The organism is Streptomyces sp. SAJ15, from assembly GCF_007595705.1.
GTDB lineage: Bacteria > Actinomycetota > Actinomycetes > Streptomycetales > Streptomycetaceae > Streptomyces.
On sequence record NZ_NISY01000015.1, the window covers coordinates 115,344 to 170,245 of the forward strand.

The following is a 54,902-nucleotide window of genomic DNA, read 5'->3' on the forward strand; positions in this document are numbered from 1 at the left end:
CGCCGTGCTGCCGCTGCTCCAGCACCCGCTGGGGCTGAGCGACGCCCAGTTCGGCCGCTGGGCCGGGGCGAGCGTGCACGACGTGGGGCAGGTCGTCGCCACCGCGCAGACCGCCGGCGGCGCCGCGCTGAGCGAGGCGGTCCTGGTGAAGCTGATGCGGGTGGCGCTGCTGGCCCCGCTGGTGGCGGCGGTGGCGGTGGCGGCGCGCAACCGCCGCGCGGCCTCGGCCGTCGAGGGCGCCCGGTCCACCCGGCGCCCGCCGCTGGTCCCGCTCTTCGTCCTCGGCTTCCTGGCCATGGTGGGTGTGCGCAGTACCGGCCTGCTCTCCACCACCGCCCTGGACCTGACGGGGACCGCCCAGGAACTGCTGCTCGCCGCCGCCCTGTTCGGCCTCGGCAGCGCGGTGCACCTGCCCTCGCTCACCCGTACCGGGGCGCGGGTGGCGGGGCTGGGGCTGTGCGCCTGGCTGGTGGTCGCGGGGGCGAGCTACGGCGGCGTGCTGCTCACCGCCTGAGCCGCCGCGGGGCGAGGCGGTCCACCGCGGCGGCGGGGTGCCCGGCCCCGCCCGTCTTCGCGCGCCGGTACTCGGCCGGCGGGTGCCCGCCCCGCCCTGCTTCCCGCGCGGCGTCGGCCCGGCCGGTGGACCCGGCCGGGCCGGCCGGGCTTACGGGTGCCAGATCTCCTTGATGGAGTCGATCTTGCCCTCGCCGTCCAGGTGGATGTCGTAGATGTTCCCGGAGCAGGAGTACGGCGCCTTCACGGCGCTGGGGTTGGTCATGCAGTCGGCGGCGTGCGACCACAGCTCGCCCGGGGGGACCACCTTGGTGGTGCCGGACCCGGTGGCCAGCTCCGCGTTCGTCTCCGGCGCGAACAGGTAGTAGTTGGCCTTGCCCTTGCCGTGGTAGATGAAGTCGTTCGGCGTGCACTCCGGCGCGGCGTCCTTGGCGGACAGCGAGCCCTTCGACGGGGGCACGGCGATCTCGACCATCTTGTGGCCGGCCGGCAGCGTCGGCGGCTCCCCGCAGTCGCCGGGGCCCTCTTCCTCGGTGCCCTTGCCCTGGCCCTCGTCGGCCTTCTGGTCCTTCTGGTCCTTCGCCGGCTGGGAGGCGGAGCCGCCGGTGGAACCGCCCGCGGTGTCGTCCTCCGGCCCACAGGCGGCCGCGCCGCCGAGCGCGGCGACGAGCACGAGACTGCTGATGAGGCGTCGAGTCGGCTTCATATCGGATCCCCCGTCAGGTGAGAAAAAAAATGGTGATCATGTGGTTCCGGGAGCCGGGTAATTTCAAGATCAATCACCTGGCCCGGCGGGAATCGTAAGGCATGTTCATGGCGACGTCGGCGTCGCTTCGATCATGGCGGCCATGTCGTAGCCGGTTCATGACACAGGCGGGACCGTCCGGACACCTAGGACCGAAGGACGATTCGATCTCCGCCCCGAGACAGGTGGCAGACCGGACGGCCCTTCCTACGCTGGCGCGATGACCACCCTCGACCCGCGCGGCGCCGACACCGCGTCCCCCTCGGCCACGGTGGACGGCGACACCGTGCTCAGCCGCCGCTACCGTGCCCTGACCCTCGGCATCATCTCCGTGGTCTCGCTCGTCGCCTTCGAGGCGAGCGCCGTCAACACCGCCATGCCGGTCGCGGCGCACGCCCTGGACGGGGTGGAGCTCTACGCCTACGCCTTCTCCGGCTACTTCACCGCGAGCCTCTTCGCGATGGTCCTGTCCGGCGAGTGGTGCGACCGGCGCGGCCCGCTGGTGCCGCTCTTCACCGGCATCGCGGGCTTCTGCGCCGGACTGCTGATCTCCGGCTCGGCGCAGCGGATGTGGATGTTCGTCGGCGGGCGCGCGGTCCAGGGCGTCGGCGGCGGACTGGTGATCGTCGCGCTGTACGTGGTGGTCGGCCGGGCCTATCCGGAGCGGCTGCGGCCCGCCGTGCTGGCCGCCTTCTCCGCCGCCTGGGTGCTGCCGGTCATCGTCGGCCCGCTGGCCGCGGGCACGGTCACCGAGCAGCTCGGCTGGCGCTGGGTCTTCCTCGCCATCCCGGTGCTGGTGCTGCTCCCGCTGTCCGTCATGCTCCCCGCCCTGCGGGCGCTCCCGACGGGCGACCTCACCCCGGCCATGGACCGCCGGCGGATCCTGCTCGCCCTGGGCGTCGCGGCCGGCGCCGGGCTGCTCCAGTACGCCGCCCAGGACCTCGGCTGGGTCTCGCTGGCGCCCGCCGTGGCCGGGCTCGCGCTGCTCGTCCCGTGCGTGCTGCGGCTGCTGCCGACCGGCACCTTCCGCGCGGCGCGCGGCCTGCCCTCCGTCATCCTGCTGCGCGGCATCGCGGCCGGCGCGTTCCTGGGCGCGGAGAGCTTCGTACCGCTGATGCTGGTCAGCGAGCGCGGGCTGTCGGCGACCCTGGCCGGACTCTCCCTCACCGGCGGCGGGCTGAGCTGGACGCTGGGCTCCTACACCCAGAGCCGGCCGCGGCTGGAACCCCACCGGGAGCGGCTGATGGGTCTCGGCATGCTGCTGATCGCCCTCGCGCTCGGGATGGCCCCGCTGGCCCTGCTGGAGCCCGTGCCGGTGTGGATCGTCGCCGTGGCCTGGGTGATCGGCGGATACGGCATGGGGCTCGCGGTCTCCAGCGCCAGCGTGCTGCTGCTGAAGCTGTCCCGCCCGGGCGAGGAGGGCGGCAACTCCGCCTCCCTCCAGGTCTCCGACGCCCTCGGCAACATCGTCCTGCTCGGTCTCGGCGGCGTGCTCTTCGTCTCCTTCGGCGGCGGCTCGGTGGCGGCCGAGGGCGGCCACGCCGGCGCGGCGGCGGCGACCGGCGGCTCGCATCCGGCCGCGTTCGTCGCCGTCTACGTGGCCATGGCGACGGTCGCGCTGGTCGGCGCCCTGGTCACCACCCGGCTGCGCCCCCAGGCGACCACGGGGCACGCGACGGCCGACGATGTGAGCTCAATCCCACCCGTGGGTGGCGCCCCGCGATAACCCCGAGGCGTGAACCGGGGCCCAGGTAGGCTGACGCGGTTGCCGATCCCGAGCCCCGACCAGCCCGACGGAGACCGTGACTACCACCGCCGCCTCAAGCCACAGCCATCACCTCTCACCGGCCTTCCCGGGCCGCGCCCCCTGGGGCACCGCGAACAAGCTGCGTGCCTGGCAGCAGGGGGCGATGGAGAAGTACATCCAGACCCAGCCGCGCGACTTCCTCGCGGTCGCCACCCCCGGCGCCGGCAAGACCACCTTCGCGCTCACCCTCGCCTCCTGGCTGCTGCACCACCACGTGGTGCAGCAGGTGACCGTGGTCGCGCCCACCGAGCACCTGAAGAAGCAGTGGGCCGAGGCGGCCGCTCGGGTGGGCATCAAGCTGGACCCGGAGTACAGCGCGGGCCCGTTGGGCCGCGAGTACCACGGCGTGGCCGTCACCTACGCCGGCGTCGGCGTCCGCCCCATGCTGCACCGCAACCGCTGCGAGCAGCGCAAGACGCTGGTCATCCTGGACGAGATCCACCACGCCGGCGACTCCAAGTCCTGGGGCGAGGCGTGCCTGGAGGCGTTCGACCCGGCCACCCGCCGGCTGGCGCTGACCGGCACCCCCTTCCGGTCCGACACCAACCCCATCCCCTTCGTCACCTACGAAGAGGGCAACGACGGCATCCGACGGTCCGCCGCCGACTACACCTACGGCTACGGCAACGCGCTCGGCGACGGCGTGGTCCGGCCGGTGATCTTCCTCAGCTACAGCGGCAACATGCGCTGGCGCACCAAGGCGGGCGACGAGATCGCGGCGCGGCTCGGCGAGCCGATGACCAAGGACGCCGTCTCCCAGGCGTGGCGCACCGCGCTGGACCCGCGCGGCGACTGGATGCCCAATGTGCTGCGCGCCGCCGACCAGCGGCTCACCGAGGTGCGCAAGGCGATCCCGGACGCCGGCGCGCTGGTCATCGCCACCGACCAGGAGTCGGCGCGCGCGTACGCCAAGCTGATCCGCGAGATCACCGGACAGGGCGCCACCCTCGTGCTCTCCGACGACTCCGGCGCCTCGCAGCGCATCGAGGACTTCAGCCACAACGACGACCGCTGGATGGTCGCCGTCCGCATGGTGTCCGAGGGCGTCGACGTGCCCCGGCTGGCGGTCGGCGTCTACGCCACCACGATCTCCACCCCGCTCTTCTTCGCCCAGGCCGTCGGCCGCTTCGTGCGCTCCCGCCGGCGCGGCGAGACCGCCTCGGTCTTCCTGCCCACCATCCCCATGCTGCTCGGCTTCGCCAACGAGATGGAGGTCGAGCGCGACCACGTCCTGGACAAGCCGAAGAAGGACGGCGAGGAGGAGGACATCTACGCCGAGGAGGAGAAGCTCCTCCAGGAGGCCGAGCGGCAGCAGGACGAGGACACCGGCGAGCAGGACATGCTGCCCTTCGAGGCGCTGGAGTCCGACGCCGTGTTCGACCGGGTGCTCTTCGACGGCGCCGAGTTCGGCATGCAGGCCCACCCCGGCAGCGAGGAGGAGCAGGACTACCTCGGCATCCCCGGCCTGCTCGAACCCGACCAGGTGCAGCTGCTGCTCCAGAAGCGGCAGGCCCGGCAGATCGCGCACAGCCGTCGGAAGCCCGACAGCGAGGCAGACCTCATCGAACTCCCCGCCGACCGGCGCCCCGTGGTCACCCACAAGGAGCTCCTGGAGCTCCGCAAGGAGCTCAACTCGCTGGTCGGCGCCTATGTCCACCAGAGCGGTAAGCCGCACGGCGTCATCCACACCGAGCTGCGCCGGGTCTGCGGCGGCCCGCCCAGCGCGGAGGCCACGGCGGGCCAGATCCGGGAACGGATCAAGAAGGTGCGGGAGTGGGCGACGCGCATGCGGTGACGCTGGGCGCTGTGCCGTTCTCGATGTGAGCCGCCTGCTCGCGGAGCCACCGGGGGTGCGGTGGGTTCGGCACCGCCGGGCTCCGGCGTCGTGGTTGTTCGCCGTCGCGGCGGGATGGGGGAGGTCGATCCCCGGGGCGCGGGGGCGCGGGGTGCTCCGGTGGTGCGGTGGGTTGGGCACCGCCGGGGTCCGGCGTCGCGATGGTTCGCCGTCGCGGCGGGATGGGCCTGGCTGCGGCGGGGGGCGGAGCCCCAGTCGCGGCGGGGCAGGGGCCGTCAAGGGGTTTCAGGTGGATTCATCAAGCTGCCATGGAACCGCTCCCGGCGACCGGCTGTATCACCACATCATCGGATAAAACGTCACGCAATACGGTCGCCGTTGTGGCCTCCCTTGCTCGGATTCTGGACGGACTCTTCCGCTAAGCGGACCGGCTCGCTACCGTTCCGCGCAACGCACACGCCCCGTGGCAGCGCCGCCGCGGAGCGCAGCCGGTGCGTGGGACACACGACCGGCGGCTCTTCTGCGCGCCGTCGCCGGGACCGAGGGCGCATCCGCAGGGAGAGGGTCGCCACTCACACCGAGGAGGGGCGTCGTGACCGCGGAGACCTCTCAGACACTCGACCGGGGACTGCGCGTCCTCAAACTGCTCGCCGACACGGACCACGGGCTGACCGTCACCGAGCTCTCGACGAAGCTCGGCGTCAACCGCACCGTGGTCTACCGGCTGCTGGCCACCCTGGAACAACACGCACTCGTACGCCGGGACATCGGCGGGCGGGCGCGCGTCGGACTCGGGGTGCTCCAGCTGGGACGCCAGGTCCACCCCCTGGTACGGGAGGCGGCGCTGCCCGCGTTGCGGGCGCTCGCCGAGGACATCGGCGCCACCGCCCACCTCACGCTCGTCGACGGCAGCGAGGCGCTGGCCGTCGCCGTGGTGGAGCCCACCTGGACCGACTACCACGTGGCCTACCGGGCCGGCTTCCGGCACCCGCTGGACCGCGGGGCCGCCGGGCGGGCGATCCTCGCGGCCCGTAACGCCGTCCGGGAGGGGCAGTCCTACGATCCGGGATACGCCCTCACCCACGGCGAGCTGGAGGCCGGCGCCAGCGGCGCGGCCGCCCCGCTGCTCGGCATCACCGGCATCGAGGGCAGCGTGGGTGTGGTCATGCTCACCGACGCGGTGCCGGAGCGGGTCGGCCCGCGCGTCGTGGACGCGGCCCGGGAGGTGGCGGAGGCGCTGAGTTGACGGTGCCCCATCGCCGGCGCGGGCGATCGGGGCCGTCGCCCGGCCGCTTCCGCCCCGAGCGGCAGGGGTGCGCGGACCGGGTCGGGCGCTCGGTGATCCCAGAAGTGAACTAGGGTCACTTCATGCCCGCCGTGCCCGCACTCTCCCGCCGCGCCTGGACCCTGGTGATCTGCGCCACGACCGTCGTCGCCCTGCTCGTGGCCGCCGCGTTCGCACCGCTGCCCTTCGCGATCGCCTACCCCGGCAGCACCGTGAACGTCCTCGGCTCCGACAAGGGCAAGCCGGTGATCTCCATCTCCGGCGCGGAGACCCGCAAGAGCAGCGGTCAGCTGCGGATGACCACGATCGTGGCGACCGGCCCGGGCACCAGCGTCCGGCTGGACGACCTGGTCGACAGCTGGTTCGACACCGACCGTGCGGTGATGCCGCACGACTCGGTCTACCCGGTCGGCGACACCACCGAGGAGATCGAGCGCCACAACGCCAAGGAGATGAAGAAGTCGCAGGACACGGCGGTCCGTGCGGCGCTGCGCTACCTCCACCGGTCCGATGAGGACATCGACGTCACGCTCCGCCTGGCGGACGTCGGCGGGCCCAGCGCCGGGCTGCTGTTCACCCTCGGGATCATCGAGAAGCTGGACGGCGACGGCCGTGGCGGCGATCTCACCGGCGGTCGGACGATCGCCGGCACCGGCACCATCGAGGCCGACGGCACGGTCGGCGCGGTGGGCGGGGTGCCGCTGAAGACGCAGGCGGCGAAGCGGGACGGCGCGACGGTCTTCCTGGTGCCCAAGGAGGAGTGCTCCGACGCGGAGGCCGAGCTGCCCGAGGGGCTGCGGCTGATCCCGGTGACCGAACTGAAGGACGCGGTCTCCTCGCTGCGCGCGCTCTCCTCCGGCCAGAAGGTGCCGAGCTGCTGATCGGCCCGTTCAGCCGGTCCTGCCGAAATCCTCCACTTCAGTCCTCCGCGGCCTGCTTCACCAGCGGGATGATCCGCAGGGGGACCGCGTTCTCCATCACGATCGCCGTGGAGGCGCGCACGATGCCCTCGAAGCCCACCACCCGGTCGATCACCCGCTGGAGATCCGCGTTCGAACGGGCGACCAGACGGCAGAGCATGTCCCCGTGTCCGGTGGTGGTGTGCAGCTCCAGTACCTCGGGGACGGTGGCCAGGTGGGCCCGCACATCGGTGCCCTGGCCCTGTTTGATCTCCAGCGTGGCGAACGCGGTGACCGGGTAGCCGAGCGCCGCCGGGTCCACCTGGGGACCGAATCCGCGGATCACCCCATTGGCCTGAAGCCGGTCCAGTCGGGCCTGGGCGGTGCCCCGCGCCACGCCGAGCCGACGGGATGCCTCCAGCACACCGATCCGGGGTTCGTCGGCGAGCAGCTCGATCAGACGTGCGTCCAGACGGTCGATTCCCACGATGCCTCCTGTGCCGGCTGTGGCCGTAGTCACTATGTACACAATGCCGCGGCTTACTCGACAGTGGCTATACAAACTGCTCAGCGATTCAACAAACTATTGCGCACTCTGAGCCGCGGGGAGAGTCTGCGGTTATGACTGAGACACTGGATCACACCCCCGACACCGCGCGGCAGGCCGATCCGTTCCCGGTGAAGGGGATGGACGCGGTCGTCTTCGCCGTCGGCAACGCCAAGCAGGCCGCGCACTACTACGCCACCGCCTTCGGCATGAAGCTGGTCGCCTATTCGGGACCCGAGAACGGCAGCCGCGAGACCGCCAGTTACGTGCTCGTCTCGGGCGCCGCCCGCTTCGTGCTCACCTCCGTCATCAAGCCCACCACCGACTGGGGCCGCTTCCTGGCCGCCCATGTCGCCGAGCACGGTGACGGCGTCATCGACCTGGCCATCGAGGTCCCGGACGCACGGGCCGCCTACGCCTACGCGGTCGAGCACGGCGCCACCGGCCTGGAGGAGCCGTACGAGACCAAGGACGAGCACGGCACCATCGTCCGCGCGGTCATCGCCACCTACGGCCAGACCCGCCACACCCTCGTCGAGCGCTCCGGCTACGAGGGCGTCTACCTGCCCGGCTTCGTCCCCGCCGACCCCATCGTCGAGCCCCCGGCCAAGCGCACCTTCCAGGCCATCGACCACTGCGTGGGCAACGTCGAGCTCGGCAAGATGAACGAGTGGGTGACCTTCTACAACAAGGTCATGGGCTTCACCAACATGAAGGAGTTCGTCGGCGACGACATCGCCACCGAGTACAGCGCGCTGATGTCGAAGGTCGTGGCCGACGGCACGCGCAAGGTGAAGTTCCCGCTGAACGAGCCCGCCATCGCCAAGAAGAAGTCCCAGATCGACGAGTACCTGGAGTTCTACGGCGGCCCCGGCGTCCAGCACATCGCCCTCGCCACCAACGACATCGTCGCCACGGTGCGCGCCATGCGGGCCGCGGGTGTGCAGTTCCTGGACACCCCCGACTCCTACTACGACACCCTCGGCGAGTGGGTCGGCGAGACGCGGGTGCCCATCGAGACCCTCCGCGAGCTGAAGATCCTCGCCGACCGCGACGAGGACGGCTACCTGCTCCAGATCTTCACCAAGCCGGTCCAGGACCGCCCGACGGTCTTCTTCGAGATGATCGAGCGGCACGGCTCCATGGGCTTCGGCAAGGGCAACTTCAAGGCGCTGTTCGAGGCCATCGAGCGCGAGCAGGCCCTTCGCGGCAACCTCTGACAACCGCTCCGCCGCGACGGTCGCCACCGTCGCGGCGGTCCGGCATCGCTACCCCGTACCCCCGCACCCCGCACCAACACCCACCCCGCGGCAGCCCCCGCGTGTCGGCGATCTACCCCCGCCCCCCGCGCGGTGCGAGGCTGGAGCCATGACCGACCTCATCGAGCGGCTGCGTTCGGGACTTCCGGCGGAGGCCGTGCTGACCGACCCCGACGTCACGGACTCCTACGCGCGGGACATGGCGAGCTTCTGCGAGGCGGGCGCGCCGGCAGTGGTCGTGCTGCCGCGCACCGTGGAGCAGGTGCGGCACGTCATGCGCACCGCCACCGAGCTCCGCGTCCCCGTCGTGCCGCAGGGCGCCCGCACCGGCCTCTCGGGGGCGGCCAACGCCTCGGACGGCTGCGTCGTGCTCTCCCTGGTCAAGATGGACCGCATCCTGGAGATCAACGCCGTCGACCGGATCGCGATCGTCGAGCCGGGCGTCGTCAACGCGGCCCTCTCCCGCGCCGCCGCCGAACACGGCCTCTGCTACCCGCCGGACCCCTCCAGTTGGGAACAGTGCACGATCGGCGGCAACATCGGCACCGCCTCCGGCGGCCTGTGCTGCGTGAAGTACGGCGTCACCGCCGAGTACGTACTGGGGCTCGACGTCGTCCTGGCCGACGGCCGGCTCCTCTCCACCGGCCGCCGCACAGCCAAGGGCGTGGCGGGCTACGACCTGACCCGACTGTTCGTGGGCTCGGAGGGCAGCCTCGGCGTGGTCGTACGGGCCATCCTGGCGCTCAAGCCCACGCCGCCGCCGCGGCTGGTGCTGGCCGCGGAGTTCCCCTCCACCGCCGCCGCCTGTGACGCCATCTGCCGGATCATGGAGCGCGGGCACGTGCCGTCGCTGCTGGAGCTGATGGACCGTACGAGCGTACGGGCCGTCAACGAGCTGGCGGGCATGGGCCTGCCGGAGACCACCGAGGCGCTGCTGATGTGCGCCTTCGACACCCCGGACCCGACCCCCGAGCTGGCGGCCGTCGGGGAGCTGTGCCGGACGGCCGGGGCCACCGAGGTGGTGCCGGCGGAGGACGCCGCCGAGTCCGAGCTGTTGCTTCAGGCGCGCCGGATGACCCTGACCGCGCTGGAGGCGATCAAGGGCGTCACGATGATCGACGACGTCTGCGTGCCCCGCTCCAAGCTCGCGGCGATGATCGACGGCACGGCCGAGATCGCCCGTAGGTACGACCTGACCATCGGCGTCGTCGCGCACGCCGGGGACGGCAACACCCACCCCACCGTGTGCTTCGACGCCTCCGACCCGGAGGAGTCGCGGCGTGCCCGGGAGTCCTTCGACGAGATCATGGCGCTGGGCCTGGAGCTGGGCGGCACCATCACCGGCGAACACGGCGTGGGAGTGCTGAAGAAGGAGTGGCTGGCCCGCGAACTGGGCCCGGTGGGTATGGAGTTGCATCGCTCCATCAAGCAGGTCTTCGACCCGCTGGGCATCCTCAACCCGGGCAAGGTCTTCTGACAGGGGATCACGCACGACAGGAGACGGCGGGAGACGGCTCACGGAGTGCGCCTCACCCGGCGCCTCACTCACGCAACGAGGCGACGTCGACCACGAACCGGTAGCGCACATCGCTGGCGACGACCCGTTCGTACGCGTCGTTGATCTGCTCCGCGGGGATGACCTCGACGTCCGCGGCCAGCCTGTGCCGGGCGCAGAAGTCGAGCATCTCCTGCGTCTGCCGGATGCCGCCGATGTTGGAGCCGGCCAGGCTGCGCCGCTTCATGACGAGGGAGCTGAGGAACAGCGCGGACCGGGTCTCGGGCAGCCCGACGTTGACCATCGCCCCGTCCACCCGCAACAGCCCGAGATAGGCGTCGAGATCGAGGTCGGCGGAGACGGTGTTGAGGATCAGGTCGAAGGCGTCGGCGAGGTCGGTGAAGACGGCCGGGTCGGCGGTGGCGTGGAAGTGGTCGGCGCCCAGCCGAAGCCCGTCGTCCTTCTTCCGCGGCGACTGGCTGAGCACGGTGACCTCGGCGCCCCGGGCGTGCCCGATCTTGACGGCCATGTGGCCGAGGCCGCCCAGTCCGACGACGGCGACCTTGCTGCCGGGGCCCGTCTCCCAGCGGGCGAGCGGCGCGTACGTGGTGATGCCGGCGCACATCAGCGGCGCGGCCTCGTCGAGGGAGAGCCCGTCGGGGACGCGTAGCACGTAGTTCTCGTCGACGACGATGTGCGTGCTGTAGCCGCCGTAGGTGGGTTCGTCGGTGCGCGGGTCGCGGGCGTTGTAGGTCCACACCGCGCCTTCGCGGCAGAACTGCTCCTCGCCGGCGCGGCAGTACTCGCACCTCCGGCAGGAGTCGACGAAGCAGCCCACCCCGACGCGGTCACCGACGGAGTGACGGGTCACGCCGGGGCCCACCGCCGTGACGACGCCGGCGATCTCATGGCCCGGCACCATCGGGAAGACGCCCTCCGCCCACCCCTCGTGGACCTGGTGGATGTCGGTGTGACAGATGCCGGTGAACGCGATCTCGATCACGACGTCGTACTCGCCCGGCGCCCGGCGTTCGATGGTGGTGCGCTCCAGCGGGGCCTTGGGGGAGGGGGCGGCGTAGGCGGTGACGGCGGTGCTCATCTCGGTCTCCTGAGTGAGGTCGGAAACCCCCTGCCCTCCAGTCTGTGCCGCGAGCCCGGCGGCTGCGCCCCGGCCGCGGCGGGCGGTCCGAGACCTGGGGGAGTAGGCCGAAAGCCCGATGCGGCGGCGGCCGCGCGGGGCGTAGCGTCAGGAGTACGGAAGGCCGACGCCTCTTACAGTGTCGGCGTCGACGCACTGGCACGGACGCACCGGCACCGGCCACGGCGCACAGCCAGACAAGACCCAGCAGACAAGACCCAGCACACAAGACCCTGACACAAGACCCAGCACACAGGCCCTCGGGAGGCACCCCGTGACCGCCAAGCTCGATCACACGATCATGCACAGCAGCGACCAGTTCGTCTCCGCGCGCTTCCTCACCGAGCTGCTCGGCGCGCCCGAGCCCCGTCGCATGGGCCCGTTCGCCGCGGTCGACCTGGACGGCGGGCTGACCGTCGACTACGCGGACTTCATCGTGGCCCCCGAGCGGATCGTCCCGCAGCATCTGGCGCTGCTCGTCTCGGAGGAGGAGTTCGACGGCGTGTACGCGCGCGTGCGCGACCGGGACCTGCCCTACTGGGCCGGTCCCGGCCACACGGAGCCGCGGTCCATCGACCGCCGGAACGGCGGTCGCCGGCTCTACGTGGACGACCCCGACGGCCACGCCATCGAGTTCCTCACCGTCTCCGACGGCTGAGGCGCCGTCCAGCGCCCGGTTCGGCGGGGTCAGCAACCCCATGCGAGCAGCTCGCGCAGCGCGTCGTCCATGCCGAGCTGCTCGCCCTCACTCCCCGGCGGGACCACCCGCAGGGTGCGCTCCAGCCAGGAAGAGACGGTCACCGCGTTGCCCTCCAACAGCGCCAGACCGTCCGGCGAGCTGAGCGCCAGACAGACCACGGCACGGCCGTCCACCCGGGTCGGCCAGATCTGCACGTCCCCCTCGCCGCAGGGGCGGAAGACCCCCTCCACCAGCAGCTCGCGCGCGAAGGTCCAGTGCACCGGCGACTCGGAGCCGATGTGGAAGGCGATGTGCACGGCGTACGGGTCGTCAGACCGGTAGACCAGCCGGGTCGGGACCGGGACGCTGCGCTCCGGCGACAGCACCATCATCATCTCGAGCTCTCGCTCCACCACGGTGTTCATGTAGGGCGTCCCCTTCTCGTAGGTGTTCGCTTCACCGGGTGGGAGCGCCCTCCGTTCGTCTCATTACGCGACTTCGCGCGATTCACGGAAACTTTTTCGCGCGCGTTCGCGACGGGTACGCGAAGCGAACGCGACTCGCACGTGCGAGTGGTGCGGTCTTTCGGTCGGGCCCGGTCCGCATGCACGTCTGATAGACCTGGAGCGCACCTCGCGGGCAGACTGCATACGCCCCACCCGCAGCACAGCAGACACGGGACATCGGAGATCATGAGCGCCCCTACCTCAGGTTCCGCGGACGGCAGCTCCATCGCGGGCTTCTATCCGGATCCCTCCATCCCCGGCTACATCCGGTACTGGAACGGTGCCGCCTGGGTGCCGGGCACCAGCCGCCCGGCCCCGGCCGAGGGTGAGGCCATGCCCGCCGCGCCGCCGGGCGTCACCACCGCCCAGCCGGCGCCGGTGACCCACGAGCCGATCGGCGGCGCCACACAGATGACCGGCACGGTGCCGGACGAGACCGGGCCGATGTTCCTCGACCAGCCGTCCGTCGCCGCGGACACGACCGGGGCGGGCGCGTTGCCCGAGCTTCGGCCGCGGGGAGAGATGGGCGTCCGGGACGCGGCTGGGGGAGCTGCGGCCGGCGGAGCGCTGGGACACGAGGGAGGCGCCGCGCCGCGCGACATGCGGGCCGTACCGCCGCAGCCGGCGGCCTGGGGCGCCCCGCAGGGACCGCTCGGCGCCCGCCCCGAGCCCGCGTCCGCCTGGCAGGCCGACGTCTCCCGACAGACCGGCTTCGGCGGCGACCAGGACCGCCGGGTCTCCTGGGGCGCCGCCCCCGGCTCCCCCGGCGGTTCCGCCACCCCGGCCGCCGACCCACGGCTGGCCCCGGCCCCGGCGCCGGCCCCGGCCGCCGGGGCCCGCACCCCCTCGGGGGAGGGTGAGGGCGCGCCCGACCGGGCACTGCCGGCCGCCCGCCAGAGCCCCGCGCTGCCCCCGACGGGCGCGGTGCCCGCCCAAGGCTCCGGGCCCGCCTCCGAGAGCGGAGCCGCCCGTGGTGAGGGCACGCTGACCTTCCGCCGCTCGGGCACCGCGGCGACCGACGGGCCCCAGGGCGGCGGCGCGTCGGCGGGCGTTCCCCGCGACCGGGGGACCGTGACCATCCGCGCCACCCAGCGCGGCACCGCGCGGCAGGACGCCGCCACTCCCGCCGCCCAGGCGGGCCCGCCCGCGCCCGCCGCCTCCGGCGCGCCCGCCGCCCCGGCGGCCCCGGCCGCGTCCGCCGGCGCCATGCAGACCTCCGCCCCAGCCGGCGCCCCGGCCGCCACCCCGGCCGGCGCCCAGGCCAGCGCCTCGCCCGCCGCCACCGCGGCCGCCGCTCCCGCCGGGGCCCCGCCCGCGTCGACGCCGGGCGCGCAGCCGCCCGCCGGGGCCGCGTCCCAGGCTCAGGGCGGCCCGGCTCAGCAGGGATGGGTGCACCAGGTGCACCAGCTTGCACAGCAGGGCGCGCCGGCGGCGCCCGCGCCCGCCGCCGGGGGCGGCCCGGGGGTGCCGGAGGGCGTGATCCCGTGGAAGCCGCCGGTCGAGGACCCGTTCCGGCAGGCCGCGCAGGCGCAGGGCCGGCCCGCCGGGCTCGGCCGCCGGCTGCTGGCCCGGCTGATCGACACGCTCGTGCTGCTCGGCGCGGTCGCGGCCGCCGCCGTCCCGCTGTGGGGCAAGGCCATGGACCACATCGACGAGAAGGTGGAGGAGGCCAAGCAGACCGGCGAGACCGTCACCGTCTACCTGCTCGACGGCACCACCGGCGGCTACCTCGCCATCGTGGTGGCCGTGCTGCTGGTGGTCGGGCTGGTCTACGAGGCCCTGCCCACCGCCAAGTGGGGGCGCACCCTCGGCAAGAAGCTGTGCGGGCTGCGCGTCCTGGACATCGAGCAGCACGACACCCCCGGCTTCGGCGCCGCGCTGCGCCGCTGGCTGGTCTACGGGGTGCTGGGGCTGCTCGTCATCGGTGTGCTGAACGTGCTGTGGTGCCTGTTCGACCGACCCTGGCGGCAGTGCTGGCACGACAAGGCCGCCCGGACCTTCGTGGCCTCCCACGACTGACCGGCGGCCGCGCCGGAACCCCGCCGGGCTCCCGCCGGGACCTCGGGGCACCCCGCCGGAGGCCGTCCGGCGGGGGCGGCGTAGCCCGAACGGCGCGTGCCGGATGCGGTGCGGCGGGCGCCGGGTTCGACTCGGGCCATGAGTACCCAGCCGCCCGGCGACGAGCCGTCCGACCGCGAGCCGCCCCGCCCCGAGCCGCCCGGCGAGGGGTCGCCCGACCGGGACCCGTTCCGTAAGCGGCCCCCGTCCGAGGCCGGCGGCGAGCCCCCGTCCGAGCCGGGCGCCGAGCCGCCGTCGGGGCCTTCCGCCGCACCCCCGCCCCCTTGGGGCGGCGGCACCCAACCCCCGTCCCCGCCGCCTTCGGGTGGCGGGGACGAGCCCCCGTCACCGCCCCCGCCGCCGGGCGCCGGAGGGGGCGGGCCGCGGGGGCCCGGCCCGTCCTGGCCGGGTGGCGCCGGGCCGGGTGAGCAGGGCCCGTACGGCGGCGGTCCTTACGGCGGTGGCCCGTCCGGCGGCGGCCCGTACGGCGCTCCGCCGCCCGGCGGTCCGTACGGCGACCGGTACGGCGCCGACCCGCTGGCCGGGATGCCGCCGCTGGGCAGCCTTCCGCGCCGACTCTGCGCGCGGATCATCGACGCGCTGCTCGTGGGGATCCCGCTCGCCCTGGTCGTGGCGTTCGTGCGGGGCGGCTACGACCCCTACGACCCCACGGACTCCACGACGATGGCGGTCGCCGGCTCCGTCGTCTACTTCGTCTACGAGGGGCTGATGCTCTCGCACAGCGGGCAGACCGTCGGCAAGAAGCTGATGAGGATCCGGGTGGCGATGCTGAGCGACGGGGCGATCCCGCGGGGGCAGGCGGGCTGGCTGCGGGCCGCCGTGTACTCCCTGCCGGAGCTGGTGCCGTACTGCGGCTTCGTCTTCTGGCTGGTCAACGTGTTGTGGTGCACCTGGGACCGGCCGTACCGGCAGTGTCTGCACGACAAGGCGGCGACGACGGTCGTGGTCTCCACCGTTCCCGCCCCGGCACCCGCACCCTGACCTGTCGCCGACCGCGCGCCGGCTGGTGTAATCGGGGGCATGAGCATCCACCAGCCGCCCTCCCCGTACGCCCCACCCGTCTTCCCGGTGGGGATGCCGCCGCTGGCCACCACCGGCCAGCGCTTCCTGGCCCGGCTGATCGACACGGTGGTGCTGGGCGTGGTGTGGACACTGATGCTCAGCGCCACGGGCGCGCTGGAGTACACGCTGGAGAACCCCGGCGAGTACGACCTGCCCAAGGTGCTGGTCTCGGTGGTGCTGACCTTCAGCCTCTACTTCGCGTACGAGGGCGCGATGCTGGCCCGCAGCGGTCAGACGCTGGGCAAGAAGGCGCTGCGCATCCGGGTGGCGATGCTCGCGGACGGGAACATCCCCGGCCGCCACGGCTGGACCCGGGCCGCGGTCTACGCGCTGCCGGGGATCCTGTACCCGCTGCTGGTCGGCACCGTGTTCTGGGTGGTCAACTCGGTGTGGCAGCTGCGGGACCGGCCGTACCGACAGTGCCTGCACGACAAGGCGGCGAAGACGGTCGTCGTATCGGCCTGGTGAACGGAGCGGTCGGGGTCAGCCGCGCAGGGAGTGCTGGCGCGGCTCGGCCGGGGCCGACGGGCGGCCGGTGGCGACGGTGCGGCTGGGCCGGTGGTAGGCGCGCGGCATCGGCACGGTCAGCGCGATGAGAAGTCCCAGCGCGAGCGATGCCAGAGCGATCAGGGCGATGCCCAGACCGGACCGTGTCTCGGACAACAGCAGCATGGCAAGGGTCGATAAAACGACGGTGGCCGAACCATAGGCGAGCTGTGCAGGAGTCGGACGCGGCATGGCGAGACCGTCCTCAAGGCATCGATATTCACGGGGAGAGAGTCGCGACGGCGCGCACCCGCACCATGACTCTACGGTCCTGCATGCCCTGACGGAACGCTTGGTAAGCGTGACCTAACCCACGGCCCCGTCGCACGGGGAGCGCGCGGGGTCACTGCGCACGCCAACCGGCCCTGTCAGTGCGCCCGTTGGCGTCCGCCTTCCGGCCATCCGGGGGTGCTGGGCATACTGGCTCCATCTGTTCATGTCAAGGTCTGTCTTTTCAGTTTTCACTCCGGTCAAATACCGACACATATTTGACTGGGGAGGGCCAGACAAGTGAACAGGCAACGGAGGGCCGCAAGATCGGCCGCCATAGCCACCGTGGTCGCCGCATTGGGGGCGGCGACCCTGACCACCGGCCTCGCGCAGGCCGACGAGCGCCCGTCCGCGTCGCGGATCGAGCGCCATGACCCGGCGGCCCCCGGACAGGACGTGGACCACGACCTGGCGGGGCCGTTCAGCAAGGAGCGCGAGGCGCTCCGCGAGGCCGCGCTGCGGCAGGTGATATCCGGCGACAAGGAGCCCGTCAGGCGCGGCGCCTCACAGGTCGTCAAGCTCGGCAAGGGGAAGTACGTCGAGCTCGCCCGGGAGAAGACCGACAAGATCTTCACCATCCTGGCCGAGTTCGGCGACAAGGTCGACGACACCACCGTGTACGACCCCGACGGCCCGGACGGGCCGGAGCCGCCGGTGAAGAAGTACGGCGGCGAGCCGGGCCCGGCGCACAACACCATCGAGCAGCCGGACCGCACCAAGGACAACAGCACCGCCTGGCAGAAGGACTACAGCCGGCAGCACTTCCAGGACCTGTACTTCTCCAAGGGGAAGGGCAAGGAGTCCCTCAAGAAGTACTACGAGAAGCAGTCCTCGGGCCGCTACTCCGTCGAGGGCACGGTCTCGGACTGGGTCAAGGTGCAGTGGAACGAGGCCCGTTACGGCTCCAACTACTGCGGCGACACCAACTGCCACAACGCCTGGGACCTGGTGCGCGACGCCGTCAACCAGTGGGTGGCGGACCAGAAGGCGGCCGGCCGTACCGACGCCCAGATCAAGGGGGATCTGGCGCGGTACGACCTGTGGGACCGCAACGACTTCGACGGCGACGGCAACTTCAACGAGCCCGACGGCTACATCGATCACTTCCAGATCGTGCACGCCGGCGAGGACGAGTCCGCGGGCGGCGGCAAGCAGGGGAAGACCGCCATCTGGGCGCACCGCTGGTACGCCTACGGCTCCGACGCCGGCAAGACCGGGCCGGGCGCCAACAAGGCCGGCGGCACGGAGATCGGCGACACCGGCATCTGGGTCGGCGACTACACCATGCAGCCGGAGAACGGCGGCCTCGGGGTCTTCGCGCACGAGTACGGCCACGACCTGGGCCTGCCGGACGAGTACGACACCACCGGCAAGGGCGAGTCCTCGGTGGCGTACTGGTCGCTGATGTCCTCGGGCTCCTGGCTGGGCCGGGGCAAGGACTCCATCGGCGACCTGCCCGGCGACATGAACGCCTGGGACAAGCTCCAACTGGGCTGGCTGGACTACGACACCGCCAAGGCCGGCACGAAGTCCCGGCACACGCTGGGTGTGGCCGAGTACAACACCAAGCGCAAGCAGGCGCTGGTGGTCGAGCTGCCCGCCAAGCCCGTGACCACCGAGATCGTCAAGCCCGCCGAGGGCGAGACGCAGTGGTGGGGCGGCCAGGGCGACGACCTGAAGAACACCCTCACCCGCACCGTCGACCTGACGGGCAGGTCCAAGGCGTCCCTGGACCTCAAGGGCTGGTGGGACATCGAGGCCAACTACGACTACCTCTACACCGAGGTGTCCACCGACAACGGCGCCAGCTGGACCCCGATCGACGGCACCGTGGACGGCAAGGCCATCCCGCGCGACGGCGGTGACAAGCCGGCGCTGACCGGCGTCTCCGGCGCGTACAAGTCCCTCTCCTACCCGCTGGACGCCTACGCGGGTCAGAAGATCGGCCTGCGCTTCCGCTACCAGACCGACGGCGGCACCTCGGGCAAGGGCTTCACCGCCGACGCCCTGACGCTGACCGCGGACGGCGCGCCGCTGTTCACCGACGGCGCCGAGGGAGACGACAACGGCTGGGCGGTGAAGGGCTTCTCGCGCGTCGGCGCCTCCTTCACCAAGGACTACCCGCAGTACTACATCGCCGAGAACCGCCAGTACGTGTCGTACGACAAGACCCTCAAGGTCGGTCCGTACAACTTCGGTTGGGCCGACACCAAGCCGCGGTGGGTGGAGCACTACCCGTACCAGCGCGGCCTGTTGATCTGGCAGTGGGACACCTCGCAGCGGGACAACAACGTCGGTCTGCATCCGGGTCGCGGTCTGATCCTGCCGGTCGACGCGCACGCCACCCCGGAGAAGTGGGCGGACGGCACGCTGATGAAGAACCGCTTCCAGGCGTACGACTCGCCCTTCAGCCGGTACCGCGCCGGCGGCTACACCGTCCACAAGAAGGGCGTCCCGACAGTGATCAAGTCCAAGCCGGGCGTCCCCGTCTTCGACGATCACCAGGGCGTCTACTGGTACGACAGCAACCCGACCGGTGGTGTCCGGGTTACTGACACCAACACCCAGATCAAGATCCTCAAGCAGCCGCGACATGGCTCCTGGATCACCCTCCAGGTGGGTCCGTCCACCAGGTAAACAGCGTCATTGCAGGTCAAAGCGGTAACGGCCGTCGCCCACTAGCGGGCGGCGGCCGTTCGCGTTATAGATGCTCCTACGACCTTGTTATTGACACGACGTCTCACGGGGGAGATGAAGGCATGGCCGACGGAGGTTTCACCCGCCTCCCGGGCGGCAGCGTGGTCGTCGCGCTGTCGCTGCCACGCCCGCAGGTAGCGGGCGTGTCGGCGGGCTCCCGAGTCCGGATCCTGGTCCACGCCGCCAACCGCCAGCGCGCCCTGACCAGGCTGCGCAATCTGGGGCTGCGCGCCGTGTACCTGCGCGGGAACACCGAACCGCCGACACCCGACGAGGTGACCGCGGTGCTGCACCACCCCGACGGGCTGGTCTGGCGCGCGGCCCCCGAGGACGTCAGCGAGCTGTGGCACCCCATCCGGGCCCTGCTCCGGCCCCCGGCCACGACCCCGGCCTGCGGCGGCTGAGAGGGCCGCCGCCCCGCGGTCTCAGCCCACCACCGGCTTGCCGGACAGCTCGACGCCGGCCGCCCGGAGGTCCTCCAGGGCCCGCTCGGTGGTCTCCTCCGCCACGCCGGCGGTCAGGTCCAGCAGCACCTGGGTGGTGAAGCCCTCACGCCGGGCGTCCAGCGCGGTGGCGCGGACGCAGTGGTCGGTGGCGATGCCGACCACGTCGACCTCGGTCACCTCGCGCGCCCGCAGCCAGTCGGCGAGCGGGGTGCCGTTCTCGTCGGCGCCCTCGAAGCCGCTGTAGGCGGCCGTGTAGGCGCCCTTGTCGAAGACGGCCTCGATGGCGCCGGAGGCGATGGCGGGCGCGAAGTTGGGGTGGAAGCCGCTGCCCTCGGTGCCGGCCACGCAGTGCGCCGGCCAGCTGTGCACATAGTCGGGCTGGTCGGAGAAGTGGTCGCCGGGGGCGATGTGGTGGTCGCGGGTGGCCACGATGTGCCGGTAACCGGGAGTGGTCGCCCCGATCAGGTCGGTGATGGCGGCGGCGACGTCGGCGCCGCCGGCCACCGCGAGGCTGCCGCCCTCACAGAAGTCGTTCTGCACGTCGACGACGATCAGAGCGCGATGCATGACGCCTGCCTTCCGACTGCGGGCGGACAGGACCGGGGCGCGGCGCGGCCCGTGACGGACGTGTCCGCGGCGGGTGTAACTGAGGGTATACATTCCCGGGGGGATCCGGGAGTGGGCAGAGGGGACATGAGGCTCACCATCGCCGGGCCCGCCTCACAGGTACTCGGTGGGCAGCACCGGCTCGCCCCGGGAGAGCTGGGTCGCCGACATCGGCAGCCCGGCCCGCGCCGCGATGTGCCGGTCCCGGGCCGCGTCCAGGGGCTCACGGCCGACGATCTTCCCGCCCCGCACCAGCTCCACCAGCAGCTGCCGGTCCACGAGCTCGTCCGGGACCGGGCCGGAGCCGATCACCTCCGCCTCGGCCACGCCGTCCGCGTCCAGTCGCCGCGCGGCCCACTTGCGGCCGCCGACGGAGGTCTTGCCGCCCAGGGACTTCTTGGCCACCGGCTCCAGGGGCATGTCCGGCCCGCCGCCGCCGGCCCGCGCGACCAGCTTGTAGACCATGGCGCAGGTGGGGTGGCCGCTGCCGGTGACCAGCTGGGTGCCGACCCCGTACGCGTTGACCGGCGCGGCCGCCAGCGAGGCGATCGCGTACTCGTCCAGATCGCTGGTGACCACGATCTTGGTCTTCTCGGCGCCGAGGTCGTCCAGCTGCTGGCGCACCCGGTGCGCGAGCAGCAGCAGGTCCCCGGAGTCGATGCGCACCGCGCCCAGGTCGGGCCCGGCGAGGTCGACGGCGGTGCGGACCGCCTCGGCGACGTCGTAGGTGTCGACCAGCAGCGTGGTGCCCTTGCCCAGCGAGGCGACCTGCGCGGTGAAGGCGTCCCGCTCGCTGTCGTGCAGCAGGGTGAAGGCGTGGGCGCTGGTGCCCACCGTCGGGATGTTGTAGCGGAAGCCGGCGGCGAGGTCGGAGGTGGAGGCGAAGCCGCCCACGTAGGCGGCGCGCGCGGCGGCCACCGCGGCCAGCTCGTGGGTGCGCCGGGCGCCCATCTCGATCAGCGGCCGGTCGCCGGCGGCGACGGCCATCCGGGACGCGGCGGCGGCCACCGCCGAGTCGTGGTTGAGGATGGACAGGACCACCGTCTCCAGCAGCACCGCCTCGGCGAAGGTGCCCTCCACGCGCAGCACGGGGGAGCCGGGGAAGTAGACCTCGCCCTCGGGGTAGCCCCAGATGTCGCCGCGGAAGCGGTAGTCGGCCAGCCAGGCGAGGGTGGGTTCGTCGACGATCCGCTGTGCGGCGAGGAAGTCCAGGACGCCGCTGTCGAAGCGGAAGTTCTCCACGGCGTCCAGCACCCGGCCGGTGCCGCCGACGACGCCGTAGCGCCGGCCCTCGGGGAGGCGGCGGGTGAAGACCTCGAAGACGGAGGGCCGGTCGGCGGTGCCGGCCCGCAGCGCGGCCTGCAGCATCGTCAGTTCGTACCGGTCGGTGAAGAGCGCCGTCGAGGGCACGGTCACCGGCAGCCCCAGGTCCGCAGTGTTCATGGTCGTTGATGTTACTCCCAATCTCGTCAAAGTGACGAGATTGGATCGCCTTCTGTCGCACGGGCGTTCCCGTTCTGTGGCGCGGGTGTTCCCGGGCCCCGTTTGTGCGACGACCACCCCCTGGTGGCAGCATGGAACCGTGAGTGTCGCACCGGTGGAGATCGAACGTCCCGAGTCGAGCGAGGCGGCTGCGGCCGTACCCGAACCCGACGTTCCCTGGGTCACGGTGGTCCACAACGACCCGGTGAACCTCATGAGCTATGTGACCTACGTCTTCCAGGCGTACTTCGGCTATCCCAAGGACAAGGCGCACCGACTGATGCTCGACGTCCACCACAAGGGCCGGGCGATCGTCTCCAGCGGGAGCCGCGAGGAGATGGAGCGCGACGTGCAGGCGATGCACGGGTACGGCCTGTGGGCCACCCTCCAGCAGGACCGCTGATGACGGGGTACTTCGAGCCGCTGCCCGGCGGCGGGGCGGTCATCGCCCTGGACGACGTCCAGATCTCCATTCTGCGCAGTCTCGCCGTGCAGTTGCTGGAGCTGATCGGCCCCGGCGAGCAGCCGGTGGCGGGCGACGACCCGCTGGCCGCCCTCTTCGCCGAGGGGCCCAGTGAGCCGCCCACGGACCCCGCCCTGGCCCGGCTGTTCCCGGACGCCTATGGCGGCCCGGAGCTGGCCGGCGCGGTGGAGGGGGACGATCCGGAGGCCCGCAGGGCGCTGGAGGAGGCGCGGATCGCCTCGGCCGAGTTCCGCCGCTACACCGAGAACGACCTGCGGGCCCGCAAGCGCGATGACGCCCTCGCCGTCGTCCGGGCGCTGGACGGGCTGACCCACGGCGGGCGGGGCTCCGCGGACGGCGTCGCGCTCGCCGGGGGCGAGGCGGTGCTGGAGCTGGACCCGGACGAGAGCAGGCGGTGGCTGGGCGCGCTCAACGACCTGCGGCTGGCCATCGGCACCCGGCTGGAGGTCACGGACGAGGACGACGGGTCGGAACTGCTGCTACCGGAGGCCGACCCACGCAAGCCGATCGCCTTGGCGTACCGTTGGCTCGGCGGCTTGCAGGAGTCACTCGTAGAAACACTCATGACATGAGTTGGGCATGAGTTATATCGCTCGATAACAGGCGAATTTTGGACATGTGAGACAGGTGTCCTCTCAGGGGAGTCTCAAGTCCGAATAACGATCCTGTCACCTGGCCTACCCTTTTCGCTGACGCGTGGAACGTTTGTCCGCTTTTTCTTGTGGTGTGCACCACAACCGCCCATCCGGATCACTGTTGCAGGCGTGATAAATCTTCACGACCGCCTGCGAGACGCCACCCCTGTCCCGCGGGGGCGCTAGGACCGGCGGATCGCCGGAAGCACTCCATCCATCCGGGGGGATCGGGACCCGATCCGAGCCTTAGGGCCGGGTCGGCATGGAGAAAGGCGCACACACATGACCTCAGTGCAGGTCGCGCGACACGAAGACGACGCCACCGGCAATGGGGCCGCGGGCAGTACGCCTGAGGAGGGCTACGAGCGGGGGCTTGGCAGCCGCCAGGTCCAGATGATCGCCATCGGCGGCGCCATCGGCGTCGGCCTCTTCATGGGGGCCGGGGCGAACATCGCCAAGGCGGGCCCCAGCATCATCCTGATGTACGCCCTCGCGGGCGTCATCATCTTCTTCATCATGCGAGCGCTCGGCGAGCTGCTCCTCTACCGGCCGGTCTCGGGCTCCTTCTCGGAGTACGCCCGTGAGTTCCTCGGCCCGTTCTTCGGCTATGTCACCGGCTGGACCTACTGGCTGATGTGGATCGTGACCGGCATGGCGGAGCTCACCGCCGCCGCGATCTACATCCACTTCTGGTTCCCGGACATCCCGCAATGGGTGAGCGCACTGGTCTTCCTGGTGGTGCTCTTCGGCGTCAACCTGATCTCGGTGAAGATCTTCGGTGAGGTCGAGTTCTGGTTCTCGATGGTCAAGGTCACCGCGATCATCGGCATGATCGTCATCGGCCTGGGCGTGCTCACGCTGGGCTTCTCGGACGCCGGTGACACCGCCACCCCGTCCAACCTCTGGTCGCACGGCGGCATGTTCCCCAACGGCATCGGCGACAGCCTGATGACCCTCCAGGGCGTCATGTTCGCCTACCTGGCGGTCGAGCTCGTCGGCGTCACCGCGGGCGAGTCGGAGAACCCCAAGGAGACCCTGCCCAAGGCGATCAACACCCTGCCCTGGCGCATCATCGTCTTCTACGTCGGCGCCCTGGCGGTCCTGCTCGCGGTCGTCAAGTGGACCGAGTTCTCCGCCGGCCAGAGCCCCTTCGTGCACGGCTTCGAGAAGATGGGCATCCCGCTCGCCGCGGGCATCATCAACTTCGTGGTCCTCACCGCGGCCCTGTCGTCCTGCAACTCCGGCATGTACTCCACCGGCCGTATGCTGCGCGACCTGGCCAACAACTTCGAGGCCCCGAAGGTCTTCGGCAAGCTCAACGCCCGCAAGACCCCGGCCGTCGGCATCACCGTCTCGGTCATCCTCATGGGCATCGGCGTGGTCCTGAACTACGTCGTCCCGGAGAAGGCGTTCACCTACGTCGTCTCGGTCGCCACCGCCTCCGGCATCTGGACCTGGATGATGATCCTGCTCAGCCACATCCGCTACCGCTCCGCGGTCAAGGCGGGCCGGCTCCCGGCCTCGTCCTTCCCCGCCCCCGGCGGCGCGGTCTTCAGCTGGGTCGCGTTCCTCTTCCTGGTCTGCGTCACCGGCATGATCGCCTACGACAAGGACAGCCGGGTCTCCCTGTACGTCGGCGCCGTCTGGGCCGTGGCCCTGGGCATCGGCTGGGTCCTGCTGCGCCGCGCCAACCCGCAGCTCGGCCAGCGGAAGCCGCAGCCGGCCGTCGCGGGCGAGCCGCAGGACGCCACGCCGGGCAGCTCCAAGTAACCCGGTCGGCATCTCGGTAGGCGGGCTCCGGATCTCAGATCCGGAGCCCGCCCACCCGTCTCCCCCCACCGCCCTCAACCGGGCGCTGCGCGCGCTGCGCGCTCTTCTATTCTTTGGCCATGCTGACCATCACCCAGGCGCTGCGCGACCAGATCGTCGCGCATGCCCGTGCCGACCACCCCGACGAGGCCTGCGGCGTGGTCGCGGGGCCGGCCGGGAGCGACCGGCCCGAGCGGTTCATCCCGATGCTCAACGCGGCCCGCTCGCCCACGTTCTACGAGTTCGACTCGACCGACCTGCTGCGCCTCTACCGCGAGATGGACGACCGGGACGAGGAGCCGGTGGTCATCTACCACTCGCACACCGCCACCGAGGCCCACCCCTCGCGCACCGACATCTCCTACGCCAACGAGCCCAGCGCCCACTATGTGCTGGTCTCCACGGCCGACTGCGGCAACGAGGAGGGGCCGGTGCAGTTCCGCTCCTTCCGGATCGTGAACGGCGAGGTCACCGAGGAGGCGGTGGAGGTCGTCAAGGAGTACTGAGGCGTACGAGCCCGTGCCGCCGTGGGCGGCCCACCCGCCATATCGTCTCGCGGAACGGTCGATGGCCGTCCGCATTCCGGGACGTCCCTCCGGTCGGGTGAACGGGAATCGATACGATGACCGCATGGTTTCGTTTGACGTGAGCGAGAAGACGCCGGGCATGCTGCTCGTGGCGCGGCTGCACGTCGACCTGTGCCGCCTCGCCAGCGCGATGTGTCGGTACCAGGGCGCCGCGGCCTGAGCGCCGCGAGCGCGTCCCCGGTACTGCGTACCGCGTGACCGCTTGTCCTTCCCGCCACCGGCCCGCGGGCCGACCGCTCCCACTCCGCACTCCGACAGGAGCCTTCCATGGCCATCGAGGTCCGCATCCCGACCATCCTCCGCACCTACACCGACGGCCAGAAGGCGGTCGTCGGCAACGGGGCGACGCTCGCCGAGCTCTTCGCCGACCTCGACACCCGGCACACCGGCATCAAGTCCCGGCTGATCGACGAGGCGGCCGGCGGCGAGCTGCGGCGCTTCGTCAACGTCTACCTCAACGACGAGGACGTCCGCTTCCTGTCCGGCGTCTCCACCGAGCTCTCGGACGGCGACAGCGTGACCATCCTCCCCGCCGTCGCCGGCGGAATGCGGTAATGCGGTACGACAGTCCGCTGGCCGCGGTCGGCAACACCCCGCTGGTGCGGCTGCCGCGACTCTCCCCCTCCCCGGAGGTCCGGATCTGGGCCAAGCTGGAGGACCGCAACCCGACCGGCTCGATCAAGGACCGCCCCGCGCTCCATATGATCGAACAGGCGGAGAAGGACGGCCGGTTGCGCCCCGGCCGCACCATCCTGGAGCCCACCAGCGGCAACACCGGCATCTCGCTCGCCATGGCGGCCAAGCTCAAGGGCTACCGCATCGTGTGCGTCATGCCGGAGAACACCAGCGAGGAGCGGCGCCAGCTGCTCGCGATGTGGGGCGCGGAGATCATCTCCTCCCCGGCCGCCGGCGGCTCCAACACGGCCGTGCGGGTCGCCAAGGAGCTGGCGGCCGAGCACCCGGACTGGATGATGCTCTACCAGTACGGCAATCCGGACAACGCGGGCGCGCACTACGCCACCACCGGTCCCGAGATCCTCGCCGACCTGCCGTCCATCACCCACTTCGTGGCGGGCCTCGGCACCACCGGCACGCTGATGGGCGTCGGGCGCTATCTGCGCGAGCACGTCCCGGGCATCCAGATCGTCGCCGCCGAGCCCCGCTACGACGACGTCGTCTACGGCCTGCGCAACCTGGACGAGGGCTTCGTCCCGGAGCTCTACGACGCCTCCGTCCTCACCTCCCGCTTCTCCGTCGGCAGTGAGGACGCGGTGGCCCGCACCCGCGAACTGCTGGCCCAGGAGGGCATCTTCGCCGGCGTCTCCACCGGCGCCGCGCTGCACGCCGCCCTCGGCGTGGCCCGCCGGGCGGTGAAGGCGGGAGAGAGCGCCGACGTGGTCTTCATCGTCGCCGACGGCGGCTGGAAGTACCTGTCCACCGGCGTCTACACCGCGGCCACCACCGACGAGGCGGTCGAGACGCTGCACGGCCAGCTCTGGGCCTGACCGCGGGCAGCCTCCGCCCGGCCCGTGCGACGGGCCGGGCGGTTCGCGCGGTGGCGCGGCGCGGCGCCGCGCTCCCCGTCGCGCACCGTCGCGCCCCCATCGCGGGGCGCCGCGCCGCGCCGCGTCGTCGCCCCGCACCGTCGCGGCGCGCGATCGCGGCGCCGGACGCGTCCTAACCGGTGACTTCCCCCACAACCCCGGCCGGCGGAGGGCCGACCAGCACATTCGCGGCTTACTCTCGGGGGCACCGCATGACCCCCCGGATCCGCCCCTGGCCATCGGCATGGGGACCCCTCAAGGAGGTTCCTGCTTCATGAAGCTCACCGTCGTCGGATGCTCGGGGTCGTTCCCGTCCGCGGAATCGGCCTGTTCGAGTTATCTCGTCGAGGCCGACGGCTTCCGGCTGCTCCTCGACATGGGCAACGGGTCCCTGGGTGAGCTCCAGCGCCACTGCGGTCTCTATGACCTCGACGCCGTGATGCTCTCCCATCTGCACCCCGACCACTTCATCGACATGTGCGGCTACTTCGTGGCCCGCTACTACCGGCACGACGGCGGGCGGGCCCCGGCGATCCCGGTCTACGGCCCCGAGGCGACCGAGGCGCGGCTGGTGGCGGCGTACCACGACGTGCCCGACGCGTCGTCGATGCGGGAGGTCTTCGACTTCCGGACGCTGCGGCCGGGCACCTTCCAGATCGGCCCGTTCACGGTGCGCGTCGCGCGGGTGGACCACCCGGTGGAGGCGTACGGCTTCCGTATCGAGCACGGCGGCCGGACGCTGGTGTACTCCGGGGACACCGGGCCCTGCGAGGCGCTGCACGAGCTGGCCGTGGGCGCGGACCTCTTCCTGTGCGAGGCGGCCTTCACGCACGGCAAGGAGGACATCCCCGAGCTGCATCTGAACGGCCGCCAGGCGGGCGAGCAGGCGGAGCGGGCCGGGGTGCGCTCGCTGGTGCTGACCCACATCCCGCCGTGGACGGACCCGCAGATCAACCAGCGGGACGCGCAGGAGGTCTTCCAGGGGCCGGTGGAGCTGGCGAAGGCGGGCGCGGTCTACGAGCTGTAGCGCACCGGCGGCGGACGGGCGGCAGCGGGCCCCGCGCCGGCGGAGGCGCGGGAACGAGCGAAGGGCCCGGACCGCCCTGTCAGGTGGTGGTCCGGGCCCTTCGCCGTCTCGGGGCGCTCCGGGGAGCTCCGCGGCCTACGCCTTGGTGATGTCCTCGATCTCCTCCTCGGGCTCACGGCCCGGGGTGGCGAGGTTGAACTTGAGGATCGCGAAGCGGAAGACCGCGTAGTAGATCGCCGCGAACACCAGGCCGATCGGGATGATCATCCATGGCTTGCTGGCGAGGTTCCAGTTCAGGAAGTAGTCGATCGCGCCGGCGGAGAAGGTGAATCCGTGGTGCACGCCGAGGGCCCAGGTCAGGGTCATGGAGACGGCGGTGAGCACCGCGTGGACCACGTAGAGCGCCGGGGCGAGGAACATGAACGCGAACTCGATGGGCTCGGTGACGCCGGTGACGAAGGAGGTCAGCGCCAGCGAGATCATCATGCCCAGCACGGCCTTGCGGCGCTCGGGGCGGGCGCAGTGCGCGATCGCCAGGGCCGCCGCCGGGAGGGCGAACATCATGATCGGGAAGAAGCCGCCCATGAACTGACCGGCGGTCGGGTCGCCGTGGAAGAAGCGGTTCAGGTCGCCGTGCCAGACCGCGCCGGTGGAGTCCTTGAAGGAGCCGATCTCCTGCCAGGCCACGGTGTTCACGAACTGGTGCATGCCGATCGGCAGCAGGGCGCGGTTGACCAGGCCGAAGACGCCGGCGCCGGCGGCGCCCAGACCGGTCATCCACTCGCCGAAGTCGGTGATGACGTCGCCGATGGGCTCCCAGACGAGACCGAAGAGCACGCCCATGGCGGTGCCCACGAAGGCCATGATGATCGGGACGAGCCGGCGGCCGTTGAAGAAGCCCAGCCAGTCCACCAGCTTGGTGCGGTGGAATCGCTGCCAGATCACGGCGGACAGCAGACCCATGATGATGCCGCCGAAGACCTTGGGGTCGTTGTAGGTCGCCGGGGTGTCCGCGCCCTTCTGGACCACCGCCTCGGTGACCGGGAAGGCGGTCAGCACGTTCTTGTAGACCAGGAAGCCCACCAGCGCGGCGAGCGCCGTGGAGCCGTCGGCCTTCTTGGCGAATCCGATCGCCACGCCGACGCAGAACAGCAGCGGCAGGTTGGCGAAGACCGCGTCACCGGCGGTGGAGAACACGGAGGCGACCTTGTCCCAGCCCAGGCCGTCGGGACCGAAGACGTCCTTCTGACCGAGGCGGAGCAGGATGCCGGCGGCGGGCAGGACGGCGATCGGCAGCTGCAGACTGCGACCCACCTTCTGCAGGCCCTGCATCAGGCCGGAGCCCCACTTCTTCTTCGCGGGCGCGGGCGCCGCCGTGGCGGTGGCCGTACTCATCGGATTCCTCCTGGCGAGGCGGGCACTCGGGGGAAGGGGGACAGCCCGCTCTATGGTCTACACCACTTGTGGTTTAGACCTGTTGTAGCACGTGAGGTTCGGATAAAGGAATCCAAAGGAATCCATCGTTCCATGTGGACTGGAGCACAGTGGTGTCCGGTCCCCGAACGAGGGTACCGAGGCCCGCCGCGAGGCGGCCCCGCCGCCGTCCGCCGGCCGGCCGCCCGGGGCCCGAACGCCCCGCTCAGCCCAGGCTGTTCCGCTCTTCCAGTGCCTCGGCGTCGGGCTCCCGGCCCGGAGTGGGGAGATCGAATTTCGTGATCGCAAAGCGGAAGACCGCGTAATGGCGGACGGCGAAACATGCGCCGATCGGAATGATCATCCAGGGTTGGGGGGGCTGCTGATTGGCGGCCGCAGACCGCGCCCCGTCTTCTGGAGCGCGCGCCGGTGTGGCCGGTCCCCAGTCGCGCCGGACGGGCCGTGCGCTCGGCGCCGGGGTCGCGCGGGAGGAACTCGTCTCGCCCTCCCGGCGGAGGTCGCCGGCCACGCGTGCCGCATAATGGTGTAGACCACTTCTGCGCTGGTATGTTCCGGATCCTCTCGGCCGCCGCGCCGGGTGATCGCCATCATTCGCCAGGCGGCGGACCTACGCCTGCGAAGTTGGGCTAAACGTGGTTAACGTATGAAAACCGCTCGTCGGTGTCGCCGAAGGGCCGGAACAATCAGGAGTGGCCATGGCCAGCAAGGCAGAGAAGATCGTCGCCGGGCTCGGCGGTATCGACAACATCGAGGAGATCGAGGGCTGCATCACCCGCCTCCGCACCGAGGTCGCCGACGCGTCGCTGGTCAACGAGGCCGCTCTGAAGGCCGCCGGCGCCCATGGCGTGGTGAAGATGGGCACCGCCATCCAGGTCGTCATCGGCACCGACGCGGACCCGATAGCCGCCGAGATCGAGGACATGATGTGAGCCGCCGAGCCACGCCGGTGAGCCGCTGAGGCCATGCCGCCCGAGGGCCCCGTTCCGCACACCGGAACGGGGCCCTCGGCGTAGCCGATAGGCTCATGCCCATGTCTCGCATCGACGGCCGCACCCCGGACCAGCTACGCGACGTGACCATCCAGCGCGGATGGAGCAAGCACGCCGAGGGCTCGGTCCTCATCTCCTTCGGCGACACCCGCGTCCTGTGCACCGCCAGCGTCACCGAGGGCGTCCCGCGGTGGCGCAAGGGCAGTGGTGAGGGCTGGGTCACCGCCGAGTACGCGATGCTCCCGCGCGCCACCAACACGCGCGGCGACCGCGAGTCCGTCCGCGGCAAGATCGGCGGCCGGACCCACGAGATCTCCCGCCTCATCGGCCGCTCGCTGCGCGCCGTCATCGACTACAAGGCGCTCGGCGAGAACACCGTCGTGCTGGACTGCGACGTCCTCCAGGCCGACGGCGGCACCCGCACCGCCGCCATCACCGGCGCCTACGTCGCCCTCGCCGACGCCGTCTCCTGGGCCCGGGAGAAGAAGCTGATCAAGGCCAGCCGGCAGCCGCTGACCGGCACCGTCGCCGCCGTCAGCGTCGGCATCGTCGACGGCGTCCCGCTCCTCGACCTCTGCTACGAGGAGGACGTCCGCGCCGAGACCGACATGAACGTCGTCTGCACCGGCGACGGCCGCTTCGTCGAGGTCCAGGGCACCGCCGAGGGTGAGCCCTTCGCCCGCGACGAGCTCAACGGCCTCCTCGACCTGGCGGTGGCCGGCTGCGGCCGGCTGACCGAGCTTCAGCGCGAAGCCCTGGCCGCGGCCACCCGAGGCTGACCGCGGCCCCGACCGGGGTGCCCCGACCGCTCGGGGTGCCCCGGCGCCCTCCGGGTGCGGAGCGAGGCACCCGCGTAGGCCCGGACCCTCGGGCGGAGGTCAGTCGTCCCGGCCGCTCTCCCTACGGCGGGCCTTGAGTTCCCTGCGTTCTGCCTTCAGGCGCTTCAGCTCGGCCTTGGGCAGCTTGCGTTGGACGCCGACGCCGCCCATGAGGGCGAGGCCGGTGACGATGACGCGGGGCCCGTCGGGGGTGCCCTGGCCGGAGCCGCTGTGGTCGAAGCCGCCCATGATGCCTACGCCGTTGACCTGGACGTCGACGTCGGGGTCGACGGTGACCTCGATGCCGCCCATGAGGGCGAAGCAGCGGATGACGACCTCGCGCTCCTCGAAGCGGGCCTCGCGCAGGTCGATCTCGCCGCCGCCCCAGAAGGCGAAGGCGGTGAAGCGCCGGGCCACGGTCCATGTGCCCCTGCGGCTGAAGCCGCCCATGACGGCGATGCCGCGCCTGGAGCTGGGCGGGCCGCCGACGCGGTCGCCCGGTGCGGACACGGCGGGCGCGGGGCGGGCGACCGGGGCGACGGTGCCCGGGGCCGGCAGATCCCGGACGAGCGGCTCCAGCTCGCCGTGGGTGCGCGCCCGGTAGGCGGCGTCCAGCCGCTCCGTGAACTCGTCCATGTCCAGCCGCCCCTCGGCGACGGCCTCACGCAGCGCCTCGGCCACCCGCTCCCGTTCCGCGTCGGACGCCCGCATCTCGGGGTGGTGCGAGGGCTCCGGAGGCGGGGTGGCGCTTGTCATGTCGTCAGCCTAGCGAGGGCCGGCGTACATCCGAGCGATCACATCCTCGATGTCGGGCTCGCGCACCGACAGGTCGACCAGCGGATAGCCGTCGGCGACCGCCGCGACGATCGGGGCGGCGCTGCCGGTCGCCGGGAAGGCCAGCCACTGGCGCGGGCCTTCGACCCGGACCGTGCGGGCGCCCGGCACCTCGATCGGGGGCAGCTCCCGCTCCAGGTCGACCACCAGCGTGCGCTCACTCTCGCCCACCGCGTGCAGCCCGTCGAGCCCGCCGTCGTACACCAGTCGGCCGTGGTCGATGACCATCACCCGCCGGCACAACTGCTCGATGTCGGTCAGATCGTGGGTGGTGAGCAGGACCGTCGTGCCGCGCTCGGCGTTCACCTCCCGCAGAAAACCCCGCACCTTCGCCTTGCTGATGACGTCGAGACCGATGGTGGGCTCGTCGAGGTAGAGCACCTCGGGGTCGTGCAGCAGGGCGGCCGCGATGTCCCCGCGCATCCGCTGCCCCAGCGAGAGCTGCCGCACCGGCACCTCCAACAGCTCCGCCAGGTCCAAGAGTTCCACGCACCGCTCCAGGTTCTCCCGGTAACGGCGGTCCGGGATCCGGTACATCCGCCGCACCAGCGCGTACGAGTCGCGCAGCGGCAGGTCCCACCACAGCGTGGTGCGCTGCCCGAAGACCACGCCGATGCGGTGCGCCAGCCGGGAGCGGTCGCGCGAGGGGTCGACCCCGGCGACCCGCAGCCGGCCGCCGCTGGGCACCAGGATGCCGGTGAGCATCTTGATGGTCGTCGACTTCCCCGCGCCGTTGGGGCCGATGTAACCCACCATCTCGCCCCGCGGCACCCGGAAGCTGATGCCGTCCACGGCCCGCACCTCGCGTCGCTCCCGCCGCAGCAGGCCCTTCCTGCGGCGCACCACGAAGACCTTCTCCACCCCGTCCAGTTCGATGAACCCGTCCCGCCCGGACATGTCCCGGCGTCTCCTTTCTCGCGCCTTCTCGACTCCCGGCCACGCTCAGCTGCCCGTGCTGCGGTACGCCCGCAGCCCCGCCCGCCAGGCCAGCCCCGCCAGCGCGCAGCAGCCGACGGCGACCGGCGGCGCCCCGAACGCGGCCCAGTCCGGCAGGCCCGTCGGGTCGTCCCGGTCCAGGATGTACAGCGCGGGCAGCCAGTTGACGAAGGCCAGCGGGATGACGAAGGTGACGCCGCGTAGCAGCTCGGTGGCGAAGACGGTGGGCGGGTACTGGAGCAGCGCGTTGCCGCCGTAGGTGAACGAGTTCTGCACCTCGGAGGCGTCGTTGGCCCAGAACTGGAAGGCCGCCCCGGCCACGAAGACCGCCCCGAAGATGGCCGTTCCGCCGACCACCATGAGCGGCAGGAGCAGCAGCCGGTCCCAGGTCCAGTCGACGTCGATGCGGGATGTCGCCCAGACCAGCACCAGCAGGCCCTGGATCAGCCGGCCCACCCGGCGCAGCGCGAAGCGGTCGGCGGCGACCTGGGCGAGGATCGGCGCGGGCCGCACCAGCAGGCTGTCCATCGTGCCGTCCCGCACCCGCCGGCCCACCCGGCCCAGGTTGCCGAACAGCAGGTCGGCCAGGCCGAAGGCGGTGCAGCTGGTCCCGTAGAAGAAGGCCACCTCCGCCAGCGAGAACCCGCCGAGGGCCTCCACGTGCGAGAACATCAGGGTGATCGCGACGAAGTCCAGGGCGTTGGCGATCAGATTACCCAGCGTCATGATCACGAACGAGGTGCGGTAGGCCATCGTGGAGCGCACCCACATCGCCACGATGAGCCCGTACGCCCGCAGCCCCTGTCGCGCCTGGTCGAGGCGCCCGCCGCGACGGTCCTCGGAGAGGCCGGCCCTGGACACGCCATCCTGGGATGCGCTGTCCCTGGTTGCGCCGTCCCCGGTTGTGCTGTCGCTGGTTGCGCTGTCCCCAGTTGCGCTGTCCCCGGTTGCGCTGTCCCTGGATGTGCCATCGCCGGATAAGCCGTCCCCGGATAAGCCGCCGGCGGCCGTCTGGGGGCCGTTCCCGTCCCCGTACGGGAGTACGCCGCCACCGGCCCGCGCGGGCCCCGTGGGCGGGCTCGGGGCGCCCTCGTGGGGAGGAATGTCGTCAGCCACCCTGGACGACCACCTTCCGGGTGGCGAGGGACTGGAGCGCGCGGCCGGCGGCCAGCAGTACCACCGCCCACCCGAGTTGGAAGGCCAGCGCCTCGGCCAGCCCGGCGCCCCGGTGCCGGCCGAGCAGCACGTCGGCGGGGACCTGGAGCATCGCCGACCAGGGCAGCGCCCGGGCGATCTCGCCGAGCGTGCCGGGGAAGAGGTTGAGCGGCAGGATCATCCCGGAGAAGAAGAGGCAGAGCAGGCCGCTGAGCATGTTGAGCCCGGAGCCGTCGAGCAGCCAGAACGCGGCGAGCGCGACGAGGTAGCGCACCGCGAAGCCGACGAGCACGCCCAGCGTCACCGAGAGCAGGAAGGCCAGCCAGGTGAGCGGGGCGGTGGGCAGGGCGAGTTCGAAGACCAGTGCCCCGCAGGCCATCGGTGCCACGCCCCGGGCCAGCAGTTGGAAGAGCGCCCGGCCCAGGTCGCCCGCGAGCCACCACAACTGGAGGTCGACCGGGCGGTAGAGGTCGACGGCGATGTCGCCGGTCCTGATCCGCTCCTGGAGCTCCTCCTGGAAGCCGCCGCCCATCAACGCGGCGGTGGCCAGCAGGGCCTGTCCGACCCAGACGAAGGTGATCGCCTGGGACACGTCGTAACCGCCGAGGTGCGGACGCTGGTCCCACAGTGCGGTATAGGTGTAGGCCCAGATGAAACCGAAGACGGTGTTGGTGAACACCCCTGCCGCGGTGGCGATCCGGTACGTCGCGTAGCGTCTGAACCCGCTCTTCGCGACGGACGCGTACAGCCGCATGTGACCGCCCCTCCCTCCGGGCTGCACCGAAGTTCAGGAGCCTAGGGCGAAGGTCGGAAGGACTTCCAGGTAATTTCACCGGTGGGAGTGATGGAGCTCACCCTTCTGGCCGGTTACAGAGCTGTCACAGGTGGGCTCCACCACCACCGTCGCAGAACGGATGATGCGACAGTGTCTTATGGGGCGTACCACGCTAATCGCCCGACACGCCACCATTCCGTCGCCGTGGAACCTCCGGCGGCGGCCGAGGAGTCTCAGGAGACATGAGCGACGAGCCCCACAAGCAGGAACCCCCACGGTCGAAGGACGGCGGCGAGCAGGCTTCCGGTTCCGCCTCCGACTCTGGTTCCCGCTCCGATACCCCCTGGGCTTCCCGGAAGGACAGCACCACCGGCGGCGGCAAGGCCGTCGGTAACACGCGTGAGCGGGGCGGCGACAGCGACGGTGGTGAGCGGTCCGGCACGGCCGGTGCGCGACGTGGCGAGATGAGCGAGCGGCCCTCCGGGGGCGCGCCGAAGCCGACCGTGCCCCCGGCCCCGACCCAGGCTCCGAAGCCCGTCCCGAACCAGGCTCCGAGGTCTTCCCAGGCCCCGGCCCCGAAGCCGGCCCAGGCCCCGACCCCGAACCGGGCCCCGGCGCCGCCGGCGAAGCCGGCCGCGGCGGCCACCCCGCCGCGGGTCCCCAAGCCCACGCCGGGCGCCGCCCCCGCCGCGTCCGCCGCGGGCGGCCCGGTGCCCCCCGCCGGCGGCCCCTCCGCCGGTAACGCCAGCGCGCTCGACGCTCTCAACGCCGCCGTCGCCAAGAACGCCGCGGCCGGCGGCGCCTCCCCGGACGCCGCCACCCGCGCCATGCCCGCCGCCAAGCCGGCCGCCAAGCCGGCCGCCACGGCCCAGGCCACGACCGAGGCGGCCTCCGCGGCCGCCGCCGCGGGCCCCGCCGCGAGCGACGGGAAGAGCGCCAAGGGCGCGAAGGACGGCAAGGGCAAGGGCAAGGCCAAGCGCACCCGCCCCAAGCGCACCGGCTGGCGCCGGCTCGTCCCGACCTGGCGGATGGTGCTCGGCGCCTTCCTGCTGATCGTGCTGCTCATCGGCGGCGCCCTGGTGACCGGTTACCTGCTCGTCGACATCCCCAAGGCCAACGCCGCGGCGACCGCGCAGAGCAACGTCTATCTCTACTCGGACGGCTCCGTGCTCGCCCGCCAGGGCAAGGTCAACCGGGAGAACATCAAGCTCAGCCAGGTCCCCAAGAACGTGCAGCGGGCCGTGCTGGCCGCCGAGGACCGGGACTTCTACTCCGAGTCCGCGGTCAACCCCGCGGCGATGCTCCGCGCCGCCTGGAACACCGCCACCGGCAAGGGCAAGCAGTCCGGCTCCACCATCACCCAGCAGTACGTCAAGAACTACTACCTGGACCAGGATCAGACGGTCACCCGTAAGGCGCGGGAGTTCTTCATCGCCATAAAGCTGGACAACGAGGTGAGCAAGGACGACATCCTCGAGGGCTACCTCAACACCAGCTACTTCGGCCGGAACGCGTACGGCATCCAGGCCGCGGCGCAGGAGTACTACGGCAAGGACGTCGAGAAGCTCACCACCGCGGAGGGCGCGTACCTGGCGACGCTGCTCAACGCGCCGAGCGCCTACGACGTGGTGGCCCACCCGCAGAGCAAGAAGGCGGCCACCGCCCGTTGGGCGTACGTGATGGACGGCATGGTCAAGGAGGGCTGGCTGGACTCCGCCGAGCGGGAGAAGGCGAAGTTCCCGACCCCCGGCAAGCTCCGCCCCCAGTCCGGCATGTCCGGCCAGCGCGGCTACCTGGTCGAGGCCGTCCAGGACTACCTGATCAGCAGCGGCGTCATCGACGAGCAGACGCTGGCGCGTGGCGGCTACCGCATCACCACCACCATCGACAAGAAGCGGCAGACCGCCTTCGTCGACGCGGTCCAGGGCCAGCTGCTGAGCAAGCTCAGCAAGGACCGCAAGGTGGACCGGTACGTGCGTGCCGGCGGCGCGTCGATCGACCCGAAGACCGGCAAGGTCGTCGCGCTCTACGGCGGCGTCGACTACACCAAGCAGTTCGTCAACAACGCCACCCGGCGTGACTACCAGGTCGGCTCCACCTTCAAGCCGTTCGTCTTCACCTCGGCCTCGCAGAACGGCTCCACCACCCAGGACGGCGTCCGGATCACCCCGAACACCGTCTACGACGGCACCAGCCAGCGCCCGGTCGTGGGCTGGTCGGGCGGTAGGTACGCCCCGGAGAACGAGGACCACGCGAACTACGGGCCGGTCACGGTCACCAAGGCCACCGACAAGTCCGTCAACTCGGTCTACGCCCAGATGGCGGTGGACGTCGGCCCGGAGAAGGTCAAGGAGACCGCGATCGAGCTGGGGCTGCCGGAGAAGACCCCGGACCTCAACCCGTACCCCTCGATCGCGCTCGGCACCGCCACCGCCAGCGTCCTGGACATGACCGAGGCGTACGCCACCCTGGCCAACCACGGCAAGAGCGGCGGACACATCCTCGTCACGAAGATCACCAAGGACGGCTCGGAGCTTCAGCTGCCGGACCGCGACCCGAGCCGCCAGGCCGTGCCGCGCTCCGCGGCCGACGCCACCACCTCGATCCTGCGCAGCGTCGTGGAGTCGCCCGGCGGCACCGGCTACAACGCCAAGGCCGCCGGCCGTCCGGCGGCGGGCAAGACCGGTACCGCGGAGGAGGACAAGGCCGCCTGGTTCGCGGGCTTCACCCCCGACCTGGCGACCGTGGTCGCGGTGATGGGCCAGGACTCCAACACCGGCGCCCAGAAGCCGCTCTACGGGGCGACGGGCCTGCCGCGCATCAACGGCGGCGGCTACCCGGCCCAGATCTGGGCCGCGTACACCGCCGACGCCCTGAAGGGGAAGCCGGCCAAGGAGTTCGACCTGGAGATGGAGGGCGGCCCGGCGGTGCCGGAGATCCCGCCGGCCACGACCACCACCGAGCCGACCGACGAGCCCAGCACCGCGCCGCCGACGACGGAGGCACCGCCGACGACGGAGGCGCCCACCACGCCGCCGACCACCGAGCCCACCCTCATCCCGCCGACGCTGCCCACCCAGCTGCCCACCTTCACCCCGCCCACCCTGCCGCCCACGGGCGGTACCGGGGGCCCGGGCGGGCCGGGCGGCACCGGGACGGAGGAGCCGGGGGATCCGGGGACCGATCCGACGCTCTTCTAGCGCCGTACGCGCGAGGGGCCGCAGCCTGGTGACAGGCGGCGGCCCCTCGGTCGTGTACGGGCTCCCGGGCCGTTGCGGTACGGGCTCTCCGGCCCGTACCGGCTCCGGCCCGCTACGGGTCCGGCGTGCCGGGTCAGTGGCCCGAGGTCGCCTTGAGGCCGACCACGGCCACCAGCAGCAGCGCGACGAAGAAGACCCGGGCGGCGGTGGCGGGCTCGCCCAGCAGCGTCATGCCGAGCACCGCGGCGCCGGCGGCGCCGATGCCCACCCAGACGCCGTAGGCGGTGCCGATGGGCAGGCTCCTGGCGGCCTGGGCGAGCAGCAGCATGCTGGCGACGATCGCGGCACCGGTGAAGACGCTGGGCCACAGCCGGGTGAAGCCCTCGGTGTACTTCATCCCGACCGACCAGCCGACCTCCAGCAGTCCGGCGACGACGAGCAGGATCCAGGCCATGACGGCACCTCCGGGTGCGTGGACGACAGGGGTGCGTCGTCTTTGCCTGACCCGGTACGGCGCGTCTCGTCGGGGTGGTTCCGACCGTAGCAAAGGGCACGAAAAAAGGGTGATGACCCAGGTCACCACCCTCGTCTCGTAGCGCGTCGGCGCCGCGTGGGACGCCGTCGCCGCGTCGGGCGCCGTTACAGGTACAGCCCCGTGGAGTCCTCGGAGCCCTCCAGCCGCTCGGCCGCGACCGCGTGCAGATCGCGCTCCCGCATCAGCACGTAGGCCACCCCGCGGACCTCCACCTCGGCCCGGTCCTCCGGGTCGTAGAGCACCCGGTCGCCCGGCTCCACGGTGCGTACGTTCTGCCCGACCGCGACCACCTCGGCCCAGGCCAGCCGCCGGCCCACCGCCGCGGTGGCCGGAATCACGATGCCGCCGGACGAGCGCCGCTCGCCCTCCGGGATGTCGGTACGGACCAGCACCCGGTCGTGCAGCATCCGGATGGGCAGCTTGTCATGGGACGTGTTCGTACTCACGCGAAGACCGTACCTGTCCGAGGGGCACGGCCGCGCCACAGGCGGGGCACAGCCGCGCCCCGGTGCGCGCCGCTCACGCGTCGTGGCGCCGCGAGGAGGTCACCAGCAGGCCGATCACCCCGACGGCGAGCAGCGCCACCGGGACGATCCGCTCCATCCGCGGGGACCCGTCCTCGGCGACCAGCTGGCCGCGCACCTGGGTGACCGCGCGCTGGGCGGCCACGTACGCCCGCCCGGCGGTGCGGTCCACCGTCTCGGCGGCCTTCGCCTTGGCGTCGCCGATGATCGTCTTGGGGTGCACCCGGACGCCGATCTCGTCGAGCGTCACGGCGAGCTCCTGCCGCCTGCGGGCGATGTCCGCCTCGATCTGCGCAGGGGTCCTGCCATCCGCCACCGCGCTGCCTCCGTCACAAGTCCGTCGATCCCGAGCATTCCGTGGTGGACAGTCTGTCAGCTCTGTCCCGTCCGTGCCCCACAGCACCCCCGTTTGCCCGGCTGGCTAGGCTCGGAGTGCGGCGCAGCGCGCCCGCCGGACACGATCGGTGCCCGGCGCACCCCCGACGAGGAGAGCCATGAGCGAGCGACTCAAGCCCGGCGACACCGCCCCCGCCTTCACCCTCCCCGACGCGGACGGCAAGCAGGTCTCGCTCGCCGACCACGCCGGCCGCAAGGTGATCGTCTACTTCTACCCGGCGGCGCTCACCCCCGGCTGCACCAAGCAGGCCTGCGACTTCACCGACAACCTGGACTTCCTCGCCGGCCACGGCTACGACGTGATCGGCATCTCGCCCGACAAGCCGGAGAAGCTGGCGAAGTTCCGCGAGAAGGAGGAGCTCGGGGTCACCCTGCTCGGCGACCCGGACAAGGCGGTGCTGGAGGCGTACGGCGCCTTCGGCGAGAAGAAGCTGTACGGCAAGACCGTCACCGGCGTCATCCGTTCCACCGTCGTCGTGGACGAGGAGGGCAAGGTGGAGCGGGCGCTGTACAACGTGAAGGCGACCGGCCACGTGGCGAAGATCATCAAGGACCTGGGGCTCTAGCCAGGACGCCCGCCTGCCCGCCGCGCCGGTGGCCCGATACGATGGCTGGCGGCTGGCGGCCGTGGTGGAATTGGCAGTCACGCTGGGTTTAGGTCCCAGTGGGGTAACACCCGTGAGGGTTCGAGTCCCTCCGGCCGCACATCGCGCGTTCCGCGCCGCACGTGCCGTGCCGCGCCGTGAGGCGCGTCCACGGCACGGCGCGTTGACCGGGTCGACGCGTCCTCATCGCGCGCCACGGCCCCGAGCCGGGCGACGTTCGCGCACCACGGGCCCGGACCGACAACGACGGTCCGGGCCCGTGGTGTTGGCCGGCGACCGGGTCAGCCGAGCAGTTCGCGCACCACCGGGACCAGCGCCCGGAACGCCTTGCCGCGGTGGCTGATCGCGTTCTTCTCCTCCGGCGTCAGCTCGGCGCAGGTCCGGCTCTCCCCCAGCGGCTGAAGGATCGGGTCGTAGCCGAAGCCGCCGGAGCCCGCCGGCTCGTGGCGCAGCGTGCCCTCCAGCCGGCCCTCGACCACCCGCTCCTCGCCGTCCGGCAGCGCCAGCGCCGCGGCGCAGGCGAAGTGCGCCCCGCGGTGCTCCTCGGCGATGTCGCCGAGTTGGGCCAGCAGCAGGTCCAGGTTGGCCTTGTCGTCGCCGTGCCGGCCGGCCCAGCGGGCGGAGAAGATGCCCGGGGCGCCGCCCAGGACGTCCACGCACAGCCCCGAGTCGTCGGCCACCGCCGGCAGACCGGTGGCCTGGGCCAGGGCGTGCGCCTTCAGCAGGGCGTTCTCGGCGAAGGTGACGCCGGTCTCCTTGACGTCCGGGATCTCGGGATAGGCGTCGGCGCCGACGAGTTCGACGTCCAGGCCGGCCCCGGTGAGGATCGAGCGCAGCTCGGTGACCTTGTGGGCGTTGCGGGTGGCGAGGATCAAGCGTGTCATGGGACCCGATTATCGATGCCCTAGCCGGGCGAGCAGACATCGGTCAGCTCGCCCAACGCGTCCGTCACCGGCTTCAGGTCGGGCGCCTTGCCCTCGTCGATCGCCGTCCGCACGTTGTCGACGGCCTTCCGCAGGTCCTCGACGGCCTTCTCGACGTCGGCGTTGTCGGTCTTGTCCGAGATCTTGTCGATGTCCTCGTTGAGGGTGTCCAGGATCTTGTCCGCGTCCTCCGGGTTGACCGCCGCGCCGGTCACCGCGTCCTGGAGGTCGTCCACGTCGTTGGAGATCTCGACCGCCAGCTGGGCGCAGTCCAGGGCCTTCTGGACCGTGTCGCAGCCGACCAGGGCCGGCCCGGCGAGGGCGATTACGGCGGCCGCGGCGAGCGCGGTGGCGGTGTTCCGGCGGCGGTGTGTGCGGTGCTGAACGCGGCGCGTGGCCATGGGTGGTCCCCTCCCCAGCGGCGGCGGGCGGAAGCCCGCGTACCTGTTACTTCCCTAAACGCAGGGCACCCCGCGCGCGGTTGCCTCCGGTTCAGGGGGCCGGTTCAGAGCTCTGGCTCGGGGCTCCGGTTCAGGGCTCCGGCTCGGGGATGCGGCTCAGAGCGCGGCGGTGGGCACGCCCTGGAGCTGTCGCAGGTTCAGCGACCGGGCCATGGCGGCGTATCCCTCGTCGCTGGGGTGCAGATGGTCGCCCGAGTCGTACGCGGGCAGCAGCCGCAGCGGGTGGGCCGGGTCGCGCAGGGCGGCGTCGAAGTCGACCACGGAGTCGAAGACGTTCCCCGAGCGGATCCGCGCGTTGACGCCCTCCCGCACGGCGTTGAGCTCGGGGGTGAAACCGCGGTGGCCCTCGAAGGGCATCAGGGTGGCGCCGATGACGCGCAGCCCGCGGGCGTGCGCCTGACGGGTGAGCGTGCGCAGCCCGGAGACGATCTCGTCGGGGTCGGTGACATGCGGATTGCGCAGGATGTCGTTGACGCCCAACTCGATGATGACGACCTTGACACCGGTGCGGGACAGGACGTCACGGTCGAAGCGGCTGAGCGCGCTGGGGTTGTCCGGCGGGAAGTTCCGGCCGCTGCTGAGCACCCGGTTGCCGCTGATGCCCTGGTTGAGCACGCCGTAGCGGGGCGCGCCCGGCTCCTCGCGCAGCCGTCGGGCCAGGAAGTCGGGCCAGCGGCGGTTGGTGCCGGCGGTGGAGGAGATGCCGTCGGTGATCGAGTCGCCGAGCACGGCCACCGCCCCGGTGGCGTCCTCGCTCCACACGTCGACGGCGGTCAGATAGCGCCAGTACGGGCTCTGCTCGGTGTAGGCGGCGCCCATGGTGTCCGCCGCGCGGTTCCCGTGCGCCAGGTAGGAGGTCTGGCGGGCGTGCGGGTGGTAGGTGACCGAGCCCGAGGGGGTGGGGGAGTAGGTGGTGACGAGCAGGTCGGCGGCGTCCGGGATGTTCAGCCGCACCGGGTCGCTCCGCACGGCCTGACCCGCCGGGATGGTGACCGCGGTGCCCTCGTCGAAGGTGAGCCGGCGCATGGTGCCGGCGGCCGCGCCGGGGGTGCCGGGCGCGGCGGCCACCGCGAGCGAGGCGTGGGTGATGTCCAGCGGGCGGGAGCCGTAGAGGTTGGACAGGTGGATCCGCGCGCTGCTGCCGCCGACGCTGAGGTGGACCACGTTCCGTATCGACATGCCCGCGTAGCCGTCGGTCGTGTCCGGTTCCGCGGCCGCCGGCGAGGCGGACCAACTGCCGACCCAGCCGCCCCCGGAGGCCGGCGTGGCCGGACCGCGGTGCCCGCGGGAGCCGGCCCCCAGGTCGCCCTCGCCGCGCCCCGTCCCGACGAATATCGCGGTCGCCACCAGGACCGCCACCGCCGCGAGGGCCGCCATCAGGGCGAACACCGTACGTCTCGGCATCGGGGGCGCGCTCATGGGCGGGCGTTTCTCCTCGGGCAGGCGGAGCCGGGCGGCTCGGGCGGTCGGGACGTGCGGTGACGTGCGTGACGCACGGGTGCACGGACGTACGGCGGTATGCGGCGGCCGCGCGGCGGCGTTGCGCGCGGGCGGGCCACATGATCCCACGGTGGGTGGCGCGACCCGCCGGCGCCCCGGCGGATCCGCGCCGACCACTCGCCCGGTCAGACGCGAGCAGCCCGCGGCGCGTTCCGCCGCGCGTGTGCTCGCCGCCTGACGGCGGTGGCGGCCGGGGTGGCCGTCGGCTGTCGGGCGCCCCGACGGTGGGGCCGGCCGGGGGGCCCGGGGAGTCGGCGCGGGCCCGCCTCACGCGGCGCCGGGAGCCCGCGGCACGCTCCGGGAGTGGTCCGGATGTGCACAATGCACGAAGAGGCGGCGTGAACGGGTGGAGCGGATGGAGCGGACGAATGCGGGTGAGGCCACCGTGGCGATGACCGGCTTCACCGTGGACAGCCCGGCGGACGCGGAGAAGCGGCGCGGACTGCGCCGGATGAAGGCCCTCGCGACCGGGCTGCTGCTGGCCGTCGCCGCCGTGTACGCGCTCGCCACCTGGGCCGGGAGCGCCGGTGCCGGCGCCTGGGCGGCCTATGTGGCCGCGGCCGCCGAGGCGGGCATGGTCGGCGCGCTGGCGGACTGGTTCGCGGTCACCGCGCTGTTCCGGCGGCCGCTGGGGCTGCCCATCCCGCACACCGCGATCATCCCCACCAAGAAGGACCAGCTGGGGGTGAACCTGGGCGAGTTCGTCGGCGACAACTTCCTCTCCGCCGAGGTGGTGCGGCTACGGCTGCGCGCGGTCGGCATCGGCGCGCGGCTCGGCACCTGGCTGTCCGAGCCCGCCCACGCCGACCGGGTGACGGCCGAGCTGGCGACCGCGCTGCGCGGCGCGCTCACCGTGCTGCGCGACTCCGATGTGCAGGCCGTCGTGGGCGAGGCCATCACCCGGCGGGCCGAAGCGCAGGAGATCGCCCCCGGCCTCGGCGCGCTGCTGGACAAGGTCGTCGCCGACGGCGGCCACCACCGGGCGGTGGACCTGGTGTGCGTGCGCGCCCACGAGTGGCTGACGCGGCACGGCGACTCCGTCATGACGGCGGTCGTCGGCGGCGCGCCCGGCTGGACGCCCCGCTTCGTGGACCGCAAGGTCGGCGAGCGCGTCTACAAGGAACTGCTGCGGTTCGTCGGGGAGATGCGCGACATGCCGGACCACCCGGCCCGCGGCGCCGTCGACCGCTTCCTCGCCGACTTCGCCGCCGACCTGCGGTCCGACCCCGACACCCGGGCCCGGGTGGAGCGGCTGAAGTCGGAGGTGCTCGGGCGCGGGGAGGTGCAGGAGCTGATCGCCTCCGCCTGGAACGCGGTCCGCGCCATGATCGTGGCCGCCGCCGAGGACGAGCGCAGCGAGCTGCGGCTGCGGGCGCGCGCCTCGATCCTGTCGCTGGGAGCCCGGATGAGCACCGACGAGCGGCTGCGGGCGAAGGTCGACGGCTGGCTGGAGGACGCGGCGGTCTACGTCGTGACCACCTACCGGGACGAGATCACCTCTCTGATCACCGAGACCGTCGCCGGCTGGGACGCCGAGCACACCTCCCGCAAGATCGAGACCCACATCGGCCGGGACCTCCAGTTCATCCGCATCAACGGCACCGTGGTGGGCGCCCTGGCGGGGCTGTGCATCTACACGGTGTCCCACGCCCTGGGCGGCTGACGCCGGCCGCGGCCTCGGCCGCGCCGTGGGGTGCTCGGGCCGGGCGTCGCGGTCGCCGTGGAGCGCTCGGTGCCGCGGACCCCGGGGCCTCCGGTCACCGTGGGGCGGCCGGCGCCGGATGCCGCGGACGACGCCGAGCGCCCCCGCGGCCCGAGCCGGCGCGAGCGGCCGTATGTCCGTACGGCCGCCTCGGCGGTGATCCCCGTACGGCGGCGGCCTGCGGGGGCGGCGGTCGAGAGGATCCGGCCGAGACGCCCGCACGGGGCGTGAACGCGTGTCATGGGCGCGCGTAGCCCGGCCGGCCGGCCGGCGTCGGCTCCGTCGGCGCGCCGCGTCCGCTGCCGGGGTGCTCGGGCCGGGCGTCGTGGTCGCCGTGGAGCGCTCGGTGCCGCGGACCCCGGAGCCTCCGGTCACCGTGCGCGGCCGGCGCCGGATGCCGCGGACGACGTTGAGCGCCCCCGCGGCCCGAGCCGGCGCGAGCGGCCGTATGTCCGTACGGCCGCCTCGGCGGTGATCCCCGTACGGCGGCGGCCTGCGGGGGCGGCGGTCGAGAGGATCCGGCCGAGACGCCCGTACCGGGCGTGAACGCGCGCCGCGTCGCTGCCGGGTGCGCACCAGGTCTGGAGGGTGTGGCCCGTACGTCCTATCCTCCGCACGGCGCGTCCCCGGTCCGAGGAGGGCACCGTGCGGCAGCGGGCACCAGCGGTCCTCGTGCGGGGCCCCCGTGCGCGCCGCCGGGCCGCGCTGGCCCGGGCGCTGTGGGGCGGCGCGGAGGCCGCGCTCACGCTGGGCGTGGTCCTGTCGCTGCTCGTCGTCCACCAACTGTGGTGGACCAACCGGCAGGCGCGGGAGGGCGCCCGACGGGAGGTGGCCGCGCTGGAGCGGCGGTGGGACGCGGCGGAGCCCGGTGCCTCGTCCGGCGGCGGGTCGGCCACCGGACCGCGCGCGGGCCCGGAGGGCGGCGCGGACGGCGGCGGGACCTCAAGGGCGGAGGGCGGGACGGAGCGCCCGCGCGGCGCGGGGCGGTCCGCGGCCCCGGCCCCCGGCCGGGCGTATGCCGTCCTCCGCATCCCCCGGCTCGGACTGGCCGTGCCCATCGCGGAGGGCGTCGGTCGCCGAGGGGTGCTCAACAAGGGCTACGCCGGCCACTATCCGCGCAGCGCGCCGCCGGGCGGGGTCGGGAACTTCGCGCTGGCGGGCCACCGCAACGCCCACGGCGAGCCGTTCCGCCACCTGGACCGACTGCGCCCCGGGGACACGGTGCGGGTGGACACCGCGGAGGCCCGCTACACCTACGCGGTCGAGCGCACCCTGCCGCGCACCTCGCCCGGCGACGGCACGGTGCTCGCCGCGGTGCCGTACAGCTCCACCCACCCCGGCCACCGCTTCACCCGGCCGGGCCACTATCTGACGCTGACGACCTGCACGCCCGCCTTCAGCTCCCGCTACCGGCTGGTGGTGTGGGGCACGCTGCGCGCGGCGGCGCCGCGCTAGGTTCGCCGGCTGCCGGGACCGGCGCCCGCGTTAGGCTCGTACCTCGTGCTTCGCTCTCCGTCCCACCTGTGGCTGCTGGTGCCCTACGTGCTCTACCTGGGCGCGATACCGCTGGCCAACCGGGTCCACCCGACCGTCCTCGGGCTGCCCTTCCTGTTCTGCTACATCCTGCTGGCGACGCTGCTGACGCCGGTGGCCGTCTGGCTCACCTGGCGAGCCGACCGCGGTCGCGCCCGGGGTGAGCGCCGGTGAACGCGGCGGTGGCGACCTCCGTCTTCGGGGGCTTCATGGTGCTGACCGTGGCACTCGGCCTGCTCGCGGTGCGCGGCCGGGGCTCCGGCGGTGGACTGGCCGAGTGGTCGGTGGGCGGGCGCAGCCTGGGCACCGTCTTCATCTGGGTGCTGATGGCGGGTGAGGGCTACACCAGCTTCAGCTATCTGGGTGCGGCCGGCTGGGGCTACAACACCGGGGCGCCGGTGCTGTACGTGCTGGCGTACATGTCCTGCGGCTACGCCATCGGCTATGTGGTGGGCCCGATGCTGTGGTCCTACGCGCGCCGACACGGCCTGGTCGGCATCACGGACATGGTGGCCCACCGCTACGGCCGGCCGTGGCTCGGCGCGCTCGTCGCGGTGCTGGCCACGCTGTGCCTGCTGCCGTACATCCAACTCCAGATCACCGGAATGGGCGTCGTGGTCTCCACGATCTCCTACGGCGCCATCAGCCTCGACTGGGCCTACTTCATCGCGTTCGCCGTCACCACCGGCTTCGTCGTCGTCAGCGGGCTGCGCGGCAGCGCATGGGTGTCGGTGCTGAAGGACGTGCTGGTCATCGGCACGCTCGCCTTTCTCGCGGTCTATGTGCCGGTCCACTACTTCGGCGGTTACGGCGACTTCCTGGACCGCATGGTCGCCGAGCGGCCGGAGTGGCTGACCATCCCCGGGCACGGGGACGGCGGCCTGGGGGAGGGCTGGTTCCTCTCGACGGTCTTCCTCAACTCCCTCACCGTCGTCATCTTCCCGACCACCGTCGCGGGCTACCTCGGCGCGCGCGACGCCGACGCGCTGCGCCGCAACGCGATGCTGCTGCCCTTCTACAACGTGCTGCTCTTCGTACCGATGCTGCTGGGCATGGCGGCGCTGTTCGTGGTGCCCGGGCTGGCCGGGGCGGAGTCCAACCTGGCGCTGTTCAAGCTGGTGGTGGACTCGCTGCCGGCCTGGGCGGTCGGCGTCATCGGGGTCGCGGCCGCCCTCTCCTCGATCGTGCCGATGGCGGTCTTCATGCTGGTCATCGGCACCATGTGGGGCCGCAGCGTGCTGGGCGCGCTGCCCCGCTTCGCCGACCGGCCGGACCGTCAGAAGCTCGGCTCCCAGGCGGTGGTGGTGGCCGCGGGCACGGCGGCGCTGCTGCTCACCTACCTCGCTCCCAACACCCTGGTGCGGCTCTCGCTGGTCTCCTACGAGGGCATGGCGCAGCTCATCCCGATGTTGCTGCTGGGCCTGGTGTGGCGGCGGCTGACCCTGCCCGGGGCGCTGGCCGGGCTGGTGGTGGGCGGCGCCCTGGTGAGCTTCCTCGTCTTCACCGGGCGTGATCCGCTGTGGGGCGTGAACGCGGGGCTGCTTGCGCTGGCCGCCAACCTCGCGGTCGCGGTGACGGTCAGTCTGCTGGGGCCGCCGGAACGGGATCCACGGCCGGACGAGGAGGTGCTGGCCCTGGACACCGAGAGCGGGCCCGGAGATCGGGAGGGCCTCGCCGACTCCGTTGTCGGTGGTCGGGGTTAGCATCGGACAGGACGGTCGTCGCCGAGGCGGCCGGTAGCCGATTGGTTCGATGAGGGGAGGGGAGCCGGATGGGCGAGAGCACGCGCGTCGAACGGGTGCGGATGCGCCTGGGCATGCTCCTCTTCCTGCTGACCGGCCTGATGCTGACCCAGTCCGGCCTGGTGAGCGCGGTCGTCCTCTCCGCGGCCGCCGCCGTGGCGGCGGCGACGCTGGTGCTCTGCGTGCTGTTGGCCGCGCTGTACGCGCTGCCCAGCCCACCGGGTCGCATACGCACCGCGATACGGGACCGGGAGCGCCGCACCGCGTTCCTGCCCCAGCGCGATCCCGACGCGGCGGGCCGCACCCGTCCCCGAGCCCCCGGCCGTCCCCTCCCGACGGCCGCGTAGGAGCTCCGCACCACTTTTCTCCGCCGAGCCCGCGCGGTTCGTCATGCCGATTCCCGCATTCCGCACTCCGGCTGACGAGACCCGTGGAGGGCTCCACCATGTCCGTTTTCACTCCCCTCGGCGCGCTGCTGTCCCACCTGTCCGACGCGCTCACCCCGCTCTTCGGCGGCTCGGCGATGGCCGCCGCGGTCGTCCTGTTCACCATGGGGGTGCGCGCCGCGCTGCACCCGCTGGCGCGGGCCGCGGCCCGCGGCGAGAAGGTGCGGACCGCGATGGCCCCGAAGATGGCGGAGCTGGGCCGCAGGTACGGCAACGATCCGGACCGGCTGCGGCGGGCCGCGGCCGAGCTGTACGAGAAGGAGGGCGCCTCCCCGCTGGCGGGGTGTCTGCCGATGCTGGTCCAGCTGCCGTTCTTCTTCGTGATGTACCACCTGTTCTCCACCGGCAGCGGCGGGGCGGGGCTGCTGGACCACACGCTGCTGGGCGCGCCGCTGGACGGCAGCTGGACCGAAGCGCTCGGCGACGGCGGGATGTTCGGCGCCGCGGGGCTGGTCTACCTGGGGCTGTTCGCGCTGATCGCGGCCGTGGCGACGTGGACGTACACCCGCTCCCGCAAGGCGATGGCCGGCATGCGGCCGTCGCCGGTCGCGGGCGCGGCGGGGCTGACCAGGGTGCTGCCGCTGCTGTCCTTCGGCACCCTGGTCACCGCCGCCGTGGTGCCGCTGGCGGCCGGGCTCTACCTGGCCACGACGACGACGTGGACGGCGGTGGAGCGGGCGCTGCTGCACCGCGGGCGGTAGGCGCCGTAGGCGCCCGGGGGCGGGGGCGGGGGCGTGGCGGGCGCCCGTGGGGGCCCCTGCCCGGAGAGAACCGGAGGGCTGATGCGGGTTCGAAACCGCCGGGCTCCGCCGTCTCGCGTCTCGCCGTGGCGGCGGGAGGAAACCCCCGGGTGCGGCGTTCAGGCGAGGCGGACGGTGTGCCCCTCCCTGGCGGAGCGGCGGGCGGCCTCCAGGACGCGCAGGGTGGCGGCGGCCTCGACGGCGGTGACCGGGGGCGGGCCGCCGTGGCGGACGGCGTCGGCCACGGCCGCGTAGTAGGCCGGGTAGTCGCCGGGCAGGGTCGGCACCGGCTCGCCGCCGCCGGTCTGCGGGGACTCGCCCGAGCCCAGCCGGCCCCAGGTGGACGGGGCCTCGACGCCCCACGCGGTGCCGTCGCCCGGGCGCTTGCCCTCGCGGAGCGCGGCCTCCTGCGGGTCGAGCCCGTACTTCACATAGCCGGCCTGGCCGCCCAGCACCCGGAAGCGCGGGCCGAGCTGGGCGGCGGTGGCGCTCATCCACAGATGGCTGCGCACCCCGCCGGCGTGGGTGAGCGCGACGAAGGTGTCGTCGTCGGCGGCGGCGCCGGGGCGGCGCACATCGACCTCGGCGTAGACGGAGACGGCCGGGCCGAAGAGGGTGAGCGCCTGGTCGACCAGGTGGCTGCCCAGGTCGTAGAGGAGCCCGCCCAGCTCGGCCGGGTCGCCGGACTCCCGCCAGCCGCCCTTGAGCTGCGGACGCCAGCGCTCGAAGCGGGACTCGAAGCGGTGGACGCGGCCGAGCGCGCCGTCGGCGATGAGCTGCCGCACGGTGCGGAAGTCGTTGTCCCAGCGGCGGTTCTGGAAGGCGCTCAGCAGCAGCCCGCGCTCGGCGGCGAGCGCGGCCAGCGCTTCCGCCTCCGCGGCGGTGGCGGCGAGCGGCTTGTCGACCACCACCGGCAGCCCGGCCTCCAGGGCGGCGCGGGCGAGCGGCACATGGGTGCGGTTGGGCGAGGCGACGACGATCAGGTCGAGCTCGGCGGCCCGGTCCGGGGCGAACAGCTCCTCCGGCGTGGCGACGCAGCGCGCCTCGGGGTGTTCGGCACGGGCCTGCGTCTGCCGCTCGGGGTTGCCGGTGACGACGGTGTGCAGGGCCAGGCCCTCGGTGGCCGCGATCAGGGGGGCGTGGAAGACGGAGCCCGCGAGGCCGTAGCCGATGAGGCCGACGCGCAGGGGGGTGCCGGTGCTGCCAGGGGTGCCATCCATGGCAGTCACTTTGACAACAGTGTTGCCAAAGTGCAAGCGGCGGGGAGAATGGCGTCTGTGCGGCACCTCCATGAACGTGATCCCGACGGCCCCCACGGCGCCAACCTCTCCGTGCTGCGCGGCCACAACGCCGCGCTGCTCCTCTCGTTGCTGCGGGACGCCGGCGAGGACGGGGTGAGCCGACCGGAGCTGGCCGAGCGCACGGGGCTCACCCCCCAGGCCGTCAGCAAGATCACCGCGCGGCTGCGCGCGGACGGCCTGGCCGCCGAGGCCGGCACCCGTCCCTCCACCGGGGGCAAGCCGCGCACCGTGCTGCGGCTGGTGCGCGGGGCGCGCAGCGCGGTGGGGCTGCATCTGGACCGCGACGAGCTGACGGTGGTGCGCACCGATCTGGCCGGGGAGCCGCTCGACATACGGGTGGCGCCGCTCGACTTCGGCGCGGGCGCGGAGGCGGTGCTGGACGCGGCGGTGGCGCAGGTCGCCGCGGCGGTGGCGCAGGTCGCCGCGGTGCTGGAGCCGGACGAGGCGGTGCCGATGCCGGGCGGGGCGGTGTCGACGCCGGACGGGGCGGCGGCGCGGGACCAGGCCCGGGACCGGGCGGCGGACCCGGTGGCGGGGGAGGAGCCGGCGGGCGAGCGGGTGGGCGGCGGTCGGGTGCTCGGGGTCGGCGTCGCGTCCCCCGGGCCGCTCGACCACGGCGTCGGAGTGCTGCGCCGCGTCACCGGCTTCCCGTACTGGGACGGCTTCCCGCTGCGCGACGCGCTCGCCGCGCGGCTCGGCCTGCCGGTCGTCCTCGACAAGGACACCAACGCCGCCGCGCTGGGCTTGGCGCGGCGTCCCGACGGGCCGGAGCGGTTGGCCGACTCGTTCGCCTATCTGCACCTGGGGACCGGGCTGGGCGCGGGGCTGGTGCTCGGCGGCGAGGTCTACCGCGGCGCGCGCACCGACGCCGGGGAGTTCGGCCACCAGGTGATCCAGCTCGACGGCCCGCCCTGCGGCTGCGGCGGCCGCGGCTGCGTCGAGGCCCTGTGCCTGGCGGCCGTGGCCGCCGGCGACCCCGCCCGCGCGGCCCGGCTGCTCGGCGTCGGCGCCGCCAACCTCGTTCGCCTCCTCGATGTCGACCGGGTGTTCCTCGGTGGCCGGACTGTGCTCGCCGACCCCGAGCCCTACGCGCGCGGGGTGGCCGCGGTCCTGGCCGAGGAGGCGGGCCGGTCCGGCGCCGGGCATGCGGTGGCGGTCGACGTGGCCGGGCGAGGGCGCCGCCTGGTGGCCGAAGGGGCGGCGCAACTGGTGCTCGGCCGGTTCTTCGGCCGGGCGTAGCGCGCTGCGGGGATCGGGGGTCGGTGCGGCGGGGCGGGACGGGGCGGTTCCGCGGTCGGGTGGGGGACGGCCCGGCGGTTCAGCGGTCGGGGGCGGGAAGTCGCGGCGGGACGGGGCGGGGAACTGCGGGTGCTGCGCTGATCGAGGGGGAATGTGACGGCCACTCGGATGTCGTGGCCGGGCCGGGCCGCGCGGCGGCGGTCGGGTGGGGAAGGGCACTGGGAGTCCCGCGAAGCACCCCGCAGCGAAGGTGAGCCATGCGTCTGCCCAGCGCGCCCGCCGTCCGCCTGGTCATGGCCGCGCTGGTGGCCCTGACCCCGCTCGCGCCCGGCGCGTCCGCCGAAGCCGTCGCGGCCGCCCGACACGGGGCCTCAGCCCGGCACCCCGCGCCCGTCGCCGAGGCCGTGCCGACCGCCGCGGCCGTACCCGGCTGCGGCGACGCGAACAGCGCCGACTTTCCGTTGGACGCGTCGCTGCAGGCCGACCCCAGCGACTACGCGCGCGGCGGTGATTGGCGGGTGTGGCGGTTGCAACTGCGGAACACCACCGAGCGGGCCTGCCGGTCGATCCACCCGGTGGTGGTGATGGCGGGCCGGGACCGCAAGCTCCGGCCTCGACACATCCGGCTGGAGTTCCACGACAAGGAGCTGACCGCGGGGGAACGGCGGGCCCGGCAGACGTGGCGGCCGGTCCGCTTCGAGACGACCGACCAGCACGAGAGCGTCGGCATCCTCGAAGCGCCCGGCTTCCCCGGCTTCACGGTGCCGGCCGGTCGTGCCGTCGAGGTGGCCCTGCGGCTCCGCCTCACCGACGACGCGCCGCTCGGCCCGGTCGTCGCCGCCATCACCACGGTCCAGCGGCGGGACCGGGACGGCGACTGGGTCGGCCAGTCCGACAGCCACGCCTTCACGGTCGTCGCGGCCGCGCGGACGGAGGGCGGCGCCGGGGACGGCCGGGCGGAGGGCGGCGCCGGGGACGGCCCGGCGGAGGGCTCCGCGGGCGACGACGCCCGTGGTGAGGCCGAGGACCGGCGCGAGTCGGACGGCCGGCGCGAGCACCACGGCCGGACCGACACCGAGGGGCGCCCGCCCGCCGGTTCCGGCGCTCCCGCCCCGCCCGCCCTGGCCGACACCGGCCCCGCCCCCCGCCGCGCCGACCGGGCCGCGCTGCTCGCCCTCTCGGGAGTCAGCGCGGCTTGTCTGCTGGCCGGCGCCGCGCTGCTGGCCTTCGCGCGGCGGCTGCGGGTCGCCGCGGACGGCGTTCGACGGACGGGCTGACGCCCTCCGCGTACGCCGCGAGCTCCGTAGGGCGCGGCGCGCGGCGCCCCCGGGGCGGGGTGACGCGCCACTTTCCGCCCGCCGATCAGGCGGGTTTCTCTGGGGAGAGCTTGGCGGCGACGGCGCGCCGCCTGGGCATACTTGGCACGCTCTCGTCGCGGCCGGCGCGGAGCGAACGCGCTGATGGGCGAGTACGGGAGGTGTCCGATGACGGTGGCGAGCGGTGGCGTTCGGGTGATGCCGCAGGAGCGGCCGGAGGCGTCGTTCCGGTGCGGGGGCGGGAGCATCGACCCCCAGTGCGCCACCTGCGGCGGCACGGGTTGGATCGGCGACCAGATCGCCTGCCCCACGTGCAACTGCTCCGGCGAAGGCGCGTGAGCGGAGCGCGCGACCAGCCGCTCAGCCGCCCGATGAGGGCGCGGTCCCGGTGTCGCCCCCGTGGGCGGGCGACACGGTCACGGGTGTCCGCGGGCGCGTTCGGGCGGCGGCGGGATGCGAGGATCGCGCCGTGGACTCCCCGTAGGGCCGGAACTCCGCCGCGCCGTAGGGCCGGAACCCCGCCGCGCTGGTGAGCCGGAACCCCGCCGCGCCGGTGAGCTTCGGCATCCCCGAGCACGGCCGCCTCCCCACGTCCTACGCGGTGAAGGCGTGCGTCGCCGCGCCGCTGGACGCGTCGGGCGAGGCGGCACCCTGCCCGTGCGGCGGCAGGTGCGCACGCCAGGCCGCACGTTCCTCGGGCTCGACCGGTTCCCCCGCCCGCCGGCGCTTCCCGGGGAGTCGGGGCCGGCGCCCGGGGCGGCGACCCCCGCGCAAGGCCGGCCCCGTCGTCGGCGGCTTCGCGGCCCGCACCGAGTGGTGGCCACCGACGACGACGCCGAGCGGCTGAACCCGCCCGTTTCCCCCTCCGGAGTGGAGATCTCACCGCGGCGGCACCGCACGGCTCTGGCACATCGCGACGACCCACGCCAGGGTGGCGGGCCGGTACCGCCACCCTCGACCCCGGGAGGACGATGTGTCCCGCAGCATCACCCGACGCTCCGTGCTCGCCTCCGCCGCCGGCACCGCCGTGGTGGCCGTCGGCGGGCTGCCCACCCCCGCCGCCGCCGCGGCGCCCACTCTTCCGAACGGCACCAGCGCCGACAAGGTGCTGGTCGTCGGGATGGACGGACTGCGCCACGACCGCATCGCCGCCGCCGACGCCCCCACCCTCACCGGGCTGATGGCGGGCGGCACCTTCGGGGCGAGCCTGTTGTACGCGCCGCCGATGGCGGCCACCTCCTCCGGCCCCGGCTGGTCCACCATCGCCACCGGCGTGTGGCCCGACAAGCACGGCGTGCGGGACAACTCCTTCGCCGGCAAGGACTACGGCCGCTACCCCGGCTTCCTGGCCCGGCTGGCCCAGGTGCGGCCGGGGCTGTCCACCTTCGCGGCGGTGGACTGGAAGCCCCTGGACGCCCAGGGCACGGTCACCCCCGGCGCCGACGCCAAGGTGGTCTACGACGGCGACGCCGAGGGCTATGTCAGCGCCGACGAGCGGTTGACCGTCGACACCGTCGGCGTGCTCCGCGACCAGCACCCCGACGTCGTCTTCGTCTACCTCGGCAACACCGACGTGGTCGCGCACGCGAGCGGCACCGGCCGGAGATACCTGGACGCCATCGCCGTGCAGGACCGGCAGCTGGGCCGGCTGCTGGCCGCGATCGAGGCGCGCCCGAGCCGGGCCGTCGAGCGCTGGACCGTCATCGTCGCCACCGACCACGGTCATCTGGACGCCGGTGGCCACGGCGGCAGCGGCATAGCGGAGCGCCGCACCTTCGTGCTCGCCCAGGGCCCGGGCATCCCGGCCGGCGCCCGGCCCGCGGACACCCGGCTGGTCGATGTCGCCGCCACCGTCT

General features: G+C 72.8%; 54 protein-coding genes, 1 tRNA gene, 1 pseudogene and 1 riboswitch (2 of these 57 cut by a window edge). Of the genes and pseudogenes, 36 read left to right on the forward strand and 20 right to left on the reverse strand.

Features of this window, described 5'->3' with window-relative positions:
* Positions 1–514, forward strand: the 3' end of a protein-coding gene (locus CD790_RS28945; RefSeq protein ID WP_144386322.1) for a YeiH family protein. Its footprint begins 548 nt before the window's first position; only the last 514 of its 1,062 coding nucleotides appear in the window; its start codon lies beyond the left edge, outside the window; it ends in the stop codon at positions 512–514.
* Between the two features lie 150 nt (positions 515–664).
* Here CD790_RS28945 and CD790_RS28950 read toward each other — a convergent pair whose 3' ends face one another.
* On the reverse strand, positions 665–1,219 hold the full coding sequence (locus CD790_RS28950) for a hypothetical protein (RefSeq protein WP_144386323.1): 555 nt from the start codon (positions 1,217–1,219) through the stop codon (positions 665–667).
* Positions 1,220–1,478: 259 nt separating this feature from the next.
* On the opposite strand from CD790_RS28950, the gene CD790_RS28955 reads away from it, so the two are divergent.
* From CD790_RS28955 to CD790_RS28970, 4 genes are all read left to right on the forward strand, one after another.
* Positions 1,479–2,984 (forward strand): MFS transporter, encoded by a 1,506-nt coding sequence (locus CD790_RS28955; RefSeq protein ID WP_144386324.1) that lies wholly within the window; start codon positions 1,479–1,481, stop codon positions 2,982–2,984.
* Positions 2,985–3,060: 76 nt separating this feature from the next.
* On the forward strand, positions 3,061–4,860 hold the full coding sequence (locus tag CD790_RS28960) for a DEAD/DEAH box helicase (protein ID WP_144386325.1): 1,800 nt from the start codon (positions 3,061–3,063) through the stop codon (positions 4,858–4,860).
* Between the two features lie 592 nt (positions 4,861–5,452).
* Positions 5,453–6,106 carry an IclR family transcriptional regulator gene (locus CD790_RS28965; RefSeq protein ID WP_144386326.1) on the forward strand — a complete coding sequence of 218 codons (654 nt, stop codon included), beginning with the start codon at positions 5,453–5,455 and terminating at the stop codon, positions 6,104–6,106.
* A 122-nt stretch (positions 6,107–6,228) separates the two neighbouring features.
* A complete protein-coding gene (locus tag CD790_RS28970; RefSeq protein ID WP_144386327.1) occupies positions 6,229–7,026 on the forward strand; it encodes a S16 family serine protease in 798 nt (265 codons plus the stop codon).
* A gap of 37 nt (positions 7,027–7,063) precedes the next feature.
* Here CD790_RS28970 and CD790_RS28975 read toward each other — a convergent pair whose 3' ends face one another.
* Positions 7,064–7,531, reverse strand: coding sequence for an Lrp/AsnC family transcriptional regulator (locus CD790_RS28975; RefSeq protein WP_144386328.1), 468 nt, complete (start codon positions 7,529–7,531; stop codon positions 7,064–7,066).
* Between the two features lie 134 nt (positions 7,532–7,665).
* Here CD790_RS28975 and hppD point away from each other — a divergent pair, with 134 nt between their 5' ends.
* Positions 7,666–8,811, forward strand: coding sequence for a 4-hydroxyphenylpyruvate dioxygenase (gene hppD / locus CD790_RS28980; RefSeq protein ID WP_144386329.1), 1,146 nt, complete (start codon positions 7,666–7,668; stop codon positions 8,809–8,811).
* A gap of 148 nt (positions 8,812–8,959) precedes the next feature.
* The gene (locus CD790_RS28985) at positions 8,960–10,327 is read left to right on the forward strand and encodes an FAD-binding oxidoreductase (protein WP_144386330.1); all 1,368 of its coding nucleotides are present in this window, start codon (positions 8,960–8,962) and stop codon (positions 10,325–10,327) included.
* A gap of 64 nt (positions 10,328–10,391) precedes the next feature.
* Here CD790_RS28985 and CD790_RS28990 read toward each other — a convergent pair whose 3' ends face one another.
* Positions 10,392–11,444 (reverse strand): NAD(P)-dependent alcohol dehydrogenase, encoded by a 1,053-nt coding sequence (locus CD790_RS28990; protein ID WP_144386331.1) that lies wholly within the window; start codon positions 11,442–11,444, stop codon positions 10,392–10,394.
* A gap of 313 nt (positions 11,445–11,757) precedes the next feature.
* Between CD790_RS28990 and CD790_RS28995 the strand changes: the two genes are divergently transcribed.
* Entirely contained in the window at positions 11,758–12,141 is a 384-nt protein-coding gene (locus tag CD790_RS28995) for a VOC family protein (protein WP_144386332.1), read from the forward strand.
* Between the two features lie 29 nt (positions 12,142–12,170).
* Here CD790_RS28995 and CD790_RS29000 read toward each other — a convergent pair whose 3' ends face one another.
* Positions 12,171–12,587 carry an SsgA family sporulation/cell division regulator gene (locus CD790_RS29000; protein ID WP_144386333.1) on the reverse strand — a complete coding sequence of 139 codons (417 nt, stop codon included), beginning with the start codon at positions 12,585–12,587 and terminating at the stop codon, positions 12,171–12,173.
* 267 nt (positions 12,588–12,854) lie between these two features.
* On the opposite strand from CD790_RS29000, the gene CD790_RS29005 reads away from it, so the two are divergent.
* From CD790_RS29005 to CD790_RS29015, 3 genes are all read left to right on the forward strand, one after another.
* On the forward strand, positions 12,855–14,687 hold the full coding sequence (locus tag CD790_RS29005) for an RDD family protein (RefSeq protein ID WP_144386334.1): 1,833 nt from the start codon (positions 12,855–12,857) through the stop codon (positions 14,685–14,687).
* A gap of 138 nt (positions 14,688–14,825) precedes the next feature.
* Positions 14,826–15,728, forward strand: a complete 903-nt coding sequence (locus tag CD790_RS29010) for an RDD family protein (protein ID WP_144386335.1) — start codon at positions 14,826–14,828, stop codon at positions 15,726–15,728.
* Between the two features lie 39 nt (positions 15,729–15,767).
* Positions 15,768–16,277 (forward strand): RDD family protein, encoded by a 510-nt coding sequence (locus CD790_RS29015; protein WP_260867966.1) that lies wholly within the window; start codon positions 15,768–15,770, stop codon positions 16,275–16,277.
* Between the two features lie 15 nt (positions 16,278–16,292).
* Here CD790_RS29015 and CD790_RS29020 read toward each other — a convergent pair whose 3' ends face one another.
* Positions 16,293–16,481: a hypothetical protein gene (locus tag CD790_RS29020; RefSeq protein WP_399218402.1), complete on the reverse strand. Its 189-nt coding sequence runs from the start codon at positions 16,479–16,481 to the stop codon at positions 16,293–16,295.
* A gap of 384 nt (positions 16,482–16,865) precedes the next feature.
* Between CD790_RS29020 and CD790_RS29025 the strand changes: the two genes are divergently transcribed.
* Together CD790_RS29025 and CD790_RS29030 are read left to right on the forward strand one after the other, a co-directional pair.
* Positions 16,866–19,262 (forward strand): immune inhibitor A domain-containing protein, encoded by a 2,397-nt coding sequence (locus tag CD790_RS29025; RefSeq protein ID WP_144386337.1) that lies wholly within the window; start codon positions 16,866–16,868, stop codon positions 19,260–19,262.
* Positions 19,263–19,384: 122 nt separating this feature from the next.
* Positions 19,385–19,726 (forward strand): hypothetical protein, encoded by a 342-nt coding sequence (locus CD790_RS29030; RefSeq protein ID WP_144386338.1) that lies wholly within the window; start codon positions 19,385–19,387, stop codon positions 19,724–19,726.
* Positions 19,727–19,747: 21 nt separating this feature from the next.
* Here CD790_RS29030 and CD790_RS29035 read toward each other — a convergent pair whose 3' ends face one another.
* Together CD790_RS29035 and CD790_RS29040 are read right to left on the reverse strand one after the other, a co-directional pair.
* Positions 19,748–20,335 (reverse strand): isochorismatase family protein, encoded by a 588-nt coding sequence (locus CD790_RS29035; protein ID WP_144386339.1) that lies wholly within the window; start codon positions 20,333–20,335, stop codon positions 19,748–19,750.
* A 153-nt stretch (positions 20,336–20,488) separates the two neighbouring features.
* The gene (locus tag CD790_RS29040; RefSeq protein WP_144386340.1) at positions 20,489–21,817 is read right to left on the reverse strand and encodes a nicotinate phosphoribosyltransferase; all 1,329 of its coding nucleotides are present in this window, start codon (positions 21,815–21,817) and stop codon (positions 20,489–20,491) included.
* A gap of 139 nt (positions 21,818–21,956) precedes the next feature.
* On the opposite strand from CD790_RS29040, the gene clpS reads away from it, so the two are divergent.
* From clpS to CD790_RS29080, 8 genes are all read left to right on the forward strand, one after another.
* Positions 21,957–22,259 carry an ATP-dependent Clp protease adapter ClpS gene (gene clpS, locus CD790_RS29045; RefSeq protein ID WP_186319288.1) on the forward strand — a complete coding sequence of 101 codons (303 nt, stop codon included), beginning with the start codon at positions 21,957–21,959 and terminating at the stop codon, positions 22,257–22,259.
* Entirely contained in the window at positions 22,259–22,912 is a 654-nt protein-coding gene (locus tag CD790_RS29050; protein ID WP_144386342.1) for a DUF2017 domain-containing protein, read from the forward strand. Before clpS ends, CD790_RS29050 begins: the two co-directional genes overlap by 1 nt.
* Before the next feature lie 345 nt (positions 22,913–23,257).
* Entirely contained in the window at positions 23,258–24,745 is a 1,488-nt protein-coding gene (locus CD790_RS29055) for an amino acid permease (RefSeq protein ID WP_144386343.1), read from the forward strand.
* 119 nt (positions 24,746–24,864) lie between these two features.
* Positions 24,865–25,290 carry a Mov34/MPN/PAD-1 family protein gene (locus CD790_RS29060; RefSeq protein WP_144386344.1) on the forward strand — a complete coding sequence of 142 codons (426 nt, stop codon included), beginning with the start codon at positions 24,865–24,867 and terminating at the stop codon, positions 25,288–25,290.
* A 124-nt stretch (positions 25,291–25,414) separates the two neighbouring features.
* Entirely contained in the window at positions 25,415–25,531 is a 117-nt protein-coding gene (locus tag CD790_RS29065; protein ID WP_313956546.1) for a putative leader peptide, read from the forward strand.
* Positions 25,532–25,638: 107 nt separating this feature from the next.
* Entirely contained in the window at positions 25,639–25,926 is a 288-nt protein-coding gene (locus tag CD790_RS29070) for a MoaD/ThiS family protein (RefSeq protein ID WP_144386346.1), read from the forward strand.
* On the forward strand, positions 25,926–26,876 hold the full coding sequence (locus CD790_RS29075) for a PLP-dependent cysteine synthase family protein (protein ID WP_144386347.1): 951 nt from the start codon (positions 25,926–25,928) through the stop codon (positions 26,874–26,876). The genes CD790_RS29070 and CD790_RS29075 overlap by 1 nt, the downstream gene beginning before the upstream one ends.
* Positions 26,877–27,189: 313 nt before the next feature.
* The gene (locus tag CD790_RS29080; RefSeq protein ID WP_144386348.1) at positions 27,190–27,942 is read left to right on the forward strand and encodes an MBL fold metallo-hydrolase; all 753 of its coding nucleotides are present in this window, start codon (positions 27,190–27,192) and stop codon (positions 27,940–27,942) included.
* Between the two features lie 135 nt (positions 27,943–28,077).
* Here the strand turns inward: CD790_RS29080 and CD790_RS29085 are convergent, their stop codons facing one another.
* Positions 28,078–29,337 (reverse strand): PTS transporter subunit EIIC, encoded by a 1,260-nt coding sequence (locus CD790_RS29085; RefSeq protein WP_144386349.1) that lies wholly within the window; start codon positions 29,335–29,337, stop codon positions 28,078–28,080.
* A 244-nt stretch (positions 29,338–29,581) separates the two neighbouring features.
* Positions 29,582–29,728: pseudogene (locus tag CD790_RS29090) on the reverse strand (PTS lactose transporter subunit IIC); the annotation flags it as partial.
* 343 nt (positions 29,729–30,071) lie between these two features.
* Between CD790_RS29090 and CD790_RS29095 the strand changes: the two are divergent.
* Positions 30,072–30,305, forward strand: coding sequence for a glucose PTS transporter subunit EIIB (locus CD790_RS29095; protein WP_137307076.1), 234 nt, complete (start codon positions 30,072–30,074; stop codon positions 30,303–30,305).
* A 101-nt stretch (positions 30,306–30,406) separates the two neighbouring features.
* On the forward strand, positions 30,407–31,144 hold the full coding sequence (gene rph / locus CD790_RS29100; protein WP_144386350.1) for a ribonuclease PH: 738 nt from the start codon (positions 30,407–30,409) through the stop codon (positions 31,142–31,144).
* A gap of 99 nt (positions 31,145–31,243) precedes the next feature.
* Here rph and CD790_RS29105 read toward each other — a convergent pair whose 3' ends face one another.
* The 4 genes from CD790_RS29105 to CD790_RS29120 all read right to left on the reverse strand — a co-directional run bounded on the left by CD790_RS29105 (position 31,244) and on the right by CD790_RS29120 (position 34,862).
* Positions 31,244–31,894, reverse strand: coding sequence for a DUF1707 domain-containing protein (locus tag CD790_RS29105; RefSeq protein WP_144386410.1), 651 nt, complete (start codon positions 31,892–31,894; stop codon positions 31,244–31,246).
* Between the two features lie 54 nt (positions 31,895–31,948).
* Entirely contained in the window at positions 31,949–32,914 is a 966-nt protein-coding gene (locus CD790_RS29110) for an ATP-binding cassette domain-containing protein (protein WP_144386351.1), read from the reverse strand.
* Between the two features lie 45 nt (positions 32,915–32,959).
* Positions 32,960–33,724 carry an ABC transporter permease gene (locus CD790_RS29115; RefSeq protein ID WP_144386411.1) on the reverse strand — a complete coding sequence of 255 codons (765 nt, stop codon included), beginning with the start codon at positions 33,722–33,724 and terminating at the stop codon, positions 32,960–32,962.
* Between the two features lie 337 nt (positions 33,725–34,061).
* Complete coding sequence (locus tag CD790_RS29120) at positions 34,062–34,862, reverse strand: ABC-2 family transporter protein (RefSeq protein WP_144386352.1); 801 nt, start codon at positions 34,860–34,862, stop codon at positions 34,062–34,064.
* A 263-nt stretch (positions 34,863–35,125) separates the two neighbouring features.
* Between CD790_RS29120 and CD790_RS29125 the strand changes: the two genes are divergently transcribed.
* Positions 35,126–38,083, forward strand: a complete 2,958-nt coding sequence (locus tag CD790_RS29125) for a transglycosylase domain-containing protein (protein ID WP_313956547.1) — start codon at positions 35,126–35,128, stop codon at positions 38,081–38,083.
* A gap of 133 nt (positions 38,084–38,216) precedes the next feature.
* Here CD790_RS29125 and CD790_RS29130 read toward each other — a convergent pair whose 3' ends face one another.
* The 3 genes from CD790_RS29130 to CD790_RS29140 form a co-directional block, all read right to left on the reverse strand.
* Complete coding sequence (locus tag CD790_RS29130; RefSeq protein ID WP_144386353.1) at positions 38,217–38,537, reverse strand: multidrug efflux SMR transporter; 321 nt, start codon at positions 38,535–38,537, stop codon at positions 38,217–38,219.
* 30 nt (positions 38,538–38,567) lie between these two features.
* A riboswitch (guanidine-III (ykkC-III) riboswitch) is annotated at positions 38,568–38,633 on the reverse strand.
* Between the two features lie 89 nt (positions 38,634–38,722).
* A complete protein-coding gene (locus tag CD790_RS29135) occupies positions 38,723–39,064 on the reverse strand; it encodes a co-chaperone GroES (protein ID WP_144386354.1) in 342 nt (113 codons plus the stop codon).
* Positions 39,065–39,137: 73 nt separating this feature from the next.
* Positions 39,138–39,458, reverse strand: a complete 321-nt coding sequence (locus CD790_RS29140) for a DUF3618 domain-containing protein (protein WP_144386355.1) — start codon at positions 39,456–39,458, stop codon at positions 39,138–39,140.
* 178 nt (positions 39,459–39,636) lie between these two features.
* On the opposite strand from CD790_RS29140, the gene bcp reads away from it, so the two are divergent.
* Complete coding sequence (bcp, locus tag CD790_RS29145) at positions 39,637–40,104, forward strand: thioredoxin-dependent thiol peroxidase (protein WP_144386356.1); 468 nt, start codon at positions 39,637–39,639, stop codon at positions 40,102–40,104.
* 55 nt (positions 40,105–40,159) lie between these two features.
* A tRNA-Leu gene (locus CD790_RS29150) sits at positions 40,160–40,243 on the forward strand.
* 181 nt (positions 40,244–40,424) lie between these two features.
* On the opposite strand, the gene rdgB is transcribed toward CD790_RS29150, so the two are convergent.
* From rdgB to CD790_RS29165, 3 genes are all read right to left on the reverse strand, one after another.
* Complete coding sequence (rdgB, locus tag CD790_RS29155) at positions 40,425–41,027, reverse strand: RdgB/HAM1 family non-canonical purine NTP pyrophosphatase (protein WP_144386357.1); 603 nt, start codon at positions 41,025–41,027, stop codon at positions 40,425–40,427.
* Positions 41,028–41,047: 20 nt separating this feature from the next.
* Entirely contained in the window at positions 41,048–41,467 is a 420-nt protein-coding gene (locus CD790_RS29160; protein ID WP_144386358.1) for a hypothetical protein, read from the reverse strand.
* Between the two features lie 156 nt (positions 41,468–41,623).
* Positions 41,624–42,946, reverse strand: a complete 1,323-nt coding sequence (locus tag CD790_RS29165; RefSeq protein WP_260867972.1) for an SGNH/GDSL hydrolase family protein — start codon at positions 42,944–42,946, stop codon at positions 41,624–41,626.
* 472 nt (positions 42,947–43,418) lie between these two features.
* Between CD790_RS29165 and CD790_RS29170 the strand changes: the two genes are divergently transcribed.
* The 6 genes from CD790_RS29170 (at position 43,419) to CD790_RS29195 (ending at position 49,151) form a co-directional block, all read left to right on the forward strand.
* Complete coding sequence (locus tag CD790_RS29170; RefSeq protein ID WP_260867986.1) at positions 43,419–44,690, forward strand: DUF445 domain-containing protein; 1,272 nt, start codon at positions 43,419–43,421, stop codon at positions 44,688–44,690.
* A 684-nt stretch (positions 44,691–45,374) separates the two neighbouring features.
* Positions 45,375–46,184 (forward strand): class E sortase, encoded by an 810-nt coding sequence (locus CD790_RS29175; RefSeq protein WP_144386360.1) that lies wholly within the window; start codon positions 45,375–45,377, stop codon positions 46,182–46,184.
* Between the two features lie 45 nt (positions 46,185–46,229).
* Entirely contained in the window at positions 46,230–46,436 is a 207-nt protein-coding gene (locus tag CD790_RS29180; RefSeq protein ID WP_260867973.1) for a DUF3311 domain-containing protein, read from the forward strand.
* Complete coding sequence (locus CD790_RS29185) at positions 46,433–47,965, forward strand: sodium:solute symporter (RefSeq protein ID WP_144386361.1); 1,533 nt, start codon at positions 46,433–46,435, stop codon at positions 47,963–47,965. Before CD790_RS29180 ends, CD790_RS29185 begins: the two co-directional genes overlap by 4 nt.
* A 68-nt stretch (positions 47,966–48,033) precedes the next feature.
* Positions 48,034–48,351, forward strand: coding sequence for a DUF6412 domain-containing protein (locus tag CD790_RS29190; RefSeq protein ID WP_186319289.1), 318 nt, complete (start codon positions 48,034–48,036; stop codon positions 48,349–48,351).
* 98 nt (positions 48,352–48,449) lie between these two features.
* Positions 48,450–49,151, forward strand: a complete 702-nt coding sequence (locus tag CD790_RS29195; RefSeq protein WP_144386362.1) for a membrane protein insertase YidC — start codon at positions 48,450–48,452, stop codon at positions 49,149–49,151.
* A 158-nt stretch (positions 49,152–49,309) separates the two neighbouring features.
* Here CD790_RS29195 and CD790_RS29200 read toward each other — a convergent pair whose 3' ends face one another.
* Positions 49,310–50,410 carry a Gfo/Idh/MocA family oxidoreductase gene (locus CD790_RS29200; protein WP_186319290.1) on the reverse strand — a complete coding sequence of 367 codons (1,101 nt, stop codon included), beginning with the start codon at positions 50,408–50,410 and terminating at the stop codon, positions 49,310–49,312.
* A gap of 48 nt (positions 50,411–50,458) precedes the next feature.
* On the opposite strand from CD790_RS29200, the gene CD790_RS29205 reads away from it, so the two are divergent.
* The 4 genes from CD790_RS29205 to CD790_RS29215 form a co-directional block, all read left to right on the forward strand.
* The gene (locus CD790_RS29205; protein ID WP_186319291.1) at positions 50,459–51,730 is read left to right on the forward strand and encodes an ROK family transcriptional regulator; all 1,272 of its coding nucleotides are present in this window, start codon (positions 50,459–50,461) and stop codon (positions 51,728–51,730) included.
* A gap of 257 nt (positions 51,731–51,987) precedes the next feature.
* A complete protein-coding gene (locus CD790_RS29210; protein ID WP_144386364.1) occupies positions 51,988–53,007 on the forward strand; it encodes a hypothetical protein in 1,020 nt (339 codons plus the stop codon).
* 207 nt (positions 53,008–53,214) lie between these two features.
* On the forward strand, positions 53,215–53,385 hold the full coding sequence (locus tag CD790_RS34945; protein WP_186319292.1) for a hypothetical protein: 171 nt from the start codon (positions 53,215–53,217) through the stop codon (positions 53,383–53,385).
* A 634-nt stretch (positions 53,386–54,019) separates the two neighbouring features.
* Positions 54,020–54,902, forward strand: the 5' portion of a protein-coding gene (locus CD790_RS29215; protein ID WP_144386365.1) for an alkaline phosphatase family protein. Its footprint extends 650 nt past the window's final position; the window shows 883 of its 1,533 coding nt (coding positions 1–883); its start codon is at positions 54,020–54,022; the stop codon falls past the right edge of the window.

What these genes read in the sequence shown, in the direction of transcription:
- CD790_RS29050 (WP_144386342.1), top strand. Translation starts at nt 22,259, where the DNA reads ATGACGGGGTACTTCGAGCCGCTGCCCGGCGGCGGGGCGGTCATCGCC.
- CD790_RS29200 (WP_186319290.1), bottom strand. Translation starts at nt 50,410, where the DNA reads ATGGATGGCACCCCTGGCAGCACCGGCACCCCCCTGCGCGTCGGCCTC.
- CD790_RS29085 (WP_144386349.1), bottom strand. Translation starts at nt 29,337, where the DNA reads ATGAGTACGGCCACCGCCACGGCGGCGCCCGCGCCCGCGAAGAAGAAG.
- CD790_RS29075 (WP_144386347.1), top strand. Translation starts at nt 25,926, where the DNA reads ATGCGGTACGACAGTCCGCTGGCCGCGGTCGGCAACACCCCGCTGGTG.
- CD790_RS28955 (WP_144386324.1), top strand. Translation starts at nt 1,479, where the DNA reads ATGACCACCCTCGACCCGCGCGGCGCCGACACCGCGTCCCCCTCGGCC.
- CD790_RS29210 (WP_144386364.1), top strand. Translation starts at nt 51,988, where the DNA reads ATGCGTCTGCCCAGCGCGCCCGCCGTCCGCCTGGTCATGGCCGCGCTG.
- CD790_RS29035 (WP_144386339.1), bottom strand. Translation starts at nt 20,335, where the DNA reads ATGCATCGCGCTCTGATCGTCGTCGACGTGCAGAACGACTTCTGTGAG.
- CD790_RS29120 (WP_144386352.1), bottom strand. Translation starts at nt 34,862, where the DNA reads ATGCGGCTGTACGCGTCCGTCGCGAAGAGCGGGTTCAGACGCTACGCG.
- rdgB (WP_144386357.1), bottom strand. Translation starts at nt 41,027, where the DNA reads ATGACACGCTTGATCCTCGCCACCCGCAACGCCCACAAGGTCACCGAG.
- CD790_RS29125 (WP_313956547.1), top strand. Translation starts at nt 35,126, where the DNA reads ATGAGCGACGAGCCCCACAAGCAGGAACCCCCACGGTCGAAGGACGGC.
- CD790_RS29160 (WP_144386358.1), bottom strand. Translation starts at nt 41,467, where the DNA reads ATGGCCACGCGCCGCGTTCAGCACCGCACACACCGCCGCCGGAACACC.
- CD790_RS29010 (WP_144386335.1), top strand. Translation starts at nt 14,826, where the DNA reads ATGAGTACCCAGCCGCCCGGCGACGAGCCGTCCGACCGCGAGCCGCCC.
- CD790_RS28950 (WP_144386323.1), bottom strand. Translation starts at nt 1,219, where the DNA reads ATGAAGCCGACTCGACGCCTCATCAGCAGTCTCGTGCTCGTCGCCGCG.
- CD790_RS29130 (WP_144386353.1), bottom strand. Translation starts at nt 38,537, where the DNA reads ATGGCCTGGATCCTGCTCGTCGTCGCCGGACTGCTGGAGGTCGGCTGG.
- CD790_RS29115 (WP_144386411.1), bottom strand. Translation starts at nt 33,724, where the DNA reads ATGTGGGTGCGCTCCACGATGGCCTACCGCACCTCGTTCGTGATCATG.
- CD790_RS29015 (WP_260867966.1), top strand. Translation starts at nt 15,768, where the DNA reads ATGAGCATCCACCAGCCGCCCTCCCCGTACGCCCCACCCGTCTTCCCG.
- CD790_RS29040 (WP_144386340.1), bottom strand. Translation starts at nt 21,817, where the DNA reads ATGAACACTGCGGACCTGGGGCTGCCGGTGACCGTGCCCTCGACGGCG.
- CD790_RS29195 (WP_144386362.1), top strand. Translation starts at nt 48,450, where the DNA reads ATGTCCGTTTTCACTCCCCTCGGCGCGCTGCTGTCCCACCTGTCCGAC.
- CD790_RS29095 (WP_137307076.1), top strand. Translation starts at nt 30,072, where the DNA reads ATGGCCAGCAAGGCAGAGAAGATCGTCGCCGGGCTCGGCGGTATCGAC.
- CD790_RS29060 (WP_144386344.1), top strand. Translation starts at nt 24,865, where the DNA reads ATGCTGACCATCACCCAGGCGCTGCGCGACCAGATCGTCGCGCATGCC.
- CD790_RS29110 (WP_144386351.1), bottom strand. Translation starts at nt 32,914, where the DNA reads ATGTCCGGGCGGGACGGGTTCATCGAACTGGACGGGGTGGAGAAGGTC.
- CD790_RS34945 (WP_186319292.1), top strand. Translation starts at nt 53,215, where the DNA reads ATGACGGTGGCGAGCGGTGGCGTTCGGGTGATGCCGCAGGAGCGGCCG.
- CD790_RS28970 (WP_144386327.1), top strand. Translation starts at nt 6,229, where the DNA reads ATGCCCGCCGTGCCCGCACTCTCCCGCCGCGCCTGGACCCTGGTGATC.
- CD790_RS29165 (WP_260867972.1), bottom strand. Translation starts at nt 42,946, where the DNA reads ATGAGCGCGCCCCCGATGCCGAGACGTACGGTGTTCGCCCTGATGGCG.
- CD790_RS29205 (WP_186319291.1), top strand. Translation starts at nt 50,459, where the DNA reads ATGGCGTCTGTGCGGCACCTCCATGAACGTGATCCCGACGGCCCCCAC.
- CD790_RS29170 (WP_260867986.1), top strand. Translation starts at nt 43,419, where the DNA reads ATGACCGGCTTCACCGTGGACAGCCCGGCGGACGCGGAGAAGCGGCGC.
- CD790_RS29005 (WP_144386334.1), top strand. Translation starts at nt 12,855, where the DNA reads ATGAGCGCCCCTACCTCAGGTTCCGCGGACGGCAGCTCCATCGCGGGC.
- CD790_RS29065 (WP_313956546.1), top strand. Translation starts at nt 25,415, where the DNA reads ATGGTTTCGTTTGACGTGAGCGAGAAGACGCCGGGCATGCTGCTCGTG.
- CD790_RS29030 (WP_144386338.1), top strand. Translation starts at nt 19,385, where the DNA reads ATGGCCGACGGAGGTTTCACCCGCCTCCCGGGCGGCAGCGTGGTCGTC.
- CD790_RS29000 (WP_144386333.1), bottom strand. Translation starts at nt 12,587, where the DNA reads ATGAACACCGTGGTGGAGCGAGAGCTCGAGATGATGATGGTGCTGTCG.
- rph (WP_144386350.1), top strand. Translation starts at nt 30,407, where the DNA reads ATGTCTCGCATCGACGGCCGCACCCCGGACCAGCTACGCGACGTGACC.
- CD790_RS29055 (WP_144386343.1), top strand. Translation starts at nt 23,258, where the DNA reads ATGACCTCAGTGCAGGTCGCGCGACACGAAGACGACGCCACCGGCAAT.
- CD790_RS28990 (WP_144386331.1), bottom strand. Translation starts at nt 11,444, where the DNA reads ATGAGCACCGCCGTCACCGCCTACGCCGCCCCCTCCCCCAAGGCCCCG.
- CD790_RS29105 (WP_144386410.1), bottom strand. Translation starts at nt 31,894, where the DNA reads ATGCGGGCGTCCGACGCGGAACGGGAGCGGGTGGCCGAGGCGCTGCGT.
- CD790_RS29070 (WP_144386346.1), top strand. Translation starts at nt 25,639, where the DNA reads ATGGCCATCGAGGTCCGCATCCCGACCATCCTCCGCACCTACACCGAC.
- CD790_RS29080 (WP_144386348.1), top strand. Translation starts at nt 27,190, where the DNA reads ATGAAGCTCACCGTCGTCGGATGCTCGGGGTCGTTCCCGTCCGCGGAA.
- CD790_RS28985 (WP_144386330.1), top strand. Translation starts at nt 8,960, where the DNA reads ATGACCGACCTCATCGAGCGGCTGCGTTCGGGACTTCCGGCGGAGGCC.
- hppD (WP_144386329.1), top strand. Translation starts at nt 7,666, where the DNA reads ATGACTGAGACACTGGATCACACCCCCGACACCGCGCGGCAGGCCGAT.
- CD790_RS29190 (WP_186319289.1), top strand. Translation starts at nt 48,034, where the DNA reads ATGGGCGAGAGCACGCGCGTCGAACGGGTGCGGATGCGCCTGGGCATG.
- CD790_RS29020 (WP_399218402.1), bottom strand. Translation starts at nt 16,481, where the DNA reads ATGCTGCTGTTGTCCGAGACACGGTCCGGTCTGGGCATCGCCCTGATC.
- bcp (WP_144386356.1), top strand. Translation starts at nt 39,637, where the DNA reads ATGAGCGAGCGACTCAAGCCCGGCGACACCGCCCCCGCCTTCACCCTC.